This is a genomic window from Dactylosporangium thailandense, from assembly GCF_059739745.1.
Genome location: NZ_AP029195.1, coordinates 12,267,228 through 12,324,220, shown reverse-complemented (window position 1 = coordinate 12,324,220; position 56,993 = coordinate 12,267,228). Strand labels below are relative to the sequence as shown.

Annotated in this window: 48 protein-coding genes, 3 rRNA genes and 1 pseudogene (2 of these 52 cut by a window edge); 18 read left to right on the top strand and 34 right to left on the bottom strand. The window is 71.9% G+C overall.

Going from position 1 to position 56,993, the window contains the following annotated elements; genetic code table 11:
* The 4 genes from AC6JBM_RS55595 to paaI all read left to right on the top strand — a co-directional run.
* Nucleotides 1-612: the 3' portion of an NAD-dependent epimerase/dehydratase family protein gene (locus AC6JBM_RS55595; RefSeq protein WP_497981475.1), read on the top strand. The gene continues 45 nt to the left of window position 1, outside the view; 612 of the gene's 657 nt are visible here — the last part of the coding sequence; its start codon lies off the left edge, out of view; it ends in the stop codon at nt 610-612.
* A gap of 108 nt (nt 613-720) precedes the next feature.
* Entirely contained in the window at nt 721-2,427 is a 1,707-nt protein-coding gene (gene pyrG, locus AC6JBM_RS55590) for a CTP synthase (RefSeq protein ID WP_497981474.1), read from the top strand.
* Nucleotides 2,424-3,011 carry an NUDIX domain-containing protein gene (locus AC6JBM_RS55585; RefSeq protein ID WP_497981473.1) on the top strand — a complete coding sequence of 196 codons (588 nt, stop codon included), beginning with the start codon at nt 2,424-2,426 and terminating at the stop codon, nt 3,009-3,011. The genes pyrG and AC6JBM_RS55585 overlap by 4 nt, the downstream gene beginning before the upstream one ends.
* A complete protein-coding gene (gene paaI, locus AC6JBM_RS55580) occupies nt 3,008-3,439 on the top strand; it encodes a hydroxyphenylacetyl-CoA thioesterase PaaI (RefSeq protein ID WP_497981472.1) in 432 nt (143 codons plus the stop codon). The genes AC6JBM_RS55585 and paaI overlap by 4 nt, the downstream gene beginning before the upstream one ends.
* A gap of 759 nt (nt 3,440-4,198) precedes the next feature.
* Here the strand turns inward: paaI and AC6JBM_RS55575 are convergent.
* From AC6JBM_RS55575 to steA, 6 genes are read right to left on the bottom strand one after another with little or no spacing between them, the layout of a single operon-like run.
* Complete coding sequence (locus AC6JBM_RS55575) at nt 4,199-6,325, bottom strand: hypothetical protein (RefSeq protein WP_497981471.1); 2,127 nt, start codon at nt 6,323-6,325, stop codon at nt 4,199-4,201.
* Entirely contained in the window at nt 6,325-7,422 is a 1,098-nt protein-coding gene (locus AC6JBM_RS55570; RefSeq protein ID WP_497981470.1) for a glycosyltransferase family 4 protein, read from the bottom strand. The genes AC6JBM_RS55575 and AC6JBM_RS55570 overlap by 1 nt, the downstream gene beginning before the upstream one ends.
* Nucleotides 7,422-8,987 carry a murein biosynthesis integral membrane protein MurJ gene (gene murJ / locus AC6JBM_RS55565; protein ID WP_497981469.1) on the bottom strand — a complete coding sequence of 522 codons (1,566 nt, stop codon included), beginning with the start codon at nt 8,985-8,987 and terminating at the stop codon, nt 7,422-7,424. Before murJ ends, AC6JBM_RS55570 begins: the two co-directional genes overlap by 1 nt.
* Nucleotides 8,984-9,793, bottom strand: coding sequence for a hypothetical protein (locus tag AC6JBM_RS55560; protein WP_497981468.1), 810 nt, complete (start codon nt 9,791-9,793; stop codon nt 8,984-8,986). The genes murJ and AC6JBM_RS55560 overlap by 4 nt, the downstream gene beginning before the upstream one ends.
* Nucleotides 9,783-10,730, bottom strand: coding sequence for a copper transporter (locus tag AC6JBM_RS55555; protein ID WP_497981467.1), 948 nt, complete (start codon nt 10,728-10,730; stop codon nt 9,783-9,785). The genes AC6JBM_RS55560 and AC6JBM_RS55555 overlap by 11 nt, the downstream gene beginning before the upstream one ends.
* A 12-nt stretch (nt 10,731-10,742) precedes the next feature.
* Nucleotides 10,743-11,915, bottom strand: a complete 1,173-nt coding sequence (gene steA / locus AC6JBM_RS55550) for a putative cytokinetic ring protein SteA (RefSeq protein WP_497981466.1) — start codon at nt 11,913-11,915, stop codon at nt 10,743-10,745.
* A gap of 15 nt (nt 11,916-11,930) precedes the next feature.
* Here steA and AC6JBM_RS55545 point away from each other — a divergent pair, with 15 nt between their 5' ends.
* On the top strand, nt 11,931-12,341 hold the full coding sequence (locus AC6JBM_RS55545) for a PASTA domain-containing protein (RefSeq protein ID WP_497981465.1): 411 nt from the start codon (nt 11,931-11,933) through the stop codon (nt 12,339-12,341).
* Nucleotides 12,342-12,461: 120 nt separating this feature from the next.
* Here AC6JBM_RS55545 and AC6JBM_RS55540 read toward each other — a convergent pair.
* The 6 genes and pseudogenes from AC6JBM_RS55540 to AC6JBM_RS55515 all read right to left on the bottom strand — a co-directional run.
* Nucleotides 12,462-12,809: pseudogene (locus AC6JBM_RS55540) on the bottom strand (DedA family protein); the annotation flags it as partial.
* A gap of 163 nt (nt 12,810-12,972) precedes the next feature.
* Nucleotides 12,973-14,733: a DNA repair protein RecN gene (gene recN, locus AC6JBM_RS55535; RefSeq protein WP_497981464.1), complete on the bottom strand. Its 1,761-nt coding sequence runs from the start codon at nt 14,731-14,733 to the stop codon at nt 12,973-12,975.
* Nucleotides 14,734-14,853: 120 nt separating this feature from the next.
* Nucleotides 14,854-15,747 (bottom strand): NAD kinase, encoded by an 894-nt coding sequence (locus AC6JBM_RS55530; RefSeq protein ID WP_350621373.1) that lies wholly within the window; start codon nt 15,745-15,747, stop codon nt 14,854-14,856.
* Nucleotides 15,744-16,541 carry a TlyA family RNA methyltransferase gene (locus tag AC6JBM_RS55525; RefSeq protein ID WP_497981463.1) on the bottom strand — a complete coding sequence of 266 codons (798 nt, stop codon included), beginning with the start codon at nt 16,539-16,541 and terminating at the stop codon, nt 15,744-15,746. The genes AC6JBM_RS55530 and AC6JBM_RS55525 overlap by 4 nt, the downstream gene beginning before the upstream one ends.
* 22 nt (nt 16,542-16,563) lie before the next feature.
* The gene (locus tag AC6JBM_RS55520; protein WP_497981462.1) at nt 16,564-16,770 is read right to left on the bottom strand and encodes a hypothetical protein; all 207 of its coding nucleotides are present in this window, start codon (nt 16,768-16,770) and stop codon (nt 16,564-16,566) included.
* Nucleotides 16,767-17,378: a phasin family protein gene (locus tag AC6JBM_RS55515; protein WP_497981461.1), complete on the bottom strand. Its 612-nt coding sequence runs from the start codon at nt 17,376-17,378 to the stop codon at nt 16,767-16,769. The genes AC6JBM_RS55520 and AC6JBM_RS55515 overlap by 4 nt, the downstream gene beginning before the upstream one ends.
* A 109-nt stretch (nt 17,379-17,487) precedes the next feature.
* Here AC6JBM_RS55515 and AC6JBM_RS55510 point away from each other — a divergent pair, with 109 nt between their 5' ends.
* Nucleotides 17,488-17,826: an SCP2 sterol-binding domain-containing protein gene (locus AC6JBM_RS55510; RefSeq protein ID WP_350621381.1), complete on the top strand. Its 339-nt coding sequence runs from the start codon at nt 17,488-17,490 to the stop codon at nt 17,824-17,826.
* A gap of 60 nt (nt 17,827-17,886) precedes the next feature.
* Here AC6JBM_RS55510 and AC6JBM_RS55505 read toward each other — a convergent pair whose 3' ends face one another.
* Together AC6JBM_RS55505 and AC6JBM_RS55500 are read right to left on the bottom strand one after the other, a co-directional pair.
* A complete protein-coding gene (locus tag AC6JBM_RS55505) occupies nt 17,887-18,879 on the bottom strand; it encodes an HAD-IIA family hydrolase (protein WP_497981460.1) in 993 nt (330 codons plus the stop codon).
* A complete protein-coding gene (locus AC6JBM_RS55500) occupies nt 18,876-20,090 on the bottom strand; it encodes a hypothetical protein (RefSeq protein WP_497981459.1) in 1,215 nt (404 codons plus the stop codon). The genes AC6JBM_RS55505 and AC6JBM_RS55500 overlap by 4 nt, the downstream gene beginning before the upstream one ends.
* Here AC6JBM_RS55500 and AC6JBM_RS55495 point away from each other — a divergent pair.
* On the top strand, nt 19,980-21,986 hold the full coding sequence (locus AC6JBM_RS55495) for a hypothetical protein (RefSeq protein ID WP_497981458.1): 2,007 nt from the start codon (nt 19,980-19,982) through the stop codon (nt 21,984-21,986). The genes AC6JBM_RS55500 and AC6JBM_RS55495 overlap by 111 nt on opposite strands.
* 2 nt (nt 21,987-21,988) lie before the next feature.
* Here AC6JBM_RS55495 and rrf read toward each other — a convergent pair.
* The 4 genes from rrf to tyrS form a co-directional block, all read right to left on the bottom strand.
* A 5S ribosomal RNA gene (rrf, locus tag AC6JBM_RS55490) occupies nt 21,989-22,105 on the bottom strand.
* Nucleotides 22,106-22,209: 104 nt separating this feature from the next.
* Nucleotides 22,210-25,317, bottom strand: a 23S ribosomal RNA gene (locus AC6JBM_RS55485).
* A 351-nt stretch (nt 25,318-25,668) separates the two neighbouring features.
* Nucleotides 25,669-27,183 (bottom strand): 16S ribosomal RNA (locus AC6JBM_RS55480).
* Together the 16S, 23S and 5S rRNA genes form the textbook arrangement of a ribosomal RNA operon.
* A 682-nt stretch (nt 27,184-27,865) precedes the next feature.
* Nucleotides 27,866-29,134, bottom strand: a complete 1,269-nt coding sequence (tyrS, locus tag AC6JBM_RS55475; RefSeq protein ID WP_497981457.1) for a tyrosine--tRNA ligase — start codon at nt 29,132-29,134, stop codon at nt 27,866-27,868.
* Nucleotides 29,135-29,231: 97 nt separating this feature from the next.
* On the opposite strand from tyrS, the gene AC6JBM_RS55470 reads away from it, so the two are divergent.
* The 3 genes from AC6JBM_RS55470 (at nt 29,232) to AC6JBM_RS55460 (ending at nt 32,308) form a co-directional block, all read left to right on the top strand.
* The gene (locus tag AC6JBM_RS55470; RefSeq protein ID WP_497981456.1) at nt 29,232-29,540 is read left to right on the top strand and encodes an antibiotic biosynthesis monooxygenase family protein; all 309 of its coding nucleotides are present in this window, start codon (nt 29,232-29,234) and stop codon (nt 29,538-29,540) included.
* A gap of 2 nt (nt 29,541-29,542) precedes the next feature.
* Nucleotides 29,543-31,177 carry a class I SAM-dependent methyltransferase gene (locus AC6JBM_RS55465; protein ID WP_497981455.1) on the top strand — a complete coding sequence of 545 codons (1,635 nt, stop codon included), beginning with the start codon at nt 29,543-29,545 and terminating at the stop codon, nt 31,175-31,177.
* Nucleotides 31,178-31,273: 96 nt separating this feature from the next.
* Nucleotides 31,274-32,308 (top strand): NADP-dependent oxidoreductase, encoded by a 1,035-nt coding sequence (locus AC6JBM_RS55460; protein ID WP_497981454.1) that lies wholly within the window; start codon nt 31,274-31,276, stop codon nt 32,306-32,308.
* A 169-nt stretch (nt 32,309-32,477) separates the two neighbouring features.
* Here the strand turns inward: AC6JBM_RS55460 and AC6JBM_RS55455 are convergent, their stop codons facing one another.
* Nucleotides 32,478-33,272 (bottom strand): SGNH/GDSL hydrolase family protein, encoded by a 795-nt coding sequence (locus tag AC6JBM_RS55455; protein ID WP_497981453.1) that lies wholly within the window; start codon nt 33,270-33,272, stop codon nt 32,478-32,480.
* Entirely contained in the window at nt 33,269-33,643 is a 375-nt protein-coding gene (locus tag AC6JBM_RS55450; protein ID WP_497981452.1) for a winged helix-turn-helix transcriptional regulator, read from the bottom strand. Before AC6JBM_RS55450 ends, AC6JBM_RS55455 begins: the two co-directional genes overlap by 4 nt.
* Before the next feature lie 67 nt (nt 33,644-33,710).
* Between AC6JBM_RS55450 and AC6JBM_RS55445 the strand changes: the two genes are divergently transcribed.
* Nucleotides 33,711-34,262: an NAD(P)-dependent oxidoreductase gene (locus tag AC6JBM_RS55445; protein ID WP_497981451.1), complete on the top strand. Its 552-nt coding sequence runs from the start codon at nt 33,711-33,713 to the stop codon at nt 34,260-34,262.
* Here the strand turns inward: AC6JBM_RS55445 and AC6JBM_RS55440 are convergent.
* The 5 genes from AC6JBM_RS55440 to AC6JBM_RS55420 all read right to left on the bottom strand — a co-directional run bounded on the left by AC6JBM_RS55440 (nt 34,259) and on the right by AC6JBM_RS55420 (nt 38,084).
* Nucleotides 34,259-35,014, bottom strand: coding sequence for an ABC transporter permease (locus tag AC6JBM_RS55440; protein ID WP_497981450.1), 756 nt, complete (start codon nt 35,012-35,014; stop codon nt 34,259-34,261). The two genes, AC6JBM_RS55445 and AC6JBM_RS55440, sit on opposite strands and share 4 nt — an antisense overlap.
* Before the next feature lie 23 nt (nt 35,015-35,037).
* Complete coding sequence (locus tag AC6JBM_RS55435; RefSeq protein ID WP_497981449.1) at nt 35,038-35,982, bottom strand: ABC transporter ATP-binding protein; 945 nt, start codon at nt 35,980-35,982, stop codon at nt 35,038-35,040.
* Between the two features lie 141 nt (nt 35,983-36,123).
* Nucleotides 36,124-36,771, bottom strand: a complete 648-nt coding sequence (locus tag AC6JBM_RS55430) for a PadR family transcriptional regulator (protein WP_497981448.1) — start codon at nt 36,769-36,771, stop codon at nt 36,124-36,126.
* A 60-nt stretch (nt 36,772-36,831) separates the two neighbouring features.
* A complete protein-coding gene (locus AC6JBM_RS55425) occupies nt 36,832-37,440 on the bottom strand; it encodes a hypothetical protein (protein ID WP_497981447.1) in 609 nt (202 codons plus the stop codon).
* An 86-nt stretch (nt 37,441-37,526) separates the two neighbouring features.
* Nucleotides 37,527-38,084, bottom strand: coding sequence for a hypothetical protein (locus tag AC6JBM_RS55420; RefSeq protein WP_497981446.1), 558 nt, complete (start codon nt 38,082-38,084; stop codon nt 37,527-37,529).
* A 35-nt stretch (nt 38,085-38,119) separates the two neighbouring features.
* Between AC6JBM_RS55420 and AC6JBM_RS55415 the strand changes: the two genes are divergently transcribed.
* The 3 genes from AC6JBM_RS55415 (at nt 38,120) to recQ (ending at nt 41,478) form a co-directional block, all read left to right on the top strand.
* Nucleotides 38,120-39,106: a hypothetical protein gene (locus tag AC6JBM_RS55415; RefSeq protein WP_497981445.1), complete on the top strand. Its 987-nt coding sequence runs from the start codon at nt 38,120-38,122 to the stop codon at nt 39,104-39,106.
* 108 nt (nt 39,107-39,214) lie between these two features.
* A complete protein-coding gene (locus tag AC6JBM_RS55410) occupies nt 39,215-39,571 on the top strand; it encodes a YciI family protein (RefSeq protein WP_497981444.1) in 357 nt (118 codons plus the stop codon).
* An 86-nt stretch (nt 39,572-39,657) separates the two neighbouring features.
* Nucleotides 39,658-41,478: a DNA helicase RecQ gene (gene recQ, locus AC6JBM_RS55405; protein ID WP_497981443.1), complete on the top strand. Its 1,821-nt coding sequence runs from the start codon at nt 39,658-39,660 to the stop codon at nt 41,476-41,478.
* Here the strand turns inward: recQ and asnB are convergent.
* On the bottom strand, nt 41,432-43,324 hold the full coding sequence (gene asnB, locus AC6JBM_RS55400) for an asparagine synthase (glutamine-hydrolyzing) (protein WP_497981442.1): 1,893 nt from the start codon (nt 43,322-43,324) through the stop codon (nt 41,432-41,434). The genes recQ and asnB overlap by 47 nt on opposite strands.
* 190 nt (nt 43,325-43,514) lie before the next feature.
* On the opposite strand from asnB, the gene AC6JBM_RS55395 reads away from it, so the two are divergent.
* A complete protein-coding gene (locus AC6JBM_RS55395; RefSeq protein ID WP_497981441.1) occupies nt 43,515-45,560 on the top strand; it encodes a transglycosylase domain-containing protein in 2,046 nt (681 codons plus the stop codon).
* 1,083 nt (nt 45,561-46,643) lie between these two features.
* Here the strand turns inward: AC6JBM_RS55395 and AC6JBM_RS55390 are convergent.
* Nucleotides 46,644-47,264: a C39 family peptidase gene (locus tag AC6JBM_RS55390; protein ID WP_497981440.1), complete on the bottom strand. Its 621-nt coding sequence runs from the start codon at nt 47,262-47,264 to the stop codon at nt 46,644-46,646.
* A gap of 442 nt (nt 47,265-47,706) precedes the next feature.
* On the opposite strand from AC6JBM_RS55390, the gene AC6JBM_RS55385 reads away from it, so the two are divergent.
* The 3 genes from AC6JBM_RS55385 (at nt 47,707) to AC6JBM_RS55375 (ending at nt 50,169) form a co-directional block, all read left to right on the top strand.
* Nucleotides 47,707-48,495 carry a hypothetical protein gene (locus AC6JBM_RS55385; RefSeq protein ID WP_497981439.1) on the top strand — a complete coding sequence of 263 codons (789 nt, stop codon included), beginning with the start codon at nt 47,707-47,709 and terminating at the stop codon, nt 48,493-48,495.
* A gap of 69 nt (nt 48,496-48,564) precedes the next feature.
* Nucleotides 48,565-49,695 (top strand): L,D-transpeptidase, encoded by a 1,131-nt coding sequence (locus AC6JBM_RS55380; RefSeq protein ID WP_497981438.1) that lies wholly within the window; start codon nt 48,565-48,567, stop codon nt 49,693-49,695.
* 12 nt (nt 49,696-49,707) lie between these two features.
* On the top strand, nt 49,708-50,169 hold the full coding sequence (locus tag AC6JBM_RS55375) for a cupin domain-containing protein (RefSeq protein WP_350612505.1): 462 nt from the start codon (nt 49,708-49,710) through the stop codon (nt 50,167-50,169).
* Between the two features lie 37 nt (nt 50,170-50,206).
* Here AC6JBM_RS55375 and AC6JBM_RS55370 read toward each other — a convergent pair whose 3' ends face one another.
* The 7 genes in view from AC6JBM_RS55370 to AC6JBM_RS55340 are tightly spaced (at most 48 nt apart) and all read right to left on the bottom strand, a layout consistent with a single transcriptional unit that may run on beyond the window.
* Nucleotides 50,207-50,812, bottom strand: a complete 606-nt coding sequence (locus AC6JBM_RS55370; RefSeq protein ID WP_497981437.1) for a DNA-3-methyladenine glycosylase — start codon at nt 50,810-50,812, stop codon at nt 50,207-50,209.
* Complete coding sequence (locus AC6JBM_RS55365) at nt 50,809-51,468, bottom strand: TetR/AcrR family transcriptional regulator (RefSeq protein WP_497981436.1); 660 nt, start codon at nt 51,466-51,468, stop codon at nt 50,809-50,811. Before AC6JBM_RS55365 ends, AC6JBM_RS55370 begins: the two co-directional genes overlap by 4 nt.
* Before the next feature lie 8 nt (nt 51,469-51,476).
* A complete protein-coding gene (locus AC6JBM_RS55360; RefSeq protein WP_497981435.1) occupies nt 51,477-53,006 on the bottom strand; it encodes an MFS transporter in 1,530 nt (509 codons plus the stop codon).
* Between the two features lie 48 nt (nt 53,007-53,054).
* The gene (menC, locus tag AC6JBM_RS55355) at nt 53,055-54,176 is read right to left on the bottom strand and encodes an o-succinylbenzoate synthase (RefSeq protein WP_497981434.1); all 1,122 of its coding nucleotides are present in this window, start codon (nt 54,174-54,176) and stop codon (nt 53,055-53,057) included.
* Nucleotides 54,173-54,988, bottom strand: a complete 816-nt coding sequence (locus AC6JBM_RS55350; protein WP_497981433.1) for a GNAT family N-acetyltransferase — start codon at nt 54,986-54,988, stop codon at nt 54,173-54,175. Before AC6JBM_RS55350 ends, menC begins: the two co-directional genes overlap by 4 nt.
* Nucleotides 54,985-56,115 carry a M20 family metallopeptidase gene (locus tag AC6JBM_RS55345; RefSeq protein WP_497981432.1) on the bottom strand — a complete coding sequence of 377 codons (1,131 nt, stop codon included), beginning with the start codon at nt 56,113-56,115 and terminating at the stop codon, nt 54,985-54,987. Before AC6JBM_RS55345 ends, AC6JBM_RS55350 begins: the two co-directional genes overlap by 4 nt.
* Nucleotides 56,112-56,993 carry the final stretch of an AfsR/SARP family transcriptional regulator gene (locus AC6JBM_RS55340; protein WP_497981431.1) on the bottom strand. 1,932 nt of this gene lie beyond the right edge of the window, so 882 of the gene's 2,814 nt are visible here — the last part of the coding sequence; the start codon falls outside the window, past its right edge; its stop codon occupies nt 56,112-56,114. Before AC6JBM_RS55340 ends, AC6JBM_RS55345 begins: the two co-directional genes overlap by 4 nt.

The window sequence follows — 56,993 nt, the reverse complement described above, 5'->3', positions numbered from 1 at the left end:
GTGCTGCACGAGTGCCTGCTGGCCGCGGACGTGTCCGAGGTCCTGGTGGTGACCCGCACCCCGACCGGTGTGACGCATCCCAAGCTGCGCGAGGTGGTCCACGCCGACTTCGCGGATTTCGGATCCGTGGACTTCAGCGGGTACGACGCCTGCTTCTTCTGCCTGGGCGTGAGCTCCGTGGGCATGGACGAGGCGAAGTACACCCGGATCACCTACGACTACACGCTGGCCGCGGCCCGGCGGATGGCCGCGCAGAGCCCGGGCATGGTGTTCGTCTACGTCTCCGGCGCCGGCACCAACCGCGCCGGGCGGCAGATGTGGCAGCGGGTCAAGGGCCGCACCGAGGACGACGTCGCCGCGCTCGACCTGGCCGGCTACGCGTTCCGCCCCGGCTTCATCCAGCCCCGGCACGGCGTGACGTCCCGCGTGCGCTGGTACCGCGTCGCCTACACCGTCCTCAGCCCGCTCGCCGCGCTGCTCGTGCGCTTCGCGCCGGGCATCGCCACCAGCACCGACCAGCTCGGCCGGGCGATGCTCGTGGTGGCCCGCACCCGGCCCGAGCAGCGGGTCTGGGAGAGCCGCGACATCGCCGGGGCGCGCCTGAAGATGTGACGCTTGTGACGTCCGGTGCGTCTTTCTGCACCGCCGTTTACCTGCTGTTAGGCTGGACTCCCGTGGATCGCTGACTCGGCAGCGTGACAGACCCCACGGGAGCAGGCTTTGTCCTCTGTAGCACGGACCGGTGCGAGCCGGCAGGCTAAGCACATCTTCGTCACCGGGGGCGTCGCCTCCTCACTCGGCAAGGGCCTTACGGGGTCCAGCCTCGGCAGCCTGCTCAGCGCTCGCGGGCTGCGGGTCGTCATGCAGAAGCTCGACCCCTACCTGAACGTCGACCCCGGCACGATGAACCCCTTCCAGCACGGCGAGGTGTTCGTCACCGAAGACGGCGCCGAGACCGACCTCGACATCGGTCACTACGAGCGCTTCCTCGACCAGGACCTCTCACGCAACGCGAACGTGACCACGGGCCAGATCTACTCGGCGGTCATCGCCAAGGAGCGCCGCGGCGAATACCTCGGCGACACCGTCCAGGTCATCCCGCACGTGACCAACGAGATCAAGGCGCGCATCCGGGCGATGTCCGCCCCCGACGCCGACGGCGTCACGCCCGACGTGATCATCACGGAGGTCGGCGGCACCGTCGGCGACATCGAGTCGCTGCCGTTCCTCGAGGCCATCCGGCAGGTCCGGCACGACATCGGCCGCGACAACTGCTTCTTCCTGCACGTGTCGCTGGTGCCCTACCTGGCCCCGAGCGGCGAGCTGAAGACGAAGCCGACGCAGCACTCGGTCGCGGCCCTGCGCAGCATCGGCATCCAGCCCGACGCGCTGGTCTGCCGCTCCGACCGGGAAATCCCGGAAAAGACCAAGAACAAGCTCGGTCTGTACTGCGACGTCGACGCCGAGGCCGTGGTCTCCGCGCCCGACGCGCCCTCGATCTACGACATCCCGCGGGTGCTGCACGAGGAGGGGCTGGACGCCTACGTGGTCCGGCGCCTGGGCCTGTCGTTCCGCGACGTGGCCTGGAAGAAGTGGGACGACCTGCTCGACCGGGTGCACCACCCGCGCCAGACGGTCACCGTGGCGATCGTCGGCAAGTACGTCGACCTGCCCGACGCGTACCTCTCGGTCACCGAGGCCGTGCGCGCCGCCGGCTTCGCCCACCGGGCCCGGGTCGAGATCCGCTGGGTGCCCAGCGACGCCTGCACCACCCCGGCCGGCGCGGCCCAGGCCCTCGCGGGCGTCGACGGCGTCATCATCCCCGGCGGCTTCGGCGTGCGCGGCATCGAGGGGAAGATCGGCGCGGCGCAGTACACCCGCGAGCGCGGCATCCCGACCCTCGGCCTGTGCCTGGGCCTGCAGTGCATGACCATCGAGGTGCTGCGCAACGTGGCCGGGATCAAGGGCGCGAACTCGCTGGAGTTCGACCCGGAGGCGAGCGAGCCGGTCATCTCGACCATGGCCGACCAGCACGACATCGTGGCCGGCAAGGGCGACCTCGGCGGCACCATGCGGCTGGGCGCCTACCCGGCCGTGCTCGCCACCGGGACGCTGACCGCCGAGGCCTACGGCGAGACCGAGGTCTCCGAGCGCCACCGGCACCGCTACGAGGTCAACAACGCGTACCGCGACGCCATGACCGGCGCCGGGCTGCGCATCTCGGGCACCTCCCCCGACGGCCGACTGGTCGAGTTCGTCGAGCTCGACCGCGAGCAGCACCCGTTCTTCGTGGCCACGCAGGCGCACCCGGAGCTCAAGAGCCGCCCGACGCGGGCGCACCCGCTGTTCGCCGCGTTCGTCGGCGCCGCGGTGACCTACAACGCCGCCGACCGCCTGCCGGTCGAGCTGGAGACGGTGGACGCATGACGGCCTACGACGTGCGCTCGCACACCGAGCGCCTGCGCAACCGCGTCTTCTCCGTCGTCACCGACGCCGTGGAGATGCCCGGTGGCGAGGTCGTCGACCGCGACTACATGGTCCACGTCGGCGCGGTCGGCGTCGTGGCCCTCGACGGCGAGGGGCGGGTCGCGCTCGTGCGGCAGTACCGTCCCGCCGTCCGCCAGGTCCTCTGGGAGCTCCCGGCCGGCCTGATCGACGTGCCCGGCGAGGCCCTGGTCGACGCGGCCGCCCGCGAGCTGGCCGAGGAGGCCGACCTGGTCGCGGCCCGATGGGACCTGCTGGCCGAGGTGCACACCACGCCCGGCTGCTCCAACGAGAAGATCCGCCTCTTCCTGGCGCGCGAGGTCGGCCCGAAGCCGGACTCGGACACCTACGAGCGCACCCACGAAGAGGCCGACCTGGAGCTGCACTGGGTCGACCTGGACGAGGCCGTGACCATGGCCCTGTCCGGCGAGATCACCAACGCCGCGTGCGTGATCGGCGTCCTCGGCGCCGCCCAGGCCCGCGCCCGCGACTGGAAGACCTTGCGCCCCGCCACCGACGCCGGGTGACACCCCAGGAACTCGCCGAGGCCTGCGCCGCCGCTCTGTATGCCACGGACACCGCAACCCGGTCGCTGGGCATCACGATCGGCGGCGTGGCCCCGGGCCGCGCCACGGCGCGGATGACGGTGACCGGGTCCATGCTGAACGGCCACGCCATCGGCCACGGCGGCTACGTCTTCCTGCTCGCCGACACCGCGTTCGCGTTCGCGTGCAACACCTACGACCGCGTGACGGTGGCGGCGGGCGCGGACGTGTCGTTCCTGGAGCCGGCGCGGCCGGGCGACGAGCTGACGGCCACGGCGGTGGAGCGCAGCCGCCGGGGCCGGTCGGGCCTGTACGACGTGACGGTCAGCCGCGCGGACGGGACGGTGCTGGCCGAGTTCCGCGGCCGCTCGCGCAGCTCCACCAGCCCGATCCTGGGCGCCGGCGGTTGATCGAAGTGCCCGGCGGTTGACCGAAATGTCCGACGCTCCGCGATCGGACATTTCGCTTTTATACCTTGTCGGGAGATAAATCCGATATGTCGCGGCACGGAGTGCCCGACATATCGGGAATGCCTGGGATCAGGGCTCCAGCGCCGCCTCGGAGACGCGCGGGCCGATGCACCGCCTGGCCGGTGCGCCGTCTGGCCGGTGCGCCGTCTGGCCGGTGCGCCGTCTGGCCGGTGCGCCGTCTGGCCGGTGCGCCGTCTGGCCGGTGCGCCGTCTGGCCGGTGCGCCGTCTGGCCGGTGCGCCGGCCCGCGTCGAGTGCCCGGCGCAGCCCGGCGCAGCCCGGCGCAGCCCGGCGCAGCCCGGCGCAGCCCGGCGCAGCCCGGCGCAGCCCGGCGCAGCCCGGCGCAGCCCGGCGCAGCCCGGCGCAGCCCGGCGCAGCCCGGCGCAGCCCGGCGCAGCCCGGCGCAGCCCGGCGCAGCCCGGCGCAGCCCGGCGCAGCCCGGCGCCAAATTATGGCCTTCGGCGCGCTGCTGCACGGCTAACGGCTGACAGCCACCATCGGCCAGATCCCGGTTCCGGCAGTTCTCCCGGCCGATCGGGCACCGCGGCGAGCAGCCCCGAGGAACGCCCCGGGATCAGCTCTCTAGCGCCGCCTCGGAGACGCGCGGGGCCGGCGTGCGGTCGTCGGCAGATCCCGGTTCCGGCGGTTCTCCCGGCCGATCAGGCACCGCGGCGAGCAGCCCCGAGGAACGGCCCCGGGATCAGCTCTCCAGCGCCGCCTCGGAGACGCGCGGAGCCGGGGTCCGGTCGTCGGCGTGCTCGAGGACGCGCAGGCACGACAGCACCACCAGCGGCAGGGCCGTGGCCAGGGCGGCGCCGAGCACGTTGAACGACACGCCCTCCACGACACCGGCCAGCAGGCACGCCACCACCAGGCCCGAAAGGGCCGCGCGGACCGGCGGGAAGACGCCCAGCAGCCGCCGCAGCCCGCCCCAGTCGCGCAGCAGGACGAACGTCGCGTACAGCACGCACCCGAGCACCAGCACCGTCAGCGGGCTGGTGACCGTCGTGACCACGTCCGCCTCGGCGATGCGCCGGGCGATGAAGCCCGCGGTGCCGTCCTGGGTGCGCACGAGCAGGCGGCCGACGCTGCTGCGCTGCTCCTCCGGCCGGAACAGGTCCAGGATCGCGAAGCCCGAGCTCACGAAGAGCGCCGCGGCCGCGGCCCAGAGCAGGCGCGTGATGGTGAGCCAGCCGCCGACGGCCATGGCCGCGGCCACGCACATGCCGGCAGTGAGCGCCACGGCGCCGGATGCGTCGGCGCCGAGGTACGGACTGCCGATCACCACCACCCCGACCGCCCCGATCACGGCCATGACGAACGGCCTCCACCGGCGCTCGAAGCGCTGGGCGAGCGCGGCCCCGCCGAGCAGCGCGCCGGTCACGAGCAGGCCCAGGCCGATGACGCCGACGCCGGCGTACCGGCCGCCGACCACCGCCGAGTAGCCGGCCACCCCGTTGAGCTGCAGCCGCGACCCGGTCAGCACGTCGAAGGCGACGGCGAGCGCGGCGACGGCCGCGACCCCGCCGAGGGGCGCGATGGCGCGGCTGCGGCGGCTCAGGAACGCGATCGCGAACGTCGCCACGCCGGTCACGGCCAGGGTCACCCCGCCGAAGCCGAGGCCCGGCCGCGACCAGCGCCACCAGGGCAGCAGGTCGGCGACGAGCGCGGCGGGCACGGCGAGGGACGCGGCGATGAGCAGCACCTCGGCCGCCCGCACGACCGCGCGCGGGATCGGCCTGTGGGTGAGCGGGCCGGCGGGGCGGCGGGCGCGCTGCAGCAGCGGTACCACGGCCAGGAACAGCAGCAGCTCGGCGACGACGAGGGTGGTGAAGAAGTTGGTGCCGACCCGGCGCTGGATGCTCGCCTCGCGGTCGGCGTCGGCGAGCCGGCTCACGGCCGCGGTGACGTCCACCGGCCGGCCGCTCGCGCTGGTCGAGGCGGCGCCGCCGGCGAAGAGCCGCCCGGGCAGGGGCCGGTCGAGGGCCGCGAGGGCGGTCGGGGCGAGGTCGACGACCTGGATGTACCCCGGCCGCGACGTCGACGGCGAGGTCAGCCAGCCGCCCGTGAACCCGGGCCCCTGGGCGATCGCCACGTGCAGCCGGCTCGTGGCGTCGAGGTCGGACAGGCCGGCGAGGACGACCACCGAGTGCTCGGGGCGGGCGGCGAGGATGCCGGCGAGCGCGGCATCGGCGCGGCGGGCGTCGGTGGCCCGGGAGACGGGGTCGTCGCCGGCGATCTCGCCGAGGTCCACGAGCGTCAGGGCGCAGGCGTCCAGCAGGCTGTCGTCGAGGCCCTCGGAGTACTTGTCGACCCGGCCGTACGGTCGCGCCGCCGCCAGGGCCGCCCCCGGCCCGATCGCGGTGGTGCAGCGCACGCCCTCGGCCAGGGCCCCGGGCTGGGCGCCCCAGTGCAGGTTGCGGTTGCGGGCGACGATGTCGCTCTGGTCGGGCAGCGTCGCGCTGGTCACGTTCTGGTTGATCGACACGTTGAGCCCGGGGCAGACGGGGGTGACCGCGCCCGGGGTGTAGATCGCGAAGTTGCCCGAGCCGAGGGTCAGCCAGCCGTCGCCGGCGCAGGTGATCCGGCGGGCCGAGCGCACCGACAGCGCCCCGATCGCGCCGCCCTGGGCCATCTGCCACATCGCCGGGGTGTCGGACGCGTTCACGTCGTCCCAGCGCAGCCCGGCGACGCCGACGACGATCACGTAGTCCGCGGTCGGCTGGGCCGGGGCGGCGGCGGGGCGCGGGATGAGTCCGGCCACGCCGGCGAGGCCGGCCAGCAGCGCCAGCAGCGCCGGGGAGAACCGGTGCAGCCAGAGACGCATCAGCTCACCCCGCGGGCGGCGCGCAGCTCGGCGTACACCGCCTCGACCTGGTCGATCGTGTCGTGCTCGGTGGGCCAGCCGGCCGCGCGGTCCAGGCCGCGGCGGGCCAGCTCGGCGCGGGCGCCGGGGTCGTCGAGCAGCTCGACGACCGCGTCGTGCACGGCGTCGACGTCGGCCGGCGCGACCAGGCGCGCGGCGGAGCCCACGACCTCGGGCACGCCGCCGACGGCGGTCGACACCAGCGGTACACCCGCCGCCAGGGTCTCCTGGATGAACAGCGGCTGGCCCTCCCACACGCTGGTCGCCACGACCAGGTCGGCCGCGCCGAGCAGGTCGGGCACGTCGTCGCGGTGGCCGAGCAGGTGGACCGGGGCGTGCTCGACGGAGATGCGCTGGGCCAGCGACATGTAGGACGGCCCGCTGCCGGCGATCGCGGTGAACGGCTCCGGGTCTCGGTCGCGCCAGCGCGCCGCGGCGGAGACGAGCGTCTCGAAGCCCTTCTGCGGGTGCAGCCGCCCGACCGCGAGCACCAGCGGCTGGCCCGGCTCGGCCCCGAGCTCCTCGCGGATCTGTTCGGGGGTGCGGGCGACGGGCCGGGGCTTCGGCGCCGGTACCTTCGCCAGCCGCACGTCCCGCCCGCCGAGCTCGGTGGCGCGGGCGGCGAGGTCGCTGGACACGGCGAGGGTGACGTCGGCGGCGCGGGCGACCCGGCGCTCGAGCGGGTGGTAGAGCCGGGCCCGCAGGCCGGTCGCGAGGACGAGGTTGTGCCAGGTGACCACGAGCGGGGTGGCGTCGGTACGGGCGAGCGCGGCGACGAGCCCGGCGCGCAGGCTGTGGGCGTGGATCACGTCGGCGTCGCGGACGCTGCGGCGCAGGGCGCGCACGGCGAGCACGTCGCCGGGCTGCGGGCTGGCCGGGATCTCCACGGGCACGAACCGCGCGCCGCGGGCGGCGAAGCCGAAGGCCTCCTCGGTCGCGGCCGGGCCGTGCACGCTGACCTCGTGGCCGCGCGCGGCCAGGCCCTCGGCGAGCATGCCGACGTGCCGGCCGATGCCGCCCGTGCTGGAGGCCAGGACCAACGCGATGCGGGCGCCCACTACCCATCCCTTCGTCTGACAAGCCGCCGCAGGGTCTGCCGGTCCGCGAGGGCCGCCCCGGCGAGGAACACCACCGCCACCACGACTCCGCACAGCATGCCCTGCACGACGGCCCCGCCCGCACCCGGGGTGACCAGGTGGGAGCGCACGACCAGCCCGGCGCTGGTGGCGACGGCCGCGGCGGCGACGCCGATCGATACCGTGCGCAACGTGCCGGCGAGGGCCGCGCGCCCGGCCCGGCGGCCGACGGCCAGGAGCAGCGCGCCGCCGAGCACGAGCATGCCGATGGAGTTCGCGGCGGCCACGGCGGCGATGCGCTGCTCGATCGGCAGCGCGGTGGAAAGGCTCAGGGCCGCGACCGCGGTCGCGGCCCAGCCGACGGCGGTGGCCACGGCCGCCGGGTACGCGTTCCCGCCCGCGTAGAGGGCCCGGGACAGCAGGGCGAACAGGCCGTAGCCGAGCAGCCCCGGCGCGAACCAGGCGATCCCGCCGGCAAGCGGCCCGACGGCGGGCGGGTGCGAAGAGGCGGCGGCGAGCAGTACCGCGATGGGCCGGGCGAGCACGATCAGCGCGGCGGCGCCGAGGCTGCACAGCAGGACCACGGCCCGCACGGCCGGGGCGAGGGCCGCGGCGAACCCGGCCCGGTCGCCGGCCGCGCCGTGCTCGGCGAGCGCCGGGTACGCCGTCGTGGCCACCGGCACCGCGAGCACCGCCCACGGCAGCAGGAAGATCGTCTGGGCGAGGCTGTAGACGACGATGGCCCCGTCCTGCGGGCTGTAGCTGACGAGGTTGATGGCCAGGCCCAGCACCAGCTGCTGGGTGCCGACGGTGACGATCCCGGCGACGACCAGCGGCCGCAGGGTGGCCATCGCGCCGACGTCGAGCCGGGTCGTGGGCCGGATGCGCAGCCCGAGCCGGCTCACCGGGGCCACCAGGCAGAGCGACAGCACCGCGACGGCAAGTGTCGTACCGCCGGAGAGCAGCAGCAGCTGCGGGCCGCTCACGCTCGACAGGACCGCCCCGCGCCCGGCGACCACGCCGAAGGCGACGTACACGGCCATCACGGTGAGGCTCGACAGGAGGGGCGCGATGACCGGCCAGGCGAAGCGGCGGTACGTCTGCAGCGCCCCGGTGAGCACGATCCCGACACCGTAGAGCGGCAGCTGGGGCGCGAAGACCCGCAGCATCTTCGCCCCGGCGTCGACGACCTCGGCCGGCTGCCCGCTGGTGAGCAGCCCGACCAGCGGGTGCGCGAGCAGGGCGACGACCAGCGCGACCGGGGTCAGGATCAGCACGACCCAGGTGAGCAGGGCACCGACGGTGCGCCCGACGACCGCCTTGTCCCGGCCCGCGAGCATCGGCACGACGAGACTGGCCAGGGCACCGCCCGCGACGAGCTCGAAGATGATGTTCGGGATCGTGTTGGCGGCCTGGTACGCGTCGCCGAGCCGGGTCGGCCCGACGGACGAATTGAACACCAGAATGCGCGCAAATCCGGCAATCCGGCTCAGGAGGGTGAGGCTCGCGACGAGTGCCGCCGCCCCGAAGATCCTGCTCCTCGTCACCCGCGCGAGCGCGGATACGGGGAGGGTTTCCGGCGGCCCCACTGGTCGATCCGGTTCAGCACCGGGTTGGCCTCGATCACCTTGGTGAACGAGACCTTCTCGCTGGCGGCGGTCAGGGCCACGATCCCGGCCAGGGCCGCGAGCCGCCCGAACGTGCCGGTCCGCGCCGTGTACGCCACCCCGAGCAGCGCGCCGAGCGCGTTCGCCCCGGCGTCGCCGAGCATGATCTCCTCGTCGAGGTCCGCGGGCAGCAGCGCCCCCGCGGCGCCGAGAGGGCCGGACGCGCCCAGCGGGGTGCCGACGGCGATGCCGGCCTTGAGGGCCCGCCCCGGCCGCAGGTCGAGCAGGTTGAACAGGTTGGCCGCGCCCGCGATCACGCCGGCGCCGAGCACGACGTCGACGGCCCGCTTGCGGGGCAGCAGCGCGGCGGCGGCGAGCCCCGCCACGCCGACCCCGGCGATCTTCACCAGGCCGCTGGTCACACGGCCCTCCCGCAGCGCGCCGAGGTGGCCGCGGAAGCCCTTGGCCGCGTGCTCGGGCCGGCCGCCGACCAGGTCGTCGTAGAGCCCGACGGCCCCCGACCCCAGCCCCGCGATCGCGCTCGCGGCCGCGTGCTCGGGCCGGTGCACGATCGCACCGGCGGTCGCCCCGGCGGCCAGCGCCGGCCCGCCGGCCAGCGACACGCCGCGGCCGCGGAAGTTGGTGCGGGCCAGCGTCGGGTGGTCCTGCAGGGCGCGCAGCACCGCCCGGGCGACACCGCCGCCGACCGGCCCGGCCAGGGCGCTCAGGATCCGCCTACGAGCCATTGGTCACGCTCGCCGTCTTCGGCAGCAGGCTGGTCGCGCCGGTGCCGCTGCCGTAGTGGCCGTACTTGCCGCCGATCCGCTCGGCGAGGGCCATGACCGCCGCGACCTGCCCGTAGGCGGTGACGGCGTTGTCCACGGTCGAGATCGACTTGACCACGGTCGCGTCGCCGATGACGGTGGAGACCAGGCCGTTGGCGGACAGGCCGGCGACAACCACCCGCGCGGAGATGTCGAAGCGGGTGGCGAGGGTCAGCACGGCGGCGTTGCGGTCCTTGGCGTCCTTGCCGCTCGCAGGCGCCCCGGCGATGATGATCGCGGCCTCGGCCGGGGCCTTGAAGTCGCCGTCGAGGCCGATGAACCCGCCGCTCTCGAACGCCGACAGCACCGTGCGGGTGCCCTCGACCTGCGGGGTGCCGGCCTTGCCGAACAGCACCGCGGCGAGCAGCGCCGACGCGGTGTCCACCGCGTTGGACTGGGTCGGCAGCGCGCCGCTGACGGCCGCCGGGGCCGAGGACTCGGCGAGGTCGAGCAGGTTGGCGCTGCTGGCCGGGTTCGTGAACTTGTCCTTGATCGTGACCGTCCCGGCGACCTTGGCCCCGGCCGTGCCGAGCATCGTGGCGATCCCGTCGGTGGCGGCGTTCACGTCGCTGCCGTCGCTGCCGTCGAGCTTGACCAGCAGCACGTTCTTGTTCGGGAGCTTCCCGGCCAGCAGCGCCGGCGCGGCCTCGCTGGCGAAGTCGGCGTTCTTCTTCAGCTCCGCCCGCGACTGCTCCAGGTCGTCGCGCAGCTGCTGCTTGTCGTCGGTGAGCGTGTTGACCTGCTCATTGAGGTTCTCGGTCAACGGGCCGTTGGCCGCCGCGGTGCCGACGACGAGGCCGATGGCCAGGGCCAGGAACACCGCCGCCAGCGACACCACGTGGTACCGGAAGTTGATCAAAGCGAGCCCCGTCTACGAGAACAGCGTGAAGATCAGGTTGTCCCACCACTCGGCGATGACGCTGAGATACGCCCGGCCGATCGTGGTGACCGCGAGCGCCGCGGCCATCGCGGCGATCGCCGAGGCCAGCAGCAGGACCAGCGAGGAGCCGGAAAGGCTCTGGCGGTACAGCCGGCTGACCCCCTTCGCGTCGACGAGCTTGCCGCCCAGCTTGAGCCGGGTCAGGAAGGTCGAGGCCATCCCGCCGCGGCCCTTGTCGAGGAACTCGATGAGGGTGTTGTGGGTGCCGACCGCGACCAGCAGCGACGCCCCCTTCTCGTCGGCGAGCAGCATCGCGATGTCCTCGCTGGTCGCCGCGGCCGGGAAGGTGATCGCCTCCACCCCGAGGCGCTGCACCCGGGCCAGGCCCGGGGCGCGTCCGTCGGGGTAGGCGTGCACGACGACCTCGGCCCCGCAGCGCAGCACGTCGTCGCTGACCGAGTCCATGTCGCCGATGATCATGTCCGGCGTGTACCCGGCCTCGACCAGTGCGTCCGCGCCGCCGTCGACCCCGATCAACACCGGCTTGTACTCGCGGATGTAGGGCCGCAGCACGTCGATGTCGGCCTTGTAGTCGTAGCCGCGGACCACGATGAGGCAGTGCCGCCCGGCGATCTGCGTCTGGATCTCCGGCACGCCGACGCCGTCGAGCAGGAGGGCGCGCTCCTGCTTGAGATACTCCATCGTGTTGGCCGCGAAGGCCTCCAGCTGCACCGACAGCCCCTCGCGGGCGTCGGCCATCGACTCGGCGACGGTCTCGGCGTCCTGCCGCACGCCCTTGGCCACGGCCTCCTCGCCGACGAACACGGTGTCGCCCTCGATGCGCACCGAGTCGCCCTCGCGCAGCCGATCGAACAGCTCCTCGCCCAGGTCGTCGACGAGCGGGATGCCCGCCTTGATCAGCCCCTCGGGCCCCAGGTTCGGATACCGCCCCGAGACCGACGGCTTCGCATTGAGCACAGCCGCCACCCCGGATGCGGCCAGCGAGTCGGCCGCCACCCGGTCCAGGTCCACGTGGTCGATGACCGCGATGTCACCCGGCCGCAGCCGCCCCACCAGGCGCTTCGTCCGCCGATCCAGTCGCACGACGCCGGCGATGGCACCCGGCTCGGCGGGCCGGGTGCGGCGCAAGGTTGGAAGTCGCATCAGAACCATCCTGGCATGGACGGCCGACGAAAGCCGCGCACGACATGTCCACGACCAGGTGGTACGCCCTATTTCACGTTTCCGCATGACGCCGGTCACCCTCGATGTCCGTCACGGAATGTCGCCCACCCGACACTCCGGGCGCGTATTTACGACCCCCGGGAGCCCCTCTCGTCTGCACCGCAGGAAACCAAGGGGGGCCACCCGATGGGGACGTTGTCGTCGATCCGCCTGACCCGCGTGCCGAACCTCGCCGGCAAGACCCCGGCCGAGGCCTCGGCCGCCCTACGCGCCGCCGGACTCGAGCTCGGAGTGGTCCGCGAGATCGGCCCGGCCGGCGCCATGATCGTGCTCGAGCAGTCCACCCTGGCGCTGACCGTCGCGCCCGTCGGCACCCGCGTCAACCTCCTGGTCGGCCGCTGCTGAGAGCCTCCGCAGCGCCTCGGCGGCGACCAGCAGCACCGCCGCGGCCGCGTAGGCGAACAGCAGCGCCTTCCAGATCACGCCGTCGAAGTAGATCCCGCAGCCGAAACCGATGAGCCCCGCCGTCGAGGCCCACAGGCTCGCCCCGGCCGCCGTCCACGCCTGGAAGCGCCCCGCCGGGTACCCGACCACCCCGGCGGCCAGCGCGGACGCGGCCCGGCCGCCCGGCAGCCAGCGGGCGAAGACGAACACGTGTCCCCCGTGCACGTCCAGCGTGCGCCGCACCCACGCGTAGACGTCCCGCTCCCGGGCCCGCCGCCGCAGCCGCGTCCCGATGCGGTACGCCACCGTGTCCCCCGCGAACGCCCCGCCGGCGGCCGCCACGATCACGAACACGATCCACGGCCGCCCGGTCGCGCCGGAGAGCACGGAGACCGTGATGAGCGTGGTCTCGGACGGCGAGAGCGGCACGAGCGAGTCGAGCCCCGCGATCACGAAGACCGCGAGCAGCACCCAGGGCGACCCGGCGACCGCATCTATCACGATCAAAACGTAGGGCGACGAATCGAACACGAGACGTCGCCCAACCGAACTTACGCCTGCGCTTTCCCCCGGTCCGCCACCGACAACAGCCCTACGCCTGTGCTTTCTCCCGGTCCGCCACCGACAGCAGCTCCTCGGCGTGCGCGATCCCCAGGTCGGAGTTCGGCAGGCCGGCCAGCATCCGCGCCAGCTCCCGCGCTCGGTCCGTGTGCTCCACGACCGTCACGCCACTCGTCGTCACGGCGCCCCCGGTGTCCTTGGCGACCACCAGATGCCGGTCCGCGAAGGCCGCGACCTGCGGCAGGTGGGTCACCACCAGAACCTGATGGTCACGCGCCAGCCGGGCCAGCCGCTTGCCGATCTCCACCGCGGCCGTGCCACCGACCCCCGAGTCGACCTCGTCGAACACCAGCGTCGGCGGCCCGCCGACCCCGGCGAACACGACCTCGATCGCCAGCATGACCCGCGACAGCTCGCCGCCCGACGCGCCCTTCTGCAGCGGCTGCGACGGCGCCCCCGGATGCGGCAGCAACCGCAGCTCGATGTCGTCGGCTCCGTCGGGCCCGACCCCGCTGTCCGTCCCGGCCGCCGTCGCAATGCTCGGCCCGCTCCCGGCCGGCTTCGGCCCCACCACGACCTCGATCCGCGCGTGCGGCATCGCCAGCCCGGCCAGCTCCACCGTCACGTCCGCCGCGAACCGGCCCGCGGCCTCGTGCCGGGCCGCCGACAGCACCGCCGCCACCTCCGCGACCTCGCCGTGCAGCCGCTGCCGCTCCCGGTCGAGCTCCTCGAGCAGCTCGTCGGACGTGTCCAGCTCCCCGAGCCGGGTCCGGGCGCGATCGGCCCAGGCCACCACCCCGTCGACGTCCTCCGCGTATTTGCGCGTCAGCGCCCGCAGCGCCGCCCGCCGCTCGTAGACCTCCTCGAGCCGCCCCGGGTCGGCGTCGAGGGACGCCAGGTAGGTGCCGAGCTCGGTGGAGACGTCGCCCGCGAGCGTGGCGACCTCGTCGAGGCGCGCCGCGAGCTCGCCCAGCACCCGGTCGACGCCCGCCTGGGCCTCCAGGGTGCGCCGGGCCGTCGCGATGAGGCTCAGCACGTCGGCCACCTCGTCGCCGCCGTCGCCGGTGCCGGACATCGCCACGTGCGCCAGCTGAGCCGCCGAGCGCAGCCCCTCGACGTGCTCGAGCCGCTGCGCCTCCTCGCGCAGCAGCTCGTCCTCGCCCGGCTGCGGGTCGACCCGCGTGATCTCGTCGAGGCCGAGCTTGAGCAGCTCCGCCTCCTGGCTGCGCTGCCGCGCGTTGGCCCGCCGGTCGGCCAGGTCGTCCTCGACGGCCCGCCAGCGGTTGTACAGCTCCGCGAACCGCCCCAGCAGCTTCTCGTGCTCCGGACCCGCATACCGGTCCAGCGACGCCCGCTGCTCGGCCGGGCGCAGCAGCCGCAGCTGGTCCGACTGCCCATGCAGGGCGAACACCCGCTCGCCGACCTCCGACAGCAGCGACACCGGCACCGTCCGGCCGCCGACGTGCGCCCGGGAGCGGCCCTCGGCGGTCAGCGTGCGGCTCATGAGCAGGGTGCCGTCGTCGTCGACCTCGGCGCCCGCGTCGGCGATGCGGCTCTCCACCGCGGCCCGCACGTGCGCGGGCAGCGTCAACCGGCCGTCGACGGTGGCCCGGCCCGGGTCGGCGCGCACCCGGCCCGCGTCGGCGCGGCCGCCGAAGAGCAGGTTGAGGCTCGTCACGACCATGGTCTTGCCCGCGCCGGTCTCGCCCGTGATGACCGTCAGGCCCGGGCCGAGGGGCAGGGTGGCGTCTTCGATCACGCCGAGTCCGGTAATGCGGAGTTCCTCCAGCACGGAAGGAACACTAGCTGCGGGGTACGACAGTTCTCCACTCAGCCGGGCCGTCAGCCGTGCCGTTTGTTGTGGCCGCGGCCCGCTCGCCACGCTGCGTGAACAGAAGCTCACGCAGGCGCATCAGCCGTGACGCTTGTTGTGCCGCCAGCCCTCCACGGGCAGCCCGAACTTCGCCACGAGACGATCCGTGAACGGACGCTCCCGCAGGCGAACCACCCGGACGGGGAGTGCTCCGCGGCGGACCGTCACCGTCGAGCCGGGCGCGAGGTCCATCACCCGCCGGCCGTCGCACGACAGCAGCGCGAAGCTCGTGAACGGCTCCACGTTGACCGTGATCGTCGAGTCCGGCGAGATGACCAGCGGCCGGCTGAACAGCGCGTGCGCCGAGATCGGCACCAGCAGCAGCGCCTCCAGCTCCGGCCACACCACCGGCCCGCCGGCCGAGAACGCATACGCCGTCGAGCCCGTCGGCGTCGCGCAGACGACCCCGTCGCAGCCGTACCGCGACAACGGCCGCCCGTCGACCTCCACGAGCAGCTCCAGCATCTTCTCGCGGGCGCCCTTCTCAACGGTGACCTCGTTGAGCGCCCAGGAGTTGCCGACCAGGCGCCCCGCGTGCTCGGCGGTCACGTCGATGGTGAGGCGCTCGTCGACCGTGTACGTGCCCTCGACGATCTCCCGCACGGCCTTGTCGACGTCGCCGATCTCGGCCTCGGCCAGGAACCCGACCTTGCCGAGGTTGATGCCCAGCAGCGGCGCCTTCGCCGGCCGGGCGAGCTCCGCCGCGCGCAGCAGCGTGCCGTCCCCGCCGAGCGCGAAGACGATCTCGACGCCCTGCGCGGCCGCCTCCCCGCTGACCGGCACGGCCCGCGGAATGGCCAGCTCGGGAGCCTCGTCGGCCAGGACTCGTACCGTGAAACCGCTGTCGAGCAGATCCGCCGCCACGGTCCGGGCATGATCGTTGTTGCTGGCCTTGCCCGTGTGCGCCACAAGAAGCGCCTCACGATCGCTCATGCCACTACTCCCTCGACGACCTGCTGCACCACGCCCGGGTCGACCGGCGGCGCGTCGCGGCGCAGCCACAGGAAGAATTCCACGTTGCCCTGCGGCCCCGGCAGCGGGCTGCGCGCGACCCCGGCCACCCCGAGCCCGAGCCCGGCGGCCGCGGCGGCGACGTCGAGCACCGCCGCGGTCCGCAGCTGCGGTGAGCGGACGACACCCCGCTCGCCCAGCGCCTCCCGGCCCACCTCGAACTGCGGCTTCACCATCGGCACCAGGTCCCCGTCCGGGGCCGTGCACGCCGCCAGCGCCGGCAGCACCAGCTTCAGCGAGATGAACGACAGGTCGGCAACGGTCAGCTCGCACACCCCGCCGATCTGCTCCGGCTCCAGCGTCCGCACGTTGGTCCGCTCGATCACCGTCACCCGCTCGTCGGTCCGCAGCGACCACGCGATCTGGCCGTAGCCGACGTCGACGGCGGCGACCGTGGCCGCCCCCCGGCGCAGCAGCACGTCGGTGAACCCGCCCGTGGACGCGCCCGCGTCGAGGCAGCGGCGGCCCGCCACCGGCAGCCCGGCGAACGTGTCCAACGCCCCGGCGAGCTTGTGCCCGCCGCGCGAGACGTACTCGTCCTCCGCCGCCTCCAGCACCCGCACCGGGTCCGCCGGGTCGATCTGGGCCGCGGCCTTCCCGGCGGCGGTACCCCGCACTTCCACCCGGCCCGCGGCGATCAGCGCCGCCGCCTGCTCCCGGGAGCGGGCCAGGCCCCGGCGCACGAGCTCGGCGTCGAGTCGGTTCCGGCGCGCCATCTGCCAGCAGCTCCCTGAAAGCTCAGCGTTCCTCGATCGTGCCCAGCGTCTCCTGCAGCGTGCGATGGGCGTCGGTGTACACCGAAACCTGCTGCCGCAGCGGAAGCGACGCTACATCGCCCAACGCCGCAACCGCCGCCTCGACCCGGCCCAGCACCCCGGCACCGGGCGGGCCCGGCAGCGGACCAGGCACCGGCGCGGGGCCGGGACCAGGCACGGGCGCGGTCACGACGCGGTCTTCCGGGGCGCGCGAGTGGTCTTCTTCACGGGCAGCTTGTCCGACGCCGGCCCGACCTCAGAGGCCGCCGCGACGGTCTCGATCGCCTTCTTCGCCGCCGCCTTCTTCGCCGGCGCGGCCTTCGCGGGCGGAGCCGCCGGAGCCGCCTCCGGGGCCGCCTTCGCCGGCGCCGCGGCCTTCTTCGCCACCGTCTTCTTCGCGACCACCTTCGCCGGCGCCACGGCGGCCGGAGCCTCCGCGATCGCCTCGGCGCCGACCGGCGGCGCGGGCTCGTGCGGCGGCGCGACCGCGGCGATCGTCGCCTCCTTCAGCTGCGCCTCGAGCTCGTGCACCCGCGACGTCAGCGCCGACACCTCGTCCGCGGTGGCCAGTCCGACGGCGCCGAGGGCCCGATCCAGCTCGTACCGCACCAGCTTCGTCAGCGCATCACGGTTCGCCGAGCCGGCCTTGAGCAGGTCCTCGGCCATCGTCTGCAGCTGCTCGGCGGTCGCGCCGCTCTTGCCGACCAGGCGCCGGACCGTCTTCGTCGCCTTCTTCGTGGTGGCCTCGGTCATGCCGTAGGCGAGCTCCAGGTACGCCCGCCATGCTTCCTGCGCCATATTGCGTCTCTCCTCCAAGTGGTGTACGCCATCACGCTACCGGGCGTGCCGCGAAGCCGTACGGTACCGTCACATTCCACAGCACCAGCGAAAGGCGGGGTTCTCGCGCATGGCAACGGTTGAAGAGTGTCGCGCCGCTCTGGAGAAGCTCGCGGAACGGCTGGCCGCCAATGCCGCCCAGGCCCGGGAGAAGCTCGACTTCGACCGGACCCTCGCCTGCCGCGTCACCGACCTGAACGTGGCCTTCCACGGCCGGCTCCAGGGCGGCCAGATCACCGACCTGACCGACGGCGACGACCCGCGCGCGAAGATCAAGCTGACCTCGAGCGGCGACGACCTCGTCGCGCTCGTCAACGGCCGGCTCAACGTCATGCAGGCGTGGACCAGCGGCCGCATCAAGATCGACGCCGGCATGATGGACCTGCTGAAACTGCGCAAGCTCCTCTGAGCCGAAGCGCTCCGACCGGCCCGGCGCAACGCGCCCGGGCCGGTCCCGCCACTGCCGGTCCTAGACCAGCTTCAGCCACTTGAGCGCGGCCTGCGCGGCCTCCCCGTCCCCGACGACCGGCCGCACCTCCCCCGCCGCCCAGGCGACCTGGCACAGTGCGTTGAGGGCGTCCACGCGGCGGCCGTCGCCCGACAGCCACCACTGCCCGTCACGGTCCTCGACCCGCCACCCCGACGGCTGGGCCGCCGCGTCCTCGAACAGCCCGCCGAGATCCTCGGCGACGAACGTCGGACGCCGCTCGACCGGAGCCGCGAGCAGCTCCGCCGCGTCGGACACCCCGGTGAGCACGAGCAGGCTGTCCATCCCCGCCCGGTACGCGCCCTCGATGTCCGTGTCGAGCCGATCCCCGACCACGATCGGGCGCTGAGCACCCCGCTCCCGGGCCGCCTCCACGAACAGCGCCGGGTCCGGCTTGCCCACGATCGTGTCCGGCTGCCGGCCCAGCGCCGTGGCCATGGCCACCACGAGCGACCCGTTGCCGGGCAGCGGCCCGCGCGGCGACGGCAGCGTCTTGTCGGCGTTGGTCGCGATCCAGGCCGCGCCGCCCCGGATCGCCACAGCGGCGTCGCCGAGATCGCGCATACGCACGTCCGGCCCGTACCCCTGCACCACGACCCGCGCCTGCTCCGCCTCCGTGACCGGCGTGAGCCCGGCGGCGACGACCTCATCGCGCAACGCCGGCGCCCCGAGGATCAGCACCGGCGTGCCGGGCTCGAACCGCTCCGCCATGAGCAGCGCGGTCGCGTGCGCCGAGGTGACGACCTCGCGCGTCTGCGCCGGGATGCCGATCCGCGTGAGCAGCGCCGCGACGTCGCCGGGCAGCCGCGAGGCGTTGTTCGTCGCGTACGCGCTCGGGATCCCCCGCTCGCGCAGCTTCGCGCACGCCTCCGCCGCGCCGGGGATGACCTGGTCGACGAGGTACAGCACCCCGTCGAGATCAAAGATCACCAGGTCGTAGTGCCCGACCAGGTCACCCGCCTGCGCGTCGCTCACGCCCGGCCCTTCTCGCCGCCGGCGTCCCCGCCCTTGGCGTCGGAGTCGTCCGGGCTGTCGTCGTCCGCCTTGGAGCCGCCGGCGTCCTGGCCGGCCGCCTCCTTCTCGTCCGTACCGTCGTGGTCCCCGTCGACCTCGTCATCGCCGTCGGCGTCCTCGGAGTCCGCGGCCGCACGGCCGGCGTCGTCGTCGTGGTCGCCGTCCGACTCGTCGTCATAGTCGTCCGCGTCGTCACGGTCCTCGTCGTCGTCTTCATCGTCGCCGAGGTCATCGTCATCGTCGTAGTCGTCTTCGTCGTCTTCGTCGTCTACGTCGTCGTCTTCTTCGTCGTCGTAGTCGTCCGCGTCCTCGTCGTCCTCGTCGTCGTCGAGGTCGTCGTCCTCATCGTCTTCGTCGTCGTAACCGTCGTCGTCTACGTCGTCATCGTCTTCGTCGTCGTAGTCGTCGCCGTCACGATCGTCATCGTCATCGTCGCGGTCGTCATCGTCGTCCGCGTCGTCGTCTTCGTCCTCGTCGCGGTCATCGTCACGGCCGGCCGCACGACCCTCGCCGCCCTCGAACTCCTCGTCGTCATCCGCGTCGACGTCGCCGTCGAGCGTGATCCCGTCGAGCTCGAGCAGCCGCTCGGCCGCGTCGGTGCGCAGGTCCTCGTCGAGGTCCGCGGCCCGGGCGAACCACTCCCGCGCCTCTTCCCGCCGTCCCGCGCGCAGCAGCGCATCGGCGTACGCGTACCGCAGCCGCGCCGCCCACGGCGCATCCGGCGCCGAGGTCAGCTCGCGCACCTGCAGCATCGCCACCGCCGCGTCCGTCTGCCCCAGGTCCCCACGCGCCCCGGCGGCGACGATGAGCAGCTCGACGATCTCCTCGGCCGAGAGCCGCTCCCGATCCGCCGTCCGGAAGAGGTCGATCGCCTTCTCCGGCCGCCCGAGCGCCCGCTCGCAGTCCGCGATGACCGCGATGTGGGTCTGCTTGCCCGACATCCGGTGGTACGTCCGCAGCTCCCCGAGCGCCGTCTGCCACTCGCCGGCGTGGTACGCCGCGAGCCCCGCGGCCTCCCGCACGACGGCGATCCGCGACGCCTTCCGCCGCGCGACGAGCGCGTGCGCGAGCGCCAGCTCCGGGTCGTCGTCGATCAGCTGCCCGGCGGCAACGAGCCGGCGCGCGACCTCCTCGGCGACGGGCCGGGCGAGCGAACTGAGCTCCGAGCGCACCTCACGGTCGAGCTCCGACGGATCGATGTCGTCGGCGAGCACCGGGTCGGCAACGCGGCTGACGGTCTCCTCGCCGGTGTCCTCGCTGCTGACGAACCCGGGGTCGCTGCTGCGCGGCCGGTACCCACCGGCATCGCTGCGCCGCAGCCCCTCGGACCGCTGGTACCCGCCGGCCCGATCGCCGGTGTCCCGCCCGCGGTCCCGATCCCGGTCGCGGAAGCCGCCACCGGGCCGGTCGCCGTCACGGTCCCGCCGCTGGTAGCCGCCGCCCTCACGGTCGCGGAACCCGCCGCCACTGGGCCGGTCCCCACGATCGCGGAACCCGCCACCGGTGGGCCGGTCGCCACGGTCACGGAACCCGCCACCGCTCGGCCGCTCACCACGGTCACGGAACCCGCCACCGGTGGGCCGGTCACCCCGGTCACGGTCGCGGAAGCCACCGCCACTCGGCCGGTCGCCACGGTCGCGGAAGCCACCGCCACTCGGCCGGTCGCCACGGTCACGGAAGCCACCGCCACTCGGCCGGTCGCCACGGTCACGGAACCCGCCACCGCTCGGCCGGTCGCCACGGTCACGGAAGCCACCGCCACTCGGCCGCTCACCACGGTCACGGAAGCCGCCACCGCTCGGCCGGTCACCCTGGTCACGGTCCCGGAATCCGGAGGGCCGATCCCCATCGCGATCGCGCCGCTGGTACCCGCCACCGTCCCGATCCCGGAACGGCCGATCCCCGCGCGCCCCGCCATCGCGGTCCCGGAACCCGCCACCAGTAGGCCGGTCGCCCCGGTCACGGAACCCGCCACCAGTAGGCCGGTCACCCCGGTCACGGTCACGGAACCCGCCACCAGTGGGCCGATCGCCACGGTCACGGAACCCGCCACCGGCCGGCCGGTCGCCCCGGTCACGGTCACGGTCACGGAAGCCACCGCCACTGGGCCGATCGCCACGATCGCGGAACCCGCCACCGGTGGGCCGGTCACCCCGGTCACGGTCACGGAAGCCGCCGCCACTGGGCCGGTCCCCACCGCCGCGGAACCCGCCGCCACTGGGCCGATCCCCACGGAAGCCACCGCCACCCGGCCGGTCGCCGTCGCGATCGCGCCGCTGGTACCCGCCGCCGCCACCATCGCGGTCACGGAACCCACCACCGGTGGGCCGGTCGCCACGATCACGATCACGGAACCCGCCGCCACCGGGCCGATCCCCACGGAACCCACCGCCACCGGGCCGGTCGCCGTCACGATCGCGCCGCTGGTACCCGCCGCCGTCCCGATCCCCGCGGTACGGCCGCTCGGGCCGATCCCCACGCGGGCCACCGTCGCGGTCCCGGAACCCGCCACTCGGCCGGTCCCCGCGAGCTCCACCGTCACGGTCCCGGAACCCCGAGGGCCGGTCACCGTCCCGGCGCTGACTTCCGCCACCTTCCCGGTCGCGGAACCCACCACCGGTGGGCCGGTCACCCCGATCGCGGTCACGGAACCCGCCACCAGTGGGCCGGTCACCCCGGTCGCGGTAGCCGCCGCCGGTGGGCCGGTCGCCCCGGTCACGGTCACGGAACCCGCCGCCGGTGGGGCGATCCCCGCGGTACCCACCGCCGTCACGATTCGGCCGCTCGCCGCGGTCCCGGGACGGACGGTCACCGTCACGCCCACCCCGGAATTCACCCCGGCCACGGTCATCCCGCGACTGGCCGCCGGCCCGATCGTCGCGAGAGTTCCCGCGCGGCCGATCGCCGCCGCGGGAGCGAGAGTCATCCCTGCGCGGCCGCCGCTCCTGGCCGTCGCCGTCGTGTGGCATGTTCACGACTTCATCCTTCCCGACCGGGGTACGCCGTATGCGTTCGACCCGGTAAAACGAATCAAGGGCCGCCCAGACGGGCGGCCCTTGATCGAATGATTGTCCGGCGGCGTCCTACTCTCCCACACTCTCTCGGGTGCAGTACCATCGGCGCTGGAGGGCTTAGCTTCCGGGTTCGGAATGGGACCGGGCGTTTCCCCTCCGCTATGGCCGCCGTAACACTATGAACCTGTCAACCCCGCACACCCAACCAAGTAGTTGGGGTGCGTTCGGTGTTGGTTCAGAATCACACAGTGGATGCAAGATCTTCAAAGCAAGGATGTAGGTCAAGTCCTCGGCCTATTAGTACCGGTCAGCTCAAACCTGTTACCAGGCTTCCACTTCCGGCCTATCAACCCAGTGGTCTCGCTGGGGGCCTTAACCCTCAAGGGGTGGGATACCTCATCTCGAAGCGAGCTTCCCGCTTAGATGCTTTCAGCGGTTATCCCTTCCGAACGTAGCCAACCAGCCGTGCTCTTGGCAGAACAACTGGCACACCAGAGGTTCGTCCGTCCCGGTCCTCTCGTACTAGGGACAGCCCTTCTCAAGTATCCTACGCGCGCGGCGGATAGGGACCGAACTGTCTCACGACGTTCTAAACCCAGCTCGCGTACCGCTTTAATGGGCGAACAGCCCAACCCTTGGGACCTACTCCAGCCCCAGGATGCGACGAGCCGACATCGAGGTGCCAAACCATCCCGTCGATATGGACTCTTGGGGAAGATCAGCCTGTTATCCCCGGGGTACCTTTTATCCGTTGAGCGACACCGCTTCCACCTGCCAGTGCCGGGTCACTAGTCCCGACTTTCGTCCCTGCTCGACCTGTCAGTCTCGCAGTCAAGCCCCCTTGTGCACTTGCACTCAACACCTGATTGCCAACCAGGCTGAGGGAACCTTTGGGCGCCTCCGTTACATTTTAGGAGGCAACCGCCCCAGTTAAACTACCCACCAGACACTGTCCCTGAACCGGCTCACGGTCCAAGGTTAGATACCCAAATCCAACAGAGTGGTATTTCAAGCTTGCCTCCACCCACACTGGCGTGAGGGTTTCACCGGCTCCCACCTATCCTACACAATCGAATTCGAGTACCAATGTCAAGCTATAGTGAAGGTCCCGGGGTCTTTCCGTCCTGCCGCGCGTAACGAGCATCTTTACTCGTAGTGCAATTTCGCCGGGCCTGTGGTTGAGACAGTGGGGAAGTCGTTACGCCATTCGTGCAGGTCGGAACTTACCCGACAAGGAATTTCGCTACCTTAGGATGGTTATAGTTACCACCGCCGTTTACTGGCGCTTAAGTTCTCCGCTTCGCCCCGAAGGACTAACAGGTCCCCTTAACGTTCCAGCACCGGGCAGGCGTCAGTCCATATACGTCGTCTTACGACTTAGCATGGACCTGTGTTTTTAGTAAACAGTCGCTTCCCCCTGGTCTCTGCGGCCACCAACCGCTCCACCAGCACGTGGTCTCACCATCGGTGGCCCCCCTTCTCCCGAAGTTACGGGGGCAATTTGCCGAGTTCCTTAACCACAGTTCGCCCGATCGCCTCGGTATTCTCTACCTGACCACCTGTGTCGGTTTGGGGTACGGGCCGCTCGAAACTCGCTAGAGGCTTTTCTCGGCAGCATGGGATCACTGACTTCACCTGAAACGGCTCCGCTTCACGTCTCACCCACATGTGCTGCGGATTTGCCTACAGCACGGGCTACACGCTTGCCCCGGCACAACCACCGGCCGGGTCCAGCTACCCTCCTGCGTCACCCCATCGCTTGCCTACTACCACCCGAGTTCCGAAACGCCGGCCATCCCCCCGAAAGGTTCAGACCATTGTGACGTTAGTACAAGCAGGTTCAGCATGGACGCTTCTACGCGGGTACGGGAATATCAACCCGTTGTCCATCGACTACGCCTCTCGGCCTCGCCTTAGGCCCCGACTCACCCAGGGCGGATTAGCCTGGCCCTGGAACCCTTGGTCATCCGGCGGCAGGGTTTCTCACCCTGCTTTCGCTACTCATGCCTGCATTCTCACTCGCGTCACCTCCACGGCTGGATCACTCCGCCGCTTCACCGGTGACACGACGCTCCCCTACCCATCCACACACCTGGACCACAAAGGCCTGGTACACGTGTGAATGCCACAGCTTCGGCGGTGTGCTTGAGCCCCGCTACATTGTCGGCGCGGAACCACTTGACCAGTGAGCTATTACGCACTCTTTCAAGGGTGGCTGCTTCTAAGCCAACCTCCTGGTTGTCTATGCGACCCCACATCCTTTACCACTTAGCACACGCTTAGGGGCCTTAGCTGGTGATCTGGGCTGTTTCCCTCTCGACTACGAAGCTTATCCCCCGCAGTCTCACTGCCACGCTCTCACTTACCGGCATTCGGAGTTTAGTTGACTTCAGTAAGCTTGTGGGCCCCCTAGGCCATCCAGTGCTCTACCTCCGGCAAGAAACACGTGACGCTGCACCTAAATGCATTTCGGGGAGAACCAGCTATCACGGAGTTTGATTGGCCTTTCACCCCTAACCACAGATCATCCCCCAACTTTTCAACGTTGGTGGGTTCGGCCCTCCACGCGGTCTTACCCGCGCTTCAGCCTGCCCATGGCTAGATCACTCCGCTTCGGGTCTAGGACACGCGACTGAACGCCCTATTCAGACTCGCTTTCGCTACGGCTCCCCCACACGGGTTAACCTCGCCACGTATCACTAACTCGCAGGCTCATTCTTCAAAAGGCACGCCGTCACCCCCAGCCTAAGCCAGGACGCTCCGACGGATTGTAGGCGCACGGTTTCAGGTACTATTTCACTCCCCTCCCGGGGTACTTTTCACCTTTCCCTCACGGTACTCGTCCGCTATCGGTCACCAGGGAGTATTTAGGCTTACCAGGTGGTCCTGGCAGATTCACGGCAGATTACAGGAGTCCGCCGCTACTCGGGAACACGCCAACACAGACCGTCGAATTTTCGCCTACCGGACTCTCACCGTCTACGGTGCCGCTTTCCAGCGGACTTCGACTAACCCACGGCTTTCTGACTGTGCCACCAGCCGGCAGACCGGTGCAGACATGCCCCACAACCCCAAACATGCAACCCCTGCCGGGTATCACACATGCCTGGTTTAGCCTCATCCGCTTTCGCTCGCCACTACTCACGGAATCACTATTGTTTTCTCTTCCTGCGGGTACTGAGATGTTTCACTTCCCCGCGTTCCCTCTACCTGCCCTATGTGTTCAGGCAGGAGTGACACCACATGACTGGTGCCGGGTTCCCCCATTCGGACACCCTGGGATCACAGCTCGGTTGACAGCTCCCCCAGGCCTATCGCGGCCTCCCACGTCCTTCATCGGCTCCTGGTGCCAAGGCATCCACCGTACGCCCTCAGCAACTTGACCACAAAGCAATAAAGATGCTCGCATCCACTGTGCAATTCTCAACCAACACCAAACCCGCACCGTCTTGTCAGCGGCAACCTCGACAGACACCCTGCCTGGTTTTGCACGCCGGCGCAGATTCACGTCCGAAACACACCATCGCTGGTTGTTTCAGGACCCAACAGGGTGCCTATACGATCCACACGAACCGCATCCCAGAACTGTTTCCACGCCAGCCTTCCAGCTAGCAGTACTCGACTCCGGGACCGTTGTCCGCAAGACCTTCGCCAGTGTCTCCGCCATTGAGCACCCCACCAGCACACTCGGCCGATGCGGGCTCCTCACAGTCTTTCGACCGAAGGTGCTCCTTAGAAAGGAGGTGATCCAGCCGCACCTTCCGGTACGGCTACCTTGTTACGACTTCGTCCCAATCGCCAGCCCCACCTTCGACGGCTCCCTCCACAAGGGTTGGGCCACCGGCTTCGGGTGTTGCCGACTTTCGTGACGTGACGGGCGGTGTGTACAAGGCCCGGGAACGTATTCACCGCAGCATTGCTGATCTGCGATTACTAGCGACTCCGACTTCACGGGGTCGAGTTGCAGACCCCGATCCGAACTGAGACCGGCTTTTTGGGATTCGCTCCACCTCACGGTATCGCAGCCCTTTGTACCGGCCATTGTAGCATGCGTGAAGCCCTGGACATAAGGGGCATGATGACTTGACGTCATCCCCACCTTCCTCCGAGTTGACCCCGGCAGTCTTCGATGAGTCCCCGGCCGAACCGCTGGCAACATCGAACAAGGGTTGCGCTCGTTGCGGGACTTAACCCAACATCTCACGACACGAGCTGACGACAGCCATGCACCACCTGTGAACGGCCCCGAAGGACCCGACATCTCTGCCGGATTACCGTACATGTCAAACCCAGGTAAGGTTCTTCGCGTTGCATCGAATTAATCCGCATGCTCCGCCGCTTGTGCGGGCCCCCGTCAATTCCTTTGAGTTTTAGCCTTGCGGCCGTACTCCCCAGGCGGGGCGCTTAATGCGTTAGCTGCGGCACAGAGAACCGGAGAGGCCCCCCACACCTAGCGCCCAACGTTTACAGCGTGGACTACCAGGGTATCTAATCCTGTTCGCTCCCCACGCTTTCGCTCCTCAGCGTCAGTATCGGCCCAGAGACCCGCCTTCGCCACCGGTGTTCCTCCTGATATCTGCGCATTTCACCGCTACACCAGGAATTCCAGTCTCCCCTACCGAACTCAAGCCTGCCCGTATCAGCTGCAAGCCCACAGTTGAGCTGCGGGTTTTCACAGCTGACGCAACAAGCCGCCTACGAGCTCTTTACGCCCAATAAATCCGGACAACGCTCGCGCCCTACGTCTTACCGCGGCTGCTGGCACGTAGTTGGCCGGCGCTTCTTCTCCAGGTACCGTCACTTGCGCTTCGTCCCTGTCGAAAGAGGTTTACAACCCGAAGGCCTTCATCCCTCACGCGGCGTCGCTGCATCAGGCTTCCGCCCATTGTGCAATATTCCCCACTGCTGCCTCCCGTAGGAGTCTGGGCCGTGTCTCAGTCCCAGTGTGGCCGGTCGCCCTCTCAGGCCGGCTACCCGTCGTCGCCTTGGTAGGCCATCACCCCACCAACAAGCTGATAGGCCGCGAGCCCATCCCAGGCCGAAAAACTTTCCACACCCCACGATGCCGCGGAACATGAATATTCGGTATTAGCCCCCGTTTCCGAGGGTTATCCCAAAGCCTAGGGCAGGTTACTCACGTGTTACTCACCCGTTCGCCGCTCGAGTACCCCGAAGGGCCTTTCCGCTCGACTTGCATGTGTTAAGCACGCCGCCAGCGTTCGTCCTGAGCCAGGATCAAACTCTCCAACAAAACCTGTGTTGGTGAATCAATCACCCGGCAACAAACATGTTGTCACCAAAGGAATCCCAGACACGCAACACACTCCCAAAGAAGCGCGCCCATGCCACGGGGTAATCATCATTTGGCACTGGCTTAACAAGCACCCTGTTGAGTTCTCAAACAACCAACACACACCGCCTCGCGTCACCGTTTCCAGTGCCACTCGCCCGGGGCGTTTCGTACCGTTCTAGTCTAGCATGTCCGCTTCGCTGTGTCAAGTCCGCCTTGCGGTACTTTGTCCAGTTCCACGAGCGCACAACAACTCTTCCGGATACCCGGCCGAGTGTCGTAGGCTGTCGGCAGGACGTCCGCTGCGGCTCACTTTCGTGACCCGCGGACCTCGTCCGTGTCCCTGCCGAGGAAGAACCTTACCCGCTCCGCGTCCGACATCCAAATCGTGTCTGTCGGCCGTTTTACGGGCACGATCACTCGCCGGTCACCCGGTTTGATGATCGTTTGGGGCTTCGGCAGGCCGACCGCCGCGGCGCGACTTGCGCTCCGCTATCTCGTCCGTTTCCCTGCCGGTCATCTACATTACCCGGCCTTCCGATCTCCACCAAATCGATCACTCTCTTTGGTGTTGACCGGCGCGCCGGGCGCCTGTAGCGAGGACGGAACCTACGCGGCGCCCGGCGCGAGAGTCAAATCGAGGTCACCCGGCGGCGAGCTCGATGCCGGCGAACGTGCGCTTTCCCTTGCGCAGCACCAGAAGCCCGCCCGCTAGGGCCCGCTCCGCGGCCACGATCTCCTCGGGATCGGACACGCGCTCGTTGTTCACGTACGCGCCGCCCTCCGCCACCGTGCGCCGCGCCTCGTTGCGGCTGGAGACGAGCCCGGCCGCGATGAACAGGTCGGCGACCGTCGAGCCGGGCGGGGCCTGCACGAGGCCGGCCTCGCTCAGCGCGGCCCGCAGCGTCGACGCCGACAGTTCGCCCAGTGAACCCCGGCCGAACAGCGCCTGACTCGCGGCGATCACCTGCGCGGTCTCCTCCGGGCCGTGCACGATCTTGGACATCTCCTCCGCGAGGCGCCGCTGCCCGAGCCGGGCCGCCGGTCGTTCCGCGGTCTCCTTCTCGATGACCTCGATCTCCTCGCGCTCCAGGAACGTGAGCTTGCGCAACAGGCTGCCCACGACGGCGTCCTCGAGGTTCACGAAGTACTGGTACAACGCGTATGGGCTGGTCAGCTCGGCATCCATCCAGAGGCTGCCGCCGCCGGTGGACTTGCCGAGCTTCTCCCCCGCCGAGTTCACCAGCAGCGGCGTGGCCAGGAGGTGCACGGAGGCGCCCTCCACGCGATGGATCAGGTCGGTGCCGGCCGTGAGGTTGCCCCACTGGTCGCTGCCGCCGGTCTGGAGACGGCAGTCATACCGGCGGTACAACTCCAGGAAGTCCATTCCCTGGAGGATCTGGTAACTGAACTCGGTGTAGCTGATCCCCGCGTCGGAGTTGAGCCGCGCGCTCACCGCGTCCTTGGTGAGCATCTTGTTGACCCGGAAGTGCTTGCCGATCTCCCGCAGGAAGTCGATCGCCGACATGGACGCGGTCCAGTCGTAGTTGTTGACCATCCGGGCGGCGTTGCTGCCGGTGAAGTCCAGGAACGGCTCGATCTGCCCCCGTAGCTTCTCAACCCACTCGGCGACCTGGTCGACCGAGTGCAACTGCCGCTCGGCGGACGGCCGTGGGTCGCCGATCAGGCCGGTCGCGCCGCCGACGAGGGCGAGCGGGCGGTGCCCGGCGAGCTGTAGCCGGCGCACCGTCAGCACCTGGAAGAGGTGGCCGATGTGCAGGCTCGGCGCCGTGGGGTCGAACCCGCAGTAATAGGTGATCGGCCCCTTCGCCATCTCCTTGCGGAGTTCGTCGAGGTCGGTCGAGAGCGCGATCATGCCGCGCCACTGCAGATCTTCGAGCACATCGGTCATGCGCGCGATTGTCCCACCAGGACCCGGTCGGCTCCCACCGCATTCGGTCCGACCAGGGTGAAGGAGTTCTGTCGTACCCGGTCGCTAGGGTTGGGGCATGGCAGTCGTGAAGATCAACGCGATCGAGGTTCCCGAGGGCGCAGGCCCCGAACTGGAGCGCCGCTTCGCCGCACGGCACGGCGCGGTCGAGGGCCAGCCGGGCTTCCTGGGCTTCGAGCTGCTCCGCCCGACGGCCGGCGAGACCCGCTACTTCGTCTACACGAAGTGGGAGTCCGAGGAGCACTTCCAGGCCTGGTCCAGCGGTCCGGCCCGCGAGGCCCACGCGGGTGAGCGCGCCCGGCCGGTCGCGACGGGCGCGAGCCTGCTGGAGTTCGAGGTCGTCGAGCACGCGGACCCGCGGGACTGACCATGGCGCGCTTCGTCCTCTTCCCCGGCCGCCATCACCTGCTGACCCGTTTCCAGGCGGCCTATCTGCGAGCCTTGGTGAAGAGCGAAGACGGCATTCGTACCGACCGTGAATCCGCCACCTCGCCGCCCACGATCGTCTGGGCGGTGACGAGCGCCAACCACCAGAACACCAAGCGCAATCCGGTGTCGTATGACCGCCGCGAGGCCGCCATCGAGCGCTTCAGCGTCCAGGAGGACCTGCGCTCGCTGGTCGTGCCGGTCTTCGACACCGCGCACACCGACCGCTTCGCCGAGGTCACGCTCAAGAGCGTCGAGTCCGTCCTGGGCCACCACCTGACGCCGGACGACACCCTGGTGGCCTGCTCGACGCCCGAGGTCGCCGCGCTGTATTCGGCCCTGGGCTTCCCCATCGCCCTGGTGGAGGCCGACACGGCGTTCGTCGCGGCGGACGGCCCCGAGGCGGCACCCGGCCCCGAGAGCACCGCCGGCTCATCCGAGCCCCAGCCGGCCGCGGTGCCCGAGCGGCCGTGGGACGTGCTCCTGCGCCTGGCCGACGGCGACCCCTCCTGGCGCGAGGCGGCGCACCCGGCGACGCTGGACGTCTACGACCGCTACCGCCTCGGCGAGCAGGTCGCCCTCGTGGTGAACGACCCCGTCGTCGGCGAGGAGGGCGGCCTGACCACGACCCGCGACTACCGCACCTACGCCGAGGCCTTCGAGGCCAGCGCCGAGCGCAAGTGGGACCTCGTCAAGCGCCACGTCCGCCCCGGCCGGATCGTCGACGTCGGCTGCGGCGCCGGCGCCGTGCTCGCCCTCGCCGACCGGGAGCCGGCCCTGCGCGAGAGCGACCTGATCGGCGTCGAGGTCGCCCGCCACCTCTACGAGGAGTGCGTGCACCGCAAGGCCCAGGGCTGGTTCACCAACCCCAATGTGTACTTCTACTGCCGCAACGTCCTCGGCGGTGCCGTCTTCCCGCCGCGCTCGATCGACACGACCCTGACGTTCGCGCTGACCCACGAGATCTGGTCCTACGGCCACCAGATGGACTCCCTGCGCGCCTTCGCTCAGGCCATCTACGACCACACCGTCCCCGGCGGCGTCTGGATCAACTCCGACGTCTGCGGCCCCGACAACCGCGCGCTGCGGGTCCGCCTGTCGCTGCAGGGCAGCCCGCCGGCCCCCACGGCGCAGCCCGGTGCCGCCGCCCTGGACGAGCTGGGCCGGGACGAGATCGCGGCCCACGTCGAGGGTCTCTCCACCCGGGCCCGGCTGGACCGCTTCGCCGCGGACTTCCACTTCCCGCTGCCCTACAAGGACCTCGAGGATCCCACCGATCCCGGCGCGGTCGAGATCGCCCTGTCCGACGCCATGGAGTTCCTCACCCACAAGGACTACCCGGACAACTGGCTCTCCGAGGCCCACGAGCAGTTCTGCGGCCTGGAGTTCGCCGACTGGAAGGCCCTGCTGACCGACGTCGGCTTCGAGGTCGACCCGGCGTCGCACTCCTGGCGCAACGACTGGATCGTCGAGCACCGCATCCGCCCATACGCCCGGCTGTCCACACTGGACGGCCACCCGCTCGACTGGCCCGACACCCACGTCCTGCTGGTCGCCCGCCGTCCGTTGAACACCTGACACCAGCCGCCCGGCATCACCCGTCCGACCCAGACCCGGCCCGCATCCCGGCCCGCCGAGCGCGGCCGCCAACCACCGACAGATCGGGGGCACAGCGTGAAGGCGTTGCAGTATTCCGAGTACGGGCCGTCGAGCGTCCTGCGCGTCGTCGAGCGCGCCGAGCCGGAGCCGTCGGCCGGGCGCATCCGCATCGCGGTGCGAGCCGTGGGGGTGAACCCCTTCGACTGGAAGGTGCGCAGCGGCGCCTTCGGCACCTCGCCGGACCGCCTCCCGATGATCCCCCACTCCGACGCGGCCGGCGTCGTCGACGCCCTCGGCGAGGGCGTCGAGGGCGTGGCGGTCGGCGACGAGGTGTTCGGCGTGGCCGAGGGTGGCGCGGCCGCCGAGCACGCGGTCCTGCGCCACTGGACGGCGAAGCCCCCGGCCCTGAGCTTCACCGAGGCGGCGGGTCTGCCCAACGTGGTCGAGACCGCCGGCCGGGCCCTGGACCTGCTCGGCCTCGGCAGGACCCAGCCGCCCGCGGCCACGGGCGGCACCGGGACCGGCGGCCCGGCGCCCACCGCCGTCGGCGCATCAGGCGGCGGCGACCGCGCGGCTCACGGGAGTGCGGCCCACGGCGACGACTCGCAGCCCGCCGCGGGCGTGACGCTGGTCGTCAACGGCGCGGCCGGCGGCGTCGGCATCGCCGCGGTGCAGATCGCCATCGCCCGCGGGGCCACGGTCATCGGCACCGCGAGCGAGCGCAACCACGACTTCCTGCGGGGGCTGGGGGTGATCCCGGTTACCTACGGGCCGGGGCTCGCCGACCGCATCCGCGCGCTCGCGCCGAACGGGGTCGACCGGGCGCTGGACGCCGCCGGGCACGGAGCCGTCGCCGAGCTCGTCACGCTCACCCCGACGCCGGCGGACGTGGTGAGCATCGCCGACTTCGACGCGCCGAAGCTCGGGGCGCGGGTCACCGACGGCTCCGAGGGCCGCGCGTACCAGACGCTGCACGAGGCCGCCGCCCTCTACACCGCGGGCCGCTTCTCGATGCCGGTCGAGCGCACGTTCCCGCTGGAGGAGGCCGCGGCCGCGAACGACCTGAGCGAGTCCGGCCACGTTCGCGGCAAGATCGTCATCACCCTCTGACGCACCCGCCGGGGAACGCGAGGACCACCCGCCGGGGAGCGCGAGGAGCGCCCGCCGGGGAACGCGAGGACGACCCGCCGGGGAACGCGAGGACGACCCGCCGGGCCGCGCGAGGAGACGACCCGCCGGGGGACGTGAGGACCGCCTGGCGGGGAGCGCGAGGTCCAGGTCAGGGGCCGAGGTCGACCGGGGCCGGGGTGGCCCGCTTGCAGACCCGGTTGTCGCCCGAGCTGCGGCCCATCACGTGACGGGCCGCCCACGGGAGCATGTGCCGGCGCACCCAGGCCAGCTCCGCGGTGATCGCCCGGTGGCGGGGGCGGCGCACCGGGGGCGGCAGCGACGCGTTCCAGGAGTCGTCGAAGCCGGGGAGGCCGAGGGCGTACGCGAGGGCGTGGCCGATGCGCTCGTGCCCGGCGCTGTTCGCGTGCAGGCGGTCGTCGCTCCAGAGGCGGGGATCGGAGGCGACGGGGTACGCCCCGAGGTCCAGCAGGATCGCGCCGCTGTCCACGGTCACCTTGCGGATGGCGTCGTTGAGGGCCAGGACACGGCCGCGCAGGGGCTTGGCGATCGGCATCACCGGGGCCGGGTCCGGCAGGGTGAAGGTGAGGACCGTCGCGCCGGCGGAGACGAGGGCGTCCTGCATGGCGAAGATGTCGGCGGCCACCGCGGACACGTCGAAGGAGCCGCGCAGGATGTCGTTCATGCCCGCCACCACGGTGGCCAGGTCCGGCTCCAGGGCCAGCGCGGGGGTCAGCTGCTCGGCGCGGATCCGGGCCGTGGTGCGGCCGCGGATGGCGAGGTTGGCGTATTCGAGGACGGGGCCGCCGCCGGAGGGCTGCGACCTCGCCACGTGCTCGGCGAAGCGGTCCGCCCAGCCTCGGTAGCCGCCCCGGCCGTCCGGGTCGTCCATGCCCTCCGTGGTGCTGTCGCCGATGGCGACGTAGCGGCGGTACACCCTCGTCATGACGTGCGCGAGGCGTAGGCGGCGCGGGCCGACTCGACGGCCGGCAGGTGCTCGACCGCCCAGGCGCGGCAGGCGTCCATCGCCGGGAAGAGGGTGCGGCCGAGGTCGGTGATGGCGTATTCGACCCGCGGCGGGAGCTCGTCGTAGGCGGCCCGCGTGATCATGCCGTCGCGTTCGAGGGCGCGCAGGGTCTCCGCGAGCACCTTCGACGACACGCGGCGCATCGGCACGCGCAGCTCGGTGAAGCGGCGGGGGGCGCCGTCGCGCAGGCAGGTCAGGACCATGCCCGCCCACTTGTCGCCGATCTGGAACGGCGTCACGGAAGACGGGCAGGCCGGGTCGAACAGGTCCGGCGGCAGCGATGCGCGCATGCGCTCACGGTAACGCGCGCCCCGGTTACGTTGCAGTTACCGGGGTCTCCCGTTCTACGGTCCCGGCATGACCAAGACAGTGGTGTTCGGAGCGGGTGGGCGGGCCGGTCGAGCGGTGCTCGAAGAGGCGCGGCGGCGCGGCGTCACGGCGACTCCGGTGGTGCGGGATCCGGCGAAGTACCCGGACCTGGAGCAAGCCGTCGCCGGGGACGTCACGGACGCGGCGCTCGTGGCCCGCGCGGCGCACGGGCACGACACGGCGATCGTTTCGGTATACAGCGGGAATCAGCACGACTACGCGGCGGCGATGGAGCGCCTGCTCGAAGGGCTGGAGCGGGCCGGGGTCCACCGGCTGTTCGTCGTCGGGCTCGCCCCCACGCTCGGGCCGCTGCCCGAGGACTTCCCGGCCGACTGGCGGCCGTTCGTGGAGGCGCGCCGCGCGGAGCTGGCGGTGCTGCACCGCTACGACGGGCCCGTCGACTGGGTGGTCGTCACCCCGCCGATGGAGCTGGTGGCGAGCGATGACGGCGGGTACACCTACGCGGCGCTGGCGGCGGCACTGCTGGACGAGGTCCTCGCAGGCCGCCACCACCGCCGTCAGATCGCGGTCGGCGGCTAGACCGACTTCTGGTAGGACCGGAACGTCCGCGTGGACAGCCACACCAGCAGCGCGGCCAGGACCAGCAGGCCGCCGCCGTAGGACAGGGTGCGGGGCCATTCGAACGTGCCGGCCAGCGCCGACCGGCACGTCTCCAGGGCCCAGTTCACCGGGTTGCCCCGGGCCACCGTGCGCATCCACGGCGGCATCAGGGCCGGGGCCATGAACGACGAGGACAGGAACGTCAGCGGCAGCAACAGCAGGGTGTTGAGGCCGATGATGGTCTCGCGCCGGCGCACCAGCATGCCCGCGATGTTCGACAGGGCGCTGAACACCACGCCGAGCAGGGCCGCCGACGCGACGAGCAGCAGCACTCCGCCCACCGGGTAGGAGGCGCCGGCGGCCAGGCCCAGCAGCACGATGATCACGGACTGCAGGGTGACGCTCATGGTCTGCTCGACGACGACGGCCTCGAGGATCGCGCCGCGGCGGATGGGCGTGGTGAGGAGGCGGTTCATGGTGCCGCGGTCGATCTCCTCGAGCACGCCCATGCCGGACCACATGCTGGAGGAGACCGCGGTCATGACCACGATGCCGGGCACCAGGTACTCGACGTAGCCGCCGCCGCCGAACCCGGGCAGATCGACGACCCGCCGGAACAGGTTGCCGAACAGGAACAGCCAGATCACGGGCTGGACGAGCGTCACGAGCAGGAACGCCGGCTGCTGCACGAAGACCTTCAGGCGCCGCGCGGTGAGGTACACGAGGCTCATGCCTCCGCTCCGCTCCGTACCGTTCATGCCGCCACCTCCAGGCGACGGCCGGCGTGGCGCAGGTACACGTCATCGAGACTCGGACGCGCGACCGTGACCGTGGCGACCCCGATCCCGCAGGCGTCGAGGGCGGCGAGCGCGGCGGGGACGGCGGCCGCCCCGTCGTCGGCGCGGGCCGACAGCCGCGTGCCGTCGAGGGTCACCTCGCGCAGCATCGGCAGTCCCGCGAGCGCCGTGCGGGCCTGCGGGCCGTTCGCGGTTTCCGGGATTTCGATGTGTACCGCATCCCCGCGCAGCTCCCCCTTGAGCCGATCCGGGCTCCCCTCGGCGACGACCCGCCCGCCGTCAACGATGACGAGCCGGTCGGCCAGGCGGTCCGCCTCGTCCAGGTAGTGCGTGGTGAGCAGGATCGCCAGCCCGGTGAGCCCCTTGATCTCCCGCCACAGGGCGGCGCGCGCCTCGGGGTCGAGGCCGGTCGTCGGCTCGTCGAGGAACAGCACCTCGGGCCGGTGTACCAGACCCATGGCGACGTCGAGGCGGCGCTGCATGCCGCCGGACCAGTCGCGGGTGGGCCGGTCCGCGGCGCCGGTGAGGTCGAAACGCTCCAGCAGCTCCCCGACGCGGCGGCGCAGCCCGGCGCCGCGCAGGCCGAACAGGTGGCCCTGCAGCGTGAGGTTCTCGCGGCCGGAGGCGGCCGGGTCGAGGCCGCCGCGCTGGGCGACGACGCCGATCGCGGCCCGGGCCCGGCTCGGCGCCCGGGTCACGTCGTGGCCCATGACCTCGGCGTGGCCGGAGTCGGCGCGGGCCAGCGTGGTGAGGATCTTGACGGTGGTGGACTTGCCGGCGCCGTTGGGGCCGAGCAGCCCGACGATCTCGCCCGGCTCGACGGTGAGCGACAGGCGGTCGAGGGCGCGTACGCCCTTGGGGTAGGTCTTGACGAGGTCCCGGGCCAGGATGGCAGCGGGCATGACGGTCTCCCGTTCGGTCGGACCGGCCGCACGGGTTCGCTATCCTGGCATGTGCAGACACCAGAGACCGGATTCGTTCCCGCGAAGTCGGTTGAGGTCGTTTCCCGGGTCGTGGTGTTCCCGCACCGCGGCCCGGGTTTTTTACTGCTCCTGGCGTCCGTCCTGTGATTCCCCGGATGCCAGGCGTTCGTGTCCGGCGCGCCAGAGCTCGACGCCGGAGAGGGTGCCGTGCTCGATCTCGGTGACGAGGCCGCGCACCCATTCGGCCTCGGCGCGCAGCAGCGCCAGGCCGAACTCGACCTCGACGGTGAACAGGCGCGGGACGGTCTCGGCGTAGGACGCGATCGCCGCCTCCTCGCCCGCGATCCGGTGCGCGAGGATTTCCGCGCGCTCGCGCAGCAGGCGTACGGCCTCGTCGGGCGGCAGCACGCCGAGCACGGACAGGGCCGCGCGCAGTCTCGGGTACTCCCGCTCGGGCTCCCCGACCAGGTCGCGCACCCAGTCGACGGCCTCCTCGCGGCCGGCCGCGGTGATCGAGTACACGGTCCGCTCCGGGCGCCGGCCCTCACGCGTGGTCCCGGCCGCCTCGATGAAGCCGTGCTTCTCGAGGTTGCCGACCACGGTGTAGAGCGAGCCCCACTGGATCTTGAGGTCCTGCTCCTTGCCGTGGCCGCGCATCTCCGCGGCGATCTCGTACGGGTGCATGGGCCGCTGGTACAGGGTCGTCAGGACGTGCAGGGCGAGCAGGTTGCCCACCTTGCGCCGCTTGGCCATCACACCCCCCGGCATGCCCGCACACGGATACTCGCGGACGAGTATAGGGACATACTCGCCGGCGAGTAAAGCGCGCTACGCGGACGCGGCGAACGCCTCGAACTGCTCGGCGACCCCGGTCAGGTGCTCCTGCTCGTTCGACGCCCCGTCGGGGGTCGAGACGCGCCAGCGCCGCTGCCCCGGCACGATCGCGACCCGGATCGAGGCGCCGTCCTCCCGCCACAGCTCGGCCGTCGTGTTGTCCTCGTCGAGCCGGCCGATGAAGTCGCGGATGTCGTCCCCGGTCGGATGATGGGCCAGCGACCCGTCCTCGGTCGTCAGTCTCGGCACCGGCAGCCGCAGCAGCCGCCGCGGCTGCCAGAGCGCCGCAGGCTGATGGCGACCGGGCCGCTGGAAACACAGCAGCTCGCACTCGTCGGCCAGCTTGTGGATGAAGTGCAGTGCCTCGCCGGGCGCGTCCCGGTGCAGCGCCAGCAGCACGTGCGTGCCCTCGCCGACGACCGGCTCCGCCCACAGCGCCGGATCGACGCCCGCCCGCACCTCGCGGTCGAAGCGCTCCACGCCAGGATCGACGAGCGCCCATTCCGCGTCGCCGCGCCGCAACGCCTCGTAACGGTCGACACCCTGGTCAACCGTGATCGGTCGGGCCTCGTACCAGACACCAACCTCGATCAACTCCGCCATGGAAGACCAACCTACGGAACCGTCGGAAATCGGCGCAACTCAGCCACGCTGGGTGCCGAATCCATCACCCGATCCCGGTTCTACCCTCAGTGATCATCACTCTGCGCTATACGGCGCGCGGCGACCGTCTCGACCAGGCCCCCGGCCGCGTGCGTGGTCACCGTCAGCGGCCCACCCGTATCTCCTGGTAGATCGAGAATCACGGCGGTGAGCGGGAGGGCCGCGACCCGCCCGTGGGCGGTCAGCCGCCCGGCCGGCTCGGCCCGCGCGGCGGCGATGTCGGTCCAGAGCACCGTCACTGACGGGTGACGACGGGGTGACAGCCAGCGCGGGCGCAGCGTGAGACCGTCGTCGCCGGTCGTGACGCACACCGGCACGCCGCCGCCGAACAGCAGGGCGAGGCCGGGCCCGAGCTCCCAGATGAGCGCCGCGCGCTCCAGCGGCACGCGGCCGAACCAGCGCAATGCGCCGGCGGCGTGGGCGGCCCGTTGCCGGCGGCGCGCCCACCACTGGGCCAGCAGCACGGGGCCGACCGCAGCCGCGGCGATACCGGCGAAGGCCAGGGCCGCGGGCCAGCGCCCGAGCAGCGGCAGTCCGACCGGTACCGCGGCGGCGAGCCCGAGCCACCAGCCGCGCCCCCGCACCGGGTCAACGCTACGCGGACGGGGCATGATGGGGCATGCCCTCTGCGCGCCCCATCCGGCTGCTCCTGGTGGTCGCCGCCCTGGTCCTGGCCGTGGCCGGCTGCGGCGGCGAGGAGGCCCCGCCGTCCGCCGCGCCGCAGTTCGCCTCCGCCCCGGCCTCGGCCGTGGAGCCGAGCGCCGCCCCGCCGTCCAGCGCCGCCCCGCCGGCCGCGCCCACCAGCGCCGCCCCGGTCGCCATCCCGGCGGGCGTCACCGCGGGCATCGTGATCTACGACCGGCAGGCGAAGGCGTACGTGCTGCAGCAGAAGCCCAGCTGGCGGTTCCGCTCCGCGTCGCTGGTCAAGCTGCTCATCGCGCTCGACTACTTCTGGAACAAGGGTCCCGCCTACGCGGTGCCGGCCGCCGACCAGCCCAAGCTCCAGGTGATGCTGCGCAGCAGCGACGACGCGGCCGCGACCGGGCTGTGGAAGGCCAACGGGCAGCGCGAGATCGTCAGCCGCATGGTGCAGCGGCTCGGACTGCAGGACACGGCGCCCCCGCCGGTCAGCCAGCCGGGGTACTGGGGCTACACGGCGGTCAGCGCGGCCGATCTGGTGCGGGTGTACCAGTACATCCTCGACAAGGCGCCGGACCCGGTGCGCGAGTTCATCATGGGCAACCTGCACCAGACCACGAAGTGCGGGACCGACCACTACGACCAGTCCTTCGGCATCCCGAGCACGTTCAAGGCCCCGCGCGCGGCCAAGCAGGGCTGGTCGGGCTTCGGCGACGACCCGGCGACCCCGTGCGTGGCCGGCGCCGGCTACGACGGCGGCGCGCGGTTCGTGCCGGCCGCGGCCGGGCCGAACGCGCCCGACATGATGGGCGAGGTGCTGCACACCACCGGCACCGTCGGGCAGGACGACCGGTACATCGTCGCCGTGCTGTCGGTACACCCGGATGGTTCGCAGTTCGCGAAGGCGGCCGCCAACCTGACGAAGATCACGAAGGCGCTGCCCCTGCCGGCGTCGACCAAGCTCTAGGGCGAACGACTCCGGAAAGTTCACGCGCGTCGGCCCGCCGGTCGTGTAGAGACGGACACGACGGCTCCGACCACCTCGTGACGGCTTTCCTGAGAGGAATCTTCTGCGATGAAGTACCTGCTGCTGATCCACATGAACCCCGACGTGTGGTCGACGCTCACCCAGGCCGACATCGACGAGGTGATGTCCGGGCACGACCAGTTCATCAAGACCATCACCGAGTCCGGCGAGCTGATCCGCACCGACGCCCTCGGCCAGCCCGAGGAGAGCGCGGTCGTGCGGGTGCGCTCCGGCGCGGCGACGGTCACCGACGGGCCCTACGTCGAGGCCAAGGAGTTCCTCGCCGGGTTCTACCTGGTCGAGTGCGAGTCCCGGGAGCGCGCGTGCGAGCTGGCCGCCATGATCCCGGATGCCAAGTGGAACGCGATCGAGGTGCGCGCCATCGTGCACACCCAGGAGAAGTAACCCAGTGTGGCCGAGCCGTGGCCGGTCCGTCACCGCGCGGATCGGCCGCCGCCGTTTTGTCGGTGGTGGTCCGTAGAATCGCGGCCATGGAGAGTGCACTCGATGTTCTACGCAGGGTGTTCGGTTACGACGCGTTCCGGGGCAGCCAGCAGGAGATCATCGAGCACGTGATCGCGGGCGGGGACGCCCTCGTGCTCATGCCGACGGGTGGCGGCAAGTCGCTGTGCTACCAGATCCCGGCCATCGTCCGGCCGGGCACGGCGGTCGTGATCTCCCCGCTCATCGCGCTCATGCAGAACCAGGTCGACACGCTGCGGGAGCTGGGCGTGCGGGCCGGGTTCATCAACTCCACGCTCGACTTCGACACCCGCCGCACCGTCGAGGCCGAGTTCGCCGGCGGGGAGCTCGACCTGCTCTACCTCGCCCCCGAGGCCCTCGCCTCGCAGGGCACCATGCGGCTGCTCGACCGCGGGAAGATCGGGCTCTTCGCGATCGACGAGGCGCACTGCGTCTCGCAGTGGGGCCACGACTTCCGCCCCGACTACCTCAACCTGTCGATGCTGCACGAGCGCTGGCCGGACGTGCCGCGCATCGCGCTGACCGCGACCGCGACCAGCGCCACGCACAAGGAGATCGCGACCCGGCTCGGCCTCGGCGAGGCCCGGCACTTCGTGTCGAGCTTCGACCGGCCCAACATCCAATACCGCATCGTGGCCAAGCAGGACCCGCGGCGGCAGCTGCTGGAGTTCCTGCGCGGGGAGCACCGCGGCGAGGCCGGGATCGTCTACTGCCTGTCCCGCAACTCGGTCGAGAAGATCGCCGACTTCCTCAAGGACAACGGCATCCCCGCCCTGCCCTACCACGCCGGGCTCGACGCCCGGACCCGCGCGACCAACCAGGACCGGTTCCTGCGCGAGGACGGGCTCGTCATGGTCGCGACCATCGCGTTCGGGATGGGCATCGACAAGCCCGACGTCCGGTTCGTCGCCCACCTCGACCTGCCGAAGTCCATCGAGGGCTACTACCAGGAGACGGGCCGGGCCGGGCGCGACGGGGAGCCGTCGGTCGCCTGGCTGGCCTACGGCCTGCAGGACGTCGTGCAGCAGCGCAAGATGATCGACACCTCCGAGGGCGACGCCGCCCATCGCCGCAACCTCGGCCGGCACCTCGACGCGATGCTGGCGCTGTGCGAGACCGTCGAGTGCCGGCGCGGACAGCTCCTGGCATATTTCGGCCAGGAGCTCGGCAAGCCCTGCGACAACTGCGACACGTGCCTGGCCCCGCCCGAGTCGTGGGACGGCACGATCGCGGCCCAGAAGCTGCTCTCGACCGTCTACCGGCTCGAGCGGGAGCGGGGGCAGAAGTTCGGCGCCGGCCAGTGCATCGACATCCTGCTCGGCAAGAAGACCGACAAGGTCGTGCAGTGGCACCACGACGAGCTGAGCGTGTTCGGCGTCGGCACCGACCTGCGCGACAACGAGTGGCGGGCCGTGATCCGGCAGCTGCTGGCGCAGAGCCTGCTGTCCGTCGAAGGCGACTACGGCACCCTGGTGCTCACGGAGAGCAGCGCCGAGGTGCTGGGCCGCCGCCGCACGGTGATGATGCGCCGCGAGCCCGAACGCGCGATCTCGGCCGCCAAGACCGCGAAGACGGCACGCCAGGACGCGGCGGCCGCCCTGCCCGCCTCGGCGACGCCCGTGTTCGAGCACCTGCGGGCCTGGCGGGCGGCGACGGCCAAGGAGCAGTCCGTGCCCGCCTACGTCATCTTCCACGACGCCACCCTCCGGCAGATCGCCACGAGCCGGCCGCGGACGCTGGCGGAGCTGTCGGCCGTGAACGGGGTCGGGGAGAACAAGCTGGCTAAGTTCGGGCAGCAGATCCTGGATGCCCTCGCAGAGCTGGATTGACCGTCCCCTCCACGAAGATGCTGTGCCAGAGGCAGAAGCTCAGGACGATCCAGAGCTTCCGCGCGTGGTCGGCCTGGCCGCGCTCGTGCTCCTTCAGCAGGTCGTGGGCGTAGTCCAGGTCCAGCAGCGCCTTCGCGCCCGATGTGGACAGGACGTGGTGGGCCCACTCGTTGAGCTCCGAGCGCAGCCAGGCCTTGGCCGGCGTCGGGAAGCCGAGCTTCGGGCGGTCCTTGATGAAGGCCGGCACGATGCCCTCGGCCGCCTGGCGCAGGGCGTACTTCGTCGTGTGGCCCTTTCGCGGGAGCTTCAGGTGCGGGGGCAGGGCCGAGAGCACCTCGAAGACCCGGCGGTCCAGGTAGGGCACGCGCAGCTCCAGCGAGTGGGCCATCGACATGCGGTCGGCCTTGGTCAGGATGTCGCCGGGCAGCCAGGTGTTCAGGTCGATGTGCTGCATGGTCGTCGCCGGGTCCAGGCCCTCGACCTCCGCGTAGAGCGGCGCGGTCACGTGCGCGTGGCCGACCGCGGGGGCGCCGCGCAGCAGGCGGGACCGTTCGGCGTCGGAGAGGATGCGGGCGTTGCCGAAGTACCGCCGGCGCAGTGGCGTTGTCGCCCGCTCCAGGTAACTCTTGCCGCGCATCCCCTCCGGCATCGCCCGGGCCACCCGCCGCAGCGCGCGCTGGATCGACGGGCCGCGGCCGGAGACGGGCGCGAGGGACTGCGGCTCGCGGTAGATCGCGTAGCCGCCGGCGAGCTCGTCCGCGCCCTCACCCGACAGGACGACCGTGACGTGCTCGGCGGCGGTGCGGCAGAGGAAGTACAGCGGCACGATGGACGGGTCCGCGACCGGGTCGCCGAGGTGCCACACGATCCGCGGCAGCGCCTCCATGACGTCGGCCGGGCGCACGATCGACGGGGTCAGCTCCACGCCGAGCTCGCGGGCCGAGCGCTCGGCGATCTCGACCTCGTCGTTGCCGGCCTCGAAGCCGGCGGTGAACGCCCGCAGGTGCGGATGGTGCTCGGCGGCCAGGGCGACGATCGCGGTCGAGTCGATGCCGCTGGACAGGAACGCGCCCACCGGCACGTCGGCGCGCATGTGCGCCTTGACGCTGTCGCGCAGGGCCTCGCGCAGGTCGGCGACGACGGCGGCCTCCTCGGCGGCCGGGTCGGGGCGGAACGCGGGGCGGGACCAGCGGCGGATCTCCGGGGCGCGGCCGAGCTGCTTGGTCAGCAGGGCACCGGCGGGCAGCCGGGCGATGTCGCGGTGGAGGGTGTACGGCTCCGGGACGTACTGCATCGTGAGGTACAGCGAGACGGCGGTCGGATCGAGGTCCTCGGCGGCGCAGTCCAGCAGCGGCGCCTTCTCGCTGGCCAGCCAGACGCCGTCGCGGGTCACGACGTAGTACAGCGGCTTGATCCCGAACGGGTCGCGCGCCGCGTAGAGCGTGTCCGTCTCCTCGTCCCACAGCGCGAACGCGAACATGCCGCGCAGCCGGTCCAGGGCGGCCGGGCCCCAGACGTCGAACGCGGCCGCGACCACCTCGGCGTCCCCGTCGGTCGCGAACGTGGCGCCGTGGTCGCGCGCCAGCTCCTCGCGCAGCGCCTCGAAGTTGTAGACCTCGCCGTTGAAGACGAGCGACCAGCGGTCGGCGTAGCGCAGCGGCTGGCGGCTGCCCTGCCGGTCGATGACGGCGAGACGCGCGAACCCGGCGGCCGTGCCGGGCCCGAGCCGCTCCAGGGCCAGGTCGTCGGGGCCCCGGTGCTCGAGCAGGGCGAGCCGGCGCTCCATCGCGCCGAGGGTCGCCGCGGTGATGATGTCGTTGCCGGTGTACATCAGGAAGCCGCACATGCCAGTCAGCCGACCACCGCTCAGGCCCGCCCAAGGGCCGATGCCGGGCCGTCCATCCCGCGTCTCCCCCGGGCTCGACCACCGGGGTAACCTGGGCGTTTCCCGGCCACAACGGGCAGCGCGGGGTGATCTGGCCACGGCGGCGGTTAGCGGGCCGGGCGCCGGGTAGCCGCGCGCCATGCTCCTGAGGGTGGTACGGCTGCTGGTGTGCGCAGTGCTCGGCGGGGTGGTGCTGGCGGCCGCGGCCCTGCCCGTCGCGATCGTCGGCGGCGGTGCGGCCAAGGCCGGCGGCGACACGTGGGAGTCGCTGCCGACGGACCTGGCGACGCCCCGGGCCGCGCAGACCTCCTACGTGTACGCGAGCGACGGCAAGACGCTCATCACCGCCTTCTACGACGAGAACCGGCGCGACGTCGAGCTCGACGAGATCGCCCCGGTGCTGCAGCAGGCCGTCGTCGCCGCCGAGGACGCGCGCTTCTACCAGCATCACGGTGTCGACATCCGCGGCGTGGCGCGCGCGTTCGTGTCCAACAGCCGCGGCGGGGCGCAGCAGGGGGCTTCGACGCTGACCATGCAGTACGTCCGCAACGTTCTGAAGAACGACCCCGACCTCACGCCGCAGCAGCACGTCGACGCCCTCTCCGACACCCCGGCGCGCAAGGTGCGCGAGATGCGATACGCGCAGGCGATCGAGAAGAAGTTCTCGAAGGCCGAGATTCTGCGGCGGTACCTGAACATCGCCTACTTCGGCGCGGGCGCGTACGGCATCGCGTCGGCCGCGCAGACGTACTTCGGCAAGTCCCCGTCCGACCTGACCCTGCCCGAGGCCGCCATGCTCGCCGGGCTGTTGCAGTCCCCCGACGTCGACAACCCGCTCACCGGGGAGCGGACGGCGGCCCTGAACCGCCGCGAGTACACCCTGTCGTCGATGGCGAAGATGCACACGATCTCCACCCAGGACGCCGCGGCGGCCGCGACGGCGGACCTGCACCTGAACGAGCTCCGGCCGCCCAACGACTGCACCTCGGTCGCCCAGGAGCACAACGACTGGGGCTTCTTCTGCGACTACTTCCGCGAGTGGTGGAACGAGCGCCCCGAGTTCGGCGCGACCCCGAACGAGCGCGACGAGCGGCTGCGCACGGGCGGGTACACGATCGTCACGTCGCTGGACCCGGCCGTGCAGTCCGCGGCGCTCAGCCAGTCCCTCGGCGTCTACGGCTACGGCAACGCGCGCTCGCTCCCCCTGGCCGTCGTGACCCCCGGCACCGGCCGCATCCTGGCCATGGCGGTGAACCGGCACTACAGCCTGGCGCCGGACCGCTCGAACACCGTCAACCAGCTGATCGCGGGCGGCGCCGGGGTGGAGGGCTACCAGGCGGGCTCGACGTTCAAGATGTTCACGATGCTGGCCGCGCTGGATGCCGGCCTGCCCCTGAACACCCACTTCAACGCCCCGGCCCGCCTGGCGACCATCTGGCCGGGCAGCGCCTCGGCCAACTGCGGCGGCCGCTGGTGCCCCGCCAACGACACCCCGTCGTGGATGGACGGCGACCGCACGATGTGGAACGGGTTCGGCCGGTCGGTGAACACGTACTTCGTGTGGCTGGAGCAGCAGATCGGCGCGCGGCGGGCGGTGGACATGGCGCAACGCCTGGGCATCAGGTTCCGCGGGCAGCTGGACCAGAGCCTCGCCGCGAATGCCGATAAATGGGGATCTTTCACCCTGGGCGTGGCGCAGACGACGCCCCTGGACCTGGCCAACGCGTACGCCGCGGTGGCGGCTGGCGGCCTGTACTGCTCGCCGCTGCCCGTCCTGTCGATCAAGGACCCCGACGGCGTGTCGCTGGACGCCGGCTCCCCCGAGTGCCGCCAGGTCGTCGACCCGGACGTGGCCGCGGCGGCGACGGACGCGGCGCGCTGCCCGGTGGGCCGCGGCTCGGCCTACGGCAAGTGCGACGGCGGCACCGCGGAGAACATCTCGGGGATCTTGGGAGGCCGCCCGGTGGCGGGGAAGACGGGCAGCTCCGAGAACAACGCGACCGAGACCTTCGCCGGCTTCACGCCCCAGGTGGCGGCGGCGGGGATCGCGGTGAACGCGGACAACCCCAACGACTATGTGGGCGGGGGCGTGTCGAGCGCCGTGAATCAGGCGGTGGCCCTGACCATGGTCGCGGCGCTACGGGGCCAGCCGGTGCAGGGCTTCCCGGCCCCGTCGCGCAAGCGGGCCCTCGGCTAGCAACGCCGCCACCGCATCGCGCGGATGTCGTACTCCGCTTGATCCGTTACAGATTGACTTCACTTGATGCGCGACACTCCGCCTGGAAGCCGGGGTGGCGGTGATGTCGGCCAACGCGGCCAGCAGTTCTGGCTGGGCCCCGCCCACGCCGGCACCACCATCACGCTGTGGGCCGACACGACCGTCGTGCACCTGCTCAAGGACGACACGCGGCTCAAGACCGCGCCGTCCCGGCTGGTCAACGCGGTGTCCTGGTGCGCAGCCCGCCCAACCCGCTGTCGCCGCCCGACATCCGCCGCATCCGCGACGCCCGGCCGGCCGGCCGGCCGGACCAGCTGCGGCACAGCCGACCGACCCGCTGCGAGTCGATCGCCGCGTCAGCAGCCGCGGCGCCCTCGTCGTCGCCGGCCGGACTGTCACGGTCGAAGAAGCCGACACGACCGTCCGCATCCCCGACGGCGACCAGGTCCGCACCGAAGTCGCCCGCACTACCACGAAGGAGGAGACTCGGCGAATCTCTGTGGCCGAGATCCCTGATGCCGTCGCCTGCGGCGACCAGACCGAACCCGATTCGCGGGCAGCGGAACCCACACCCGCGACCGAAGCGTAACGGATCAACTGGACCCCCCGCCCGGCCGAACCCGACGTCACGCCCGCACGCTGGCCGGGCACCACACGCGGCGGGCCGCCCGGGGCCGTGTGAGGCTCCAACTCCGCGCAGCCCGGGCGTTGCAAGCCGGCCGGGCCTATCCGTCGTGCCGCCCGACACGACGGATAGGCCCGGCGGCCTGAGCCGCCAACGGCAGCCTCCGACAATGCACGTCCACGCTCGATCCAGACCCGACCCCACCCGGCGCCGTCCCCGAACGGGCATCCCGCGCGCGACGTGCGTGCGGGCGTCCGTAGCAGGCGCGCGATCAGGGCCGGCCCGACATCACATGTGACCGAGGGCCGAGGGGACGATCAAGACGTGCCCGAACATCGTCGGCGGTGCGTTCCGTTCATTCACCTACGCTACCATCCGCATCCAAATTTCTGCGGTTGTCGATCACTAAACGATCGCACATGGTAACCGGAACGCTACTACGCCGCGTAGCCGCGCAAGGCGATCCAATCGGCCATCCGCTGGACGCTCAGGGTGTACGAGCCTACGCCGAGCGCGTCCGCCGGATCCGCGATCCGCACGGTGTCGCCGCCGTTGGTGTAGCCGACGATCGTCAGGTAGTGGCCGCCCGGGTACGCGTGGCTGTTCCCGGCATCGTCCACTGTGGAACCCGCGATGTTCGCGACCACGGCGTAGCCCTGGCTGATCGCGTGCACGACCGACTGCTTCAGCTCCGCCGTGTCCGCCGCCGACGCGGACTGGCCGCGGATGAAGTGGGCGGTGTAGAAGTTGCTGCCGGTGTACGCGTTCAGGGCCCGCGTCGTGTCCTGCGACGAGTTCGTGCCGCTCTCCGTCGTGCCCAGGGACTGGGCGACCTGGGACTGGGACGGGAACATGTTGCGGGCCGTCAGGGCGATCCGGGTCGCCGCGGGGCCGCAGAAGTAGTAGTTCTCCTGCCAGGCGAACTGGTACTTCAGGTCCAGCTGGGCGGGGGCCGCGGGCGCGGCCGGGGTCGCGGGCTGGGTTTGGGTCTGGGTCTGGGTCGGAGCCGGGGTCGGACGTTTGGCGCGGCTGGCCTTCGACGGGCTTTCCCGAGGCATGACGGCTTCGGCCGCGGCAGCGGGGGGCGCACTCGACACAGATGCGTTCGAGGCGGCCACGACGCCGAGGCCGGCCGCTAGCGCGACAACCGCCGACGCCACCGCGACCGGCAGCCGCGGCGCTTTGAGGACGCGCTGCGCATGACGGGATCGGTAGATGTACGACACGGGGATCGACGCTAAACGCGCCGCTCAGAGGCCATCTCACCCCCTGGGTGAGACAGCCAGCGGGCCACTCGCCCGGGGCTCGGGCGCCTCGGGGCAGCTCGCCCGGGCGCCGAATCTCATCCCTGAAATCACCCTCTGCTCGACCCGGTCCTAGTCTCGCCCAATGCTCGCCGGCCAAGACGAAGATCAACAGCTCACGAGCGGTCCGCGTCACCTTCGGACCCGCCGCTTCCGCCACGCCGGGCAATCGCCGGGGCAACCCGAGGTCCGGTTGATGGCACCGTACTGGGAGCGGACGCAGCTCTGGGAACCAGCCCAAATCTGGAAGCGCACGCAGCCGGTTCGGTCCGGCATCGCGGCCGCGGTCGCCGCCCTTCCCGGCCGCACCACACAGGAGCAACGGGTGATGGCGCCGTTCTGGGAGCCGAGGCAACAGATCCGCGCCGGCCTCGCGGCCGCGGTCGCCGCCCTCGCGTTCATCGCCGTCCTGCCCGGCCGCTCCGCGCAGCCCGCGCAGCCGCAGGCGGAACCGGCTCAGGTCGCCGCCGCGCGGGTCGAGCCGTCGACGGCGTCGCGCAACGACCAGCGCGCGCACGCGCCGCAGCCCCTCCCGACGCCGACGGCACCGGTCGTCGTGGACCCGGTGGGCGGGCTCAGCCGCGCCGAGATGGACAACGCGATCGCGATCGTCGACGTCGCCAAGCGTGAGAGACTGCCCAAGCGCGCGGCCGTGGTCGCGCTCGCCACCGCGCTGCAGGAGAGTCACCTGCGCAACCTGGCCAACCCGAACGTCCCGTCGTCGCTGGGCCACCCCAACGAGGGTGTCGGCTACGACTACGACTCCGTCGGGCTGTTCCAGCAGCGGCCGAACTGGGGCTCCGTCGACCAGCTCATGGACCCGCACGAGTCCGCGCGGCGGTTCTACTCGGCGCTGACGCGCATCCCCGGCTGGGGCGACTACGCCGTGACCGTCGCGGCGCAGAAGGTGCAGGGGTCGGCGTTCCCGGACGCGTACGCGAAGTGGGAGGACCTCGCCACCCAGATCGCCGACGCGACCATGTGAGCCCAGGTAAGCCGCGATATCACCCTGAAGGCCAAGCGGCCTAGCCCGGCTGGGTCGCAGGATGCCCGCATGCGCACACGAACCACTGTTGCGGCCCTGGCGCTCGCGGCCGCCGGGCTGACCGCCTGCCACGGCGACCCGCCGAAGAACGCCGCGAAGCCGAAGCCGCCGCCGCTCAAGCCGGCGGCGCTGAGTGTCACGCCGGCGTCGGGTGCGGGCGCGGTGCCGATCAGCGCCGAGATCGGCACCAGCGTCACCGACGGCAAGATCACCTCGGTGTCGCTCACGGACGCCGCGGGGCAACAGCTTCCAGGGGCGCCCCGCGATGACGGATCCACATGGGTACCGGCGGCGGCCCTGCGGTACGACACGTCCTACACCGCGAAGGTGACCGCCGTCGGTGCCGACAACCGCCCGGTCACCCAGGTGACGACCTTCCACACGGCCGCGAAGCCGTCCGGCTCCGCGGTGACGAGCGACCTGATGCTCACCAACGGCGGGACCTACGGCGTCGGCATGCCGATCGTGGTCGAGTTCGGTTCCGACGTACCGCCGGAGAACCGCGCGGCCGTCCAGCAGCGCCTGTTCGTGACGAGCGACCCGCCGCAGCCGGGGGCGTGGCACTGGTTCGGCGGGCGGCAGGTGATGTACCGGCCCGAGAACTACTGGCAGCCCGGCACGAAGATCACGGCCCGCAAGGCCCTCAACGGGGTGGCCATCGGCAGCGGGCACGCCGACGAGGACTTCAGCGCGACCGTCACGATCGGCCGCAAGCTCACGATCGACATCGACAACAGCACCAAGACCATGCAGGTGTCGGTGAACGACGCCGTCGTGCGCAGCATGCCCGTCAGCCTCGGCAAGGCGTCGACGCCGACGTCGAGCGGCACGACGGTGATCATGTCCCGCGAGCCGTCGGCGGTGTTCAAGACGCCGGAGTACACCACGACCGTGCAGTACGCGATGCGCCTCACCTGGGGCGGCCAGTACATCCACGCCGCCCCCTGGTCCGTCTCCGACCAGGGCAAACGCAACGTCTCGCACGGCTGCACCAACGTGTCCACCGACAACGCCCGGTGGCTCTACGAGCAGGTCCTCGTCGGCGACCCGGTCGTCACCCGCAACACCGAGGTCGGCCTCGACCCCGGCGACGGCTGGACGGCCTGGAACCTGCCCTGGTCCGAGTACACGAAAGCCTGAGAGGAGTCCGGCATGGAGGTCATCCGCGCGCCGAGCACGAGCCGCCCGGCGCCGCAGCAGCGATACTCGGGAGTCGCCTGGATCGGCCGCGACGTCGTCGCCCTGGAGCCGTCCCGGCTGGCCACGTTCCACGCCCAGTTCAACCCGGGCGCCCGCACGGCCTGGCACCGCTGCCCCTACGGCCGCGTCCTGCACGTGCTGCACGGCATCGGCCGCGTCCAGCGCCGGGGCGGCCCGGTCCACGAGGTCCGGGCCGGCGACACGGTGGTGGTCGCCGCGGGCGAGTGGCACTGGCACGGCGCCGCCCCGACCACCTTCGTCGCGGTGGTGTCGACCCACGAGACGGACCCGGACGGGCCCGGGACCGAGTGGGGTGAGCAGGTCACCGACGCCGAGTACGCCCGCCCGCCCCAGTCCACCGCGATCCGCCTCCCCGACGAGGACCGGGTCGCGACCCGGGAACCCACCTGGTGACACGAAAGGCCCGGACCGGCGACGGTCCGGGCCTTCGTCACGTACGGGGAAGTTTCGGCAGTTTCGGCAGTTTCGGGACGTGGCGGCGGTACTCGCTCACCGTCGGGTCCCCGGTCAGCCAGAAGCGCCACGGCACGTCGTGGGCGCCGGTCACGCCGACGCGCGGGCCGGCCGAGATCGCGCCGACCGGGGCGGCCGGGGCGCTCAGCAGGCCGTCGAGCAGGTAGGTGCCGTAGAAGTCGCGGCCGATCGCGAGGGCACTGCACAGCCGCGCCGGGCCGCGGGCCAGGTCGGCGTCCGTGCGGGCGGCCGGGCGGCGACCGCGGGCCGTGTCCACGCCCGCGACGACCTCGCCGGCGCGCAGGAGCACGGCCGACGCGGTGCCCTCGGTGCCCGTGACGACGTTCATGCAGTAGTGCATGCCGTAGGTGAAGTACACGTAGGCGTAGCCGGCCGGGCCGAACATGATGGCGTTGCGCGGGGTCCGGCCGCGGTGGGCGTGGCTGGCGGGGTCCTCGCCGGTGCCGGAGTACGCCTCGACCTCGGTCAGCCGGACCGTCACCCCGCCGGCGGTGAGCCGGCAGCCGAGCAGCGCCCGCGCGGCCTGCTCGACCGGGCCCGCCAGGGCGTCGGCGAGGCTCACGAGGTGATCAGGCCGATGCGCCGGACGAGGTCGTCGACCGTCTTGTCCAGCGGCGGCAGCGGGAAGCCGGGGACGAACTGGCGCATGACGACCGCGCCGTGCAGCGAGGTCCACAGGGTCGAGGCGTCAGCGAACGGGTCGGTGCTGGTCGAGCGGCCGGCGGCCACGCACGCCTCGAGCCCGCCGACGAGGACCGTGAAGGCCTCGAGGCGGCGCTGCCACACCTCGGGCAGGTCGGTCACGTCGGCGGCGTTGAGCAGCTTGAGGCGGCCGGTGCGCTGGCGGCCGAAGAGCACCCGGTAGCGGGCCGGGTCCTGCATGCCGAAGCGGACGTACGCCTGGCAACCGGCCAGCAGCCGCGCCACGGGATCGGTCACGCCCTCGGCCGCGTCGGTCACGACCTGCCGCAGGCGCTCGAAGGCGATGTCGAGCACCGCCTCAAGGATCGCGTCGCGGTCGGCGAAGTGGGTGTAGATCGACGGCGCCGAGATCCCGGCCTCGCGAGCGACGGAGCGCAGGGTCAGCGCCTCCTCGTTGCCCTCGCGCTCGAGCAGGCGCTCGGCCGCGGCCACGATCTCGTCGCGCAGCAGGGCCCCCTCGCCGCGCCGGTTGCGGGTCCGGCCGCCACCGGCCGAACCCGCGGAATCCGACTTCATACCGTTCATCATGCCGTCTGCGCGACGAGCTCCGGCGGGCGGACCGCGTCCGGGGCCACCCGGCGCGGGCGGACAATCAGCACCGTCAGGGCCATGAGCAGCGAGATCCCGGCGGCGATCAGGGCGCCGCGGGACATGGCGTCGGTGAAGGCCCGGTCGGCGACGGCGATCACGTGCTGGGCGGCCGGGGCGGGCAGGGTCGCGGCGAACCCGTGGGCCGTGGGCAGGTCGGTGCCGGCCGGGCCCAGATCAAGGCCGACCGAGGACTCGGCGCCGACGGAGGAACGGTAGGCGGAGGAGACCACGGTGCCGAGGACCGCGATGCCCAGCACGCCGCCGAGCTCCCGGATCACGCTGTTGAGGGCGCTGGCCATCGAGGCGAACTGGGGCGGGACGGAGCCGCTGATCTGCAGGCTGGCCGGGGCCATCATCATGCCCATGCCGAGGCCGATGACGGCGGTGCCGGCGGCGATCCTCCAGAACTCGGTGTGCACGTCGGTGGTGGCGAGCGCCAGCAGGCCGGCAGTGGCCAGGAAGAGCCCGAGCGCGAGGGTGCCGCGGGTGCCGAGCCGGCCGGTGATGAGCGGCGAGGTGGCCGAGGTCGCGGCCATGGCCGCGGCGAACGGCATCGCGCCGAGGCCGGCCACGAGCGGGCTGTAGCCGTGCACCAGCTGCAGGTACTGCGACAGCTCGAACAGCGTGCCGAAGAGCACGAAGAACACCACGGCGAGGGAGAGCGCGGCCACGGCGAAGGTGCGGTTGGTGAACAGGTCGAGCCGCACGAGCGGGGACGCGGCCCGGCGCTGCCACAGCACGAACGCCACGACCAGGACGGCGGCGGCGGCGAATTCGGCGAGCGTGACGGCGCCGGCCCAGCCGCGCGTGGGGGCCTGGATGACGGCGTCGACCACGGCCGCGACCGCCGCGGTGGACAGCAGCGCGCCGGGCACGTCGAGGCGGCCGCCGCGCACGGCGGGGACGGCGGGCACGACCGCGAACACGGCGGCGACGGCGAAGGCGACGAGCGGGACGTTGATCCAGAAGGCGCTGCTCCACGAGTAGTGCTCGAGCAGGGCGCCGCCGGTGACGGGGCCGACGAGCACGCCGATGCCGGCCGCGGCGGACCAGGCGCCGAAGGCCTTCGGCCTTTCGTGGGCGGGGAAGATGCGGGTGATGATCGCGAGGGTCGCCGGCATGACGAACGCGGCGCCGAGGCCCATCACCGCGCGCCAGGCGATGAGCTGCCCGGGCGAGTCCGACAGGGCCGCGACCGCGGAGCCGCCGCCGAAGACGACGAGCCCGCCGAGCAGGGCGTTGCGGGAGCCGAGCCGGGCGCCCAGGCTGCCGGCGAGGATCAGGGCGGAGGCGAAGACGAGGGTGTACGCGTCGGTGATCCACTGCAGGTCGGCGGTCCCGGCCCGCAGCGCGTGCGCGAGCGACGGCAGCGCGGTGTTCAGCACGGAGTTGTCGAGGGTGACGGCGACGAGCGTCAGGCTGAGGACCGCGAGAGCGGCCCAGCGACGCGGATACTCGGACAAGACGGACTCCCTTACAGGCGTTTGCTAACGCCTGTAAGGTTAGAGCCGTCAGCTAACACTTGTAAAGTTATGCCACTCTGTCTCGGTCGTCACACTGTCGAGGACGTCGCGCAGCGGCTCGACGCCGATGCCGGGGCCGGTCGGCACGGCCACATGACCGTCCTTGAGCACGAACGGCTCGGTGATGTCCTGGGCGTAGTACCGGTCCGACGCCGAGGTGTCCCCCGGCAGCGTGAACCCGGGCAGCGCGGCGAGCGCCACGTTCGCGGCCCGCCCGAGGCCGGTCTCCAGCATCCCGCCGGCCCACACCGCGACCCCGTTGGCCGCGCACACGTCGTGGATGCGGCGGGCCTCCAGGTAGCCGCCGACCCGCCCCGGCTTGATGTTCACGATCCGGCAGGCGTTCAGGGCGATCGCGTCGGCCGCGGCCCGCGCGCTGACGATCGACTCGTCGAGGCAGATCGGGGTGCGGATCATCGTGGCCAGCCGGGCGTGCCCGCGGAGGTCGTCCTCCGGCAGCGGCTGCTCGATGAGCAGCAGCCCGAACGGGTCCAGCCGGGCCAGCTGCTCGGCGTCGGTCAGGGTGTACGCGGTGTTCGCGTCGACCTGCAGCAGCACGTCGTCGCCGAAGCGCTCGCGCACGGCCCGGACCGGCTCGACGTCCCAGCCGGGCTCGATCTTGAGCTTGATCCGCAGGTACCCGGCGGCGAGGTAGCCCGCGACCGCGTCGAGCAGGGCCGGGATCGAGTCCATGATGCCGACCGAGACGCCGGCCGGGACGGTCGCCTTCGTCGCGCCCAGGAAGGACCCCAGCGGCAGGCCGGCCGCGCGCAGGTGCGCGTCGAGCACGGCCGTCTGCACCGCGGCCTTGGCCATCGGGTGGCCCTTGAGCGGCTCGAAGAGCGGCTCGAGGGCATACACGTGGCCGTCGAAGCGGCGCAGGAGCGGGATGAGGTACCGCTTGATGAACGCCTGCGCGCCGTCGACGTACTCCGGCGAGTAGAGCGGCCCGGACAGCGCCACGCACTCGCCCCAGCCCTCGGCCTCGGCCGTGACCGCGCGCACGAGCAGCACGTCGCGCTCGTGCTCGGTGCCGAACGAGGTGCGAAACGGCGACACGAGCGGCATCGCCACCCGCCGCAGCTCGAGCCCCTGGAGCCTTCCGGTCATGCTGCACGCTCCAGGAGATAGCGGCCGTCGCTGGTCATGGCGGTGATGCGGTAGCCGGCCGCGAGCCGGCCCATGAGCGCGTCGCGCACCGCGACCCGCCAGGCCAGGGCCGCCTCCCGGTCCGCCGCGCGCAGGGCTTCGGCGTCGGCAGGGACCGCCACGGCCAGTACAGCCGCCGAATCCGGCGCGTCGTGGGACTCGGGGCGCCCGTCCGCCGTGCGGGAGACCAGGGGCACCGCGGCCTCGGCGTCCGGGGCCGCCGCGGGGCCCGGCGGCCGGTCCAGCCGCCACACCACGAGGATGCGGTCGGTGAGGTCGCCGCTGTTGATGCCGTCGGTCATCGCGCCGTAGAACTCGGGCAGGTACTCGACCGCCTCCGCGCCGAGCTTCTGCAGGTTGAAGTACGCGTTGCGCAGGATCAGGGGGTCGAAGGTCCAGTGCACCTCCGCCACCCCGCGGGCCAGCGTCCAGGCGCGCTGGTGCAGCTTCAGGGCGTAGCCGACGCCGTGGCCGTGCCCGCCGCGCTCGACGCCGGCCAGGTGCGAGTGCAGGTGGACGTGCTCGCCGGCGCGTCCGAAGAAACCGACCGCGGTCCCGACCAGCGCGTCGCCGCGGTAGGCGCCGGACACGTAGTTGCCGGAGTGGACCCACGTGCGCAGCATCGACTCCGACGCGATCTCGGCCGGGTGCTCCGCCCGCCACACGCGCTGCAGCAGCCGGGAGCACTCGGCCAGCTCGCCGGTCGTGGCGAGCTCGACCACCTGCACACCGACGCGTTCGGCGGCGGCCTCGGCATCGGCCCGAGCGCTCACTCGGAGCGCCCGATGCTCGCCGCCAGGGTGCTCACGAGGGCGGCGCGGTCCGGCAGGCTGGACAGCTGGATCCACTCCCCCTCGGCGTGGGCGTTGCCGCCGATCGCGCCCAGCCCGTCGAGGGTCCGCACGCCGACGCCGGCGGTGAGGTTGCCGTCCGAGCCGCCGCCGACCGCCTCGCCGACCGCGATCTGCCCCGTCAGCCGCGCGGTGAGCCGCTGGGCCAGCGCGAACAGCTCGGTCGCGGCCGTCTCCGGCATCGCCGGGCGGGCCGGCCCCAGCTCCACCTCGAGCTCCGCGCCCGGCAGCACCGGCGCGAGGGCGCGCAGGGCCGCGTCGACCCGGCGCATCTCCTCGGGGTCGAAGGAGCGCACGTCGACGCTGACCCGGGCGGCCGCCGGCACCGTGTTGCTCGTGGTGCCCGCGACCGCGTCGGTCGGCGTGACGGTGGTGCCGCGCTCGGGGGCGTTGAGCTCCACGATGCGCAGGATCTGGTGGGAGAGCTCCACGCCGGCGTTGATGCCGAGGTGCGGGGCGTTGCCGGCGTGCGCGGCGCGGCCGGTGACCCGCACCGTGTAGTGCGCGATGCCCTTGCGGGCGACCTTGAGCCGGCCGTGGGAGCTGCCCTCCAGCACCAGCGCGCCGGCCGCGCCGCGGGCCGTGTCCTGGATGAGCGCGGCCGAGGTCGGCGAGCCGATCTCCTCGTCGGCGTTGACGACCACCGCCACGCCGTCGAGGTCCGCACAGGCGGCGAGGGCGTGGAACAGGATCACCAGGCCGCCCTTCATGTCCACGACGCCGGGGCCGGTGGCGCGGTCGCCGTCGACGCTGAACGGCCAGCGGGCCAGGGTGCCGCGCGGCCAGACGGTGTCGTGGTGCCCGATGAGCACGACCCGGGCCGGCCCCTCGCCGAAGCGCCAGCGCAGGTGCGGCCGGTCGGCCACGACGATGCGCTCGGGGGCCGCGCCCAGGAGCCGGTGGCCGAGCGCGGCGACCACGTCGGCGCTGCGGGCCAGGGCCTCGGGATCGGATGACGGGGACTCGACGCCGATCAGCTCGGCCAGGTCGTCTCGCATCCGCGGGGCGGCGGCCGACAGTTCCGCCCGTAAGGTGTCCAGCGCCGTCATCCCCTCACGGTAGCGGGATTGCCGCCGGGAAGCTTGGCTCGCACCACCGCCGCGTGGCCCGGGTCGAACGCGTCGAGGATCTCCGCGCTGCGCCGCCAGTTGTCGGCGGCCGCCGCCGCGTCGCCGAGGTCGGCGTAGGCGTCGCCGAGGTGGCACAGCACGCAGGCCTGGCCGGAGCGGTCGCCGAGCTCGCGGTAGGCGCGCAGCGCGTGGCCGTAGCAGGCCACCGCCTGCCGGGGGTCGCCGAGGCGGTGGTGGGCGTAGCCGACGGCGTCCCAGGTGCCCGCCTCGCCGTGGCGGTCGCCGACCTCGCGGTTCTCCACGAGCGCGTCGCGGCACCGGCGCAGGGCTTGCTCGTACTGCCCCAGCTGCCCCATGATCCAGCCCGTCGCGTTCAGGGCGCGGGCCCGCCACAGCTTGTCGCCGAGGCGCTCGAACAGCGCGAGGGCCTGCTCGCTGTGGCTCAGCGCGTCGCGGTAGCGCCGCTGGGCGTGCTGCAGCCAGCCCAGGTGGTAGTGCGCGCGGGCCAGCCCGGGCGCGTCGTCGAGCTGCTCGAAGAGGCACAGGGCGGTCCACAGGTACTGGTGGGCCTCGTCGAAGCGGCCGATGCGGGCGTACATCTGGCCCAGCTCGCACGAGGCCGCGCCTTGGCCCGGGCGGTCCCCGAGGCGGCGCAGGGCCCGCAGCGCCGCCTCCTGGATGGCGACCAGCTCCGGCCAGCGCCCGTGCCAGTCCAGGAACGTTGTCAGCGCCGCGGCGAGCCGCCACGTGTGCTCGTCCAGGCCCAGTTCGGCGGCGCGGTGCACGGCGGCCAGCAGCGCCCGGTGCTCGTCGGCGAACCAGGCCTGGGCCTGCTCCCGCGGCGGGGCCGGCACCGC

Coding starts and splice junctions, on each gene's coding strand:
- AC6JBM_RS55380 (WP_497981438.1), top strand. CDS start 48,565: ATGCGCACACGAACCACTGTTGCGGCCCTGGCGCTCGCGGCCGCCGGG.
- AC6JBM_RS55560 (WP_497981468.1), bottom strand. CDS start 9,793: ATGGCTCGTAGGCGGATCCTGAGCGCCCTGGCCGGGCCGGTCGGCGGC.
- AC6JBM_RS55525 (WP_497981463.1), bottom strand. CDS start 16,541: ATGGCGCGCCGGAACCGACTCGACGCCGAGCTCGTGCGCCGGGGCCTG.
- AC6JBM_RS55345 (WP_497981432.1), bottom strand. CDS start 56,115: ATGACGGCGCTGGACACCTTACGGGCGGAACTGTCGGCCGCCGCCCCG.
- AC6JBM_RS55425 (WP_497981447.1), bottom strand. CDS start 37,440: ATGGCGGAGTTGATCGAGGTTGGTGTCTGGTACGAGGCCCGACCGATC.
- AC6JBM_RS55410 (WP_497981444.1), top strand. CDS start 39,215: ATGAAGTACCTGCTGCTGATCCACATGAACCCCGACGTGTGGTCGACG.
- asnB (WP_497981442.1), bottom strand. CDS start 43,324: ATGTGCGGCTTCCTGATGTACACCGGCAACGACATCATCACCGCGGCG.
- AC6JBM_RS55435 (WP_497981449.1), bottom strand. CDS start 35,982: ATGCCCGCTGCCATCCTGGCCCGGGACCTCGTCAAGACCTACCCCAAG.
- steA (WP_497981466.1), bottom strand. CDS start 11,915: ATGCGACTTCCAACCTTGCGCCGCACCCGGCCCGCCGAGCCGGGTGCC.
- AC6JBM_RS55445 (WP_497981451.1), top strand. CDS start 33,711: ATGACCAAGACAGTGGTGTTCGGAGCGGGTGGGCGGGCCGGTCGAGCG.
- AC6JBM_RS55440 (WP_497981450.1), bottom strand. CDS start 35,014: ATGAGCCTCGTGTACCTCACCGCGCGGCGCCTGAAGGTCTTCGTGCAG.
- recQ (WP_497981443.1), top strand. CDS start 39,658: ATGGAGAGTGCACTCGATGTTCTACGCAGGGTGTTCGGTTACGACGCG.
- AC6JBM_RS55530 (WP_350621373.1), bottom strand. CDS start 15,747: ATGAGCGATCGTGAGGCGCTTCTTGTGGCGCACACGGGCAAGGCCAGC.
- AC6JBM_RS55515 (WP_497981461.1), bottom strand. CDS start 17,378: ATGGCGCAGGAAGCATGGCGGGCGTACCTGGAGCTCGCCTACGGCATG.
- AC6JBM_RS55470 (WP_497981456.1), top strand. CDS start 29,232: ATGGCAGTCGTGAAGATCAACGCGATCGAGGTTCCCGAGGGCGCAGGC.
- AC6JBM_RS55430 (WP_497981448.1), bottom strand. CDS start 36,771: ATGCCGGGGGGTGTGATGGCCAAGCGGCGCAAGGTGGGCAACCTGCTC.
- AC6JBM_RS55450 (WP_497981452.1), bottom strand. CDS start 33,643: ATGCGCGCATCGCTGCCGCCGGACCTGTTCGACCCGGCCTGCCCGTCT.
- AC6JBM_RS55510 (WP_350621381.1), top strand. CDS start 17,488: ATGGCAACGGTTGAAGAGTGTCGCGCCGCTCTGGAGAAGCTCGCGGAA.
- AC6JBM_RS55585 (WP_497981473.1), top strand. CDS start 2,424: ATGACGGCCTACGACGTGCGCTCGCACACCGAGCGCCTGCGCAACCGC.
- AC6JBM_RS55575 (WP_497981471.1), bottom strand. CDS start 6,325: ATGCGTCTCTGGCTGCACCGGTTCTCCCCGGCGCTGCTGGCGCTGCTG.
- AC6JBM_RS55545 (WP_497981465.1), top strand. CDS start 11,931: ATGGACGGCCGACGAAAGCCGCGCACGACATGTCCACGACCAGGTGGT.
- tyrS (WP_497981457.1), bottom strand. CDS start 29,134: ATGACCGATGTGCTCGAAGATCTGCAGTGGCGCGGCATGATCGCGCTC.
- AC6JBM_RS55390 (WP_497981440.1), bottom strand. CDS start 47,264: ATGCCTCGGGAAAGCCCGTCGAAGGCCAGCCGCGCCAAACGTCCGACC.
- AC6JBM_RS55385 (WP_497981439.1), top strand. CDS start 47,707: ATGGCACCGTACTGGGAGCGGACGCAGCTCTGGGAACCAGCCCAAATC.
- menC (WP_497981434.1), bottom strand. CDS start 54,176: ATGACCGGAAGGCTCCAGGGGCTCGAGCTGCGGCGGGTGGCGATGCCG.
- AC6JBM_RS55365 (WP_497981436.1), bottom strand. CDS start 51,468: ATGAAGTCGGATTCCGCGGGTTCGGCCGGTGGCGGCCGGACCCGCAAC.
- AC6JBM_RS55375 (WP_350612505.1), top strand. CDS start 49,708: ATGGAGGTCATCCGCGCGCCGAGCACGAGCCGCCCGGCGCCGCAGCAG.
- AC6JBM_RS55465 (WP_497981455.1), top strand. CDS start 29,543: ATGGCGCGCTTCGTCCTCTTCCCCGGCCGCCATCACCTGCTGACCCGT.
- AC6JBM_RS55455 (WP_497981453.1), bottom strand. CDS start 33,272: ATGACGAGGGTGTACCGCCGCTACGTCGCCATCGGCGACAGCACCACG.
- AC6JBM_RS55415 (WP_497981445.1), top strand. CDS start 38,120: ATGCCCTCTGCGCGCCCCATCCGGCTGCTCCTGGTGGTCGCCGCCCTG.